Below are 57671 nucleotides of genomic sequence, written 5' to 3'. Positions count from 1 at the left end.
GGACCGGGCCGCCACCTGGGGGTCGGAGGGTGTGGTCGCGGCCTGGGCCGTCGCGATCGTCGCTGTGGCGGAGCTGGCCCGGACCCGGCGGGAGCAGTGGGCGCGGGAGCGGGCCGAGCGGGCGCAGGCGGCACGGCGGCGGGCCGACGAGGAGCGGCTGCGGATCGCGCGCGAACTGCACGACGTCCTCGCCCACAGCATCTCCGTGATCAATGTGCAGGCCGGTGTCGGTCTCGCCCTCCTCGACAGCGACCCCGAGCAGGCCCGCACCGCCCTCACCACCATCAAGGCCGCCAGCAAGGAGGCGCTCGGCGAGGTCCGCCAGGTCCTCGACACCCTCCGTGCGCCCGGAGACGCGCCCCGCGCGCCCGCTCCCGGCCTCGACCGCCTCCCCGAGCTGGTGGAACAGGCCGCGAGCGCGGGGCTGACCGTGACGGTCGAAGGAACGGCACCCAAGCTGCCGCCCGGCACGGACCTCGCCGCGTTCCGCATCGTGCAGGAGGCGCTCACCAATGTCGTACGGCACTCGGGATCGCGGCACGCGCGCGTGCGCGTCGATTCCGGCGACGGTACGGCGCTACGGCTGCGTATCGACGACGACGGTCCCGCGACCGGCGCCGACGCGGGCGGCAGCGGCAACGGGTTGGCCGGAATGCGGGAGCGGGCCGCGGCCCTGGGTGGCACGATCGAGGCGGGACCGCGGCCCGACGGGGGTTTCCGGGTGCTCGCCGTACTGCCGTTGAAGGTCAAGGCCAAGGAGGACGACCGGTGATCCGCGTACTGCTCGCCGACGACCAGTCACTCGTACGGGCCGGATTCCGTGCGCTGCTCGACGCGCAGCCGGACATCGAGGTGGCCGGGGAGGCGTCGGACGGTGAGGAGGCGCTGCGGATGGTCCGCGAACTGCGCCCCGACGTCGTCCTGATGGACATCCGCATGCCGGTCCTCGACGGCCTCGCGGCGACCCGCGGGATCACCGGCGACGGTGACCTGCCGGACGTGAAGGTGGTCATGCTGACGACCTTCGAGCTCGACGAGTACGTCTTCGAGGCCATCCGCTCGGGCGCCTCCGGCTTTCTGGTCAAGGACACCGAGCCGGAGGAACTCCTGCGCGCCGTACGGGCGGTGGTGGAGGGCGACGCGCTGCTGTCTCCGGGGGTGACGCGGCGGCTGATCGCCGAGTTCGCGGCCCGTTCCAAGGAGCCCGCGGCCGAGGGCGCCCTGGCCGGGCTCACGGAACGGGAGCGGGAGGTGATGGCGCTGGTCGGCATCGGGCTGTCCAACGAGGAGATCGCCCGGCGTCTGGTGGTCAGCCCGCTCACCGCGAAGACCCATGTCAGCCGGACGATGGTGAAGCTGGGGGCCCGCGACCGGGCCCAACTCGTGGTGCTGGCCTACGAGTCGGGATTGGTGCGGCCGGGCTGGCTGGGCTGAGCCGTGTGCTCTGTGGCGTGCGGCCGGGTGGTGTCCTGACGGAAACGGAGCAGCACGCTGATGACCCGGGCCGCGCGGTAGCACGGGCGTGCGCCCGGTGGAGCAAGCGGGCTCCGCCGGGCGCACTTCGGAAAGGCGCGGCTAGTCGCGTACGGCGACGGGCTCCGTCTCCTCCTGGGAGAGGGACTTGGCGACCACCACGGACGGCTGCCGCGGGCGTCGGACGCGCAGGCCCGTCAGGGAGATCAGCAGGCCGGCGACCGCGATGCCGGTGACCACGACCAGGCCGGGCAGGTAGCCGTCGAGGATCTCCTGCCGGGAGGCGGCCGGGTCGTGCGGGGCGTTGGCCGTCAGCACCGCCGTCACCACGGCCAGGAACAGTGCGCCGCCCACCTGTACCGAGGTGTTGAGCAGACCCGACACCATGCCCTGCTCGTGTTCGTCGACGCCGTTCGTGGCCTGGACGTTGAGGGAGGGGAATGTCAGTGCGAAGGCCGCGCCGACGAGCAGCATGGTCGGCAGGATCACGGACGCGTAGACCGGGTCGAGGTCGATGCGCAGGAACAGCAGATAGCCGACGACCATCAGCGCGAAGCCGAGCACGATCAGCCGCGGGGTACCGAACCGGTCGATGACGGTGCCCACCTTCGTCGCGGAGAGCGCCACGAGCGCGCCCGCCGGCAGGAAGGCCAGGGCGGTGTGCAGCGCCGACCAGCCGAGCAGCTGCTGCATGTACAGGGTGACCAGGAACTGGAAGCCGATGTAGCTGCCCAGGAACGTCAACGCACCGAGCTGAGCGCGCACTTGGGGGCCGGAGCGCAGGACGCCGAGCCGGATGAGCGGGCTGGGGCTGCGTCGCTCCACGGCCACGAAGGCGGTGAGGAGAGCGGCAACCACCAGGAAGGACAGGATGGTTCGGGCGGAGCCCCAGCCGACTTCGGCCGCCTGGACGACGGTGAACACCAGCAGCAGCATCGATGCGGTGCCGAGGACGGCGCCCGGGATGTCGTAGCCACCGCTGCTCTTCTCGCGCTCGGTGCGCGGCAGCAGCTTCAGGCCGACGACGAGGGCGATGAGGGCGACGGGGGCGGGCAGCAGCATCGTGTACCGCCAACTGGCCTCCGTCAGCAGGCCGGAGAAGACCAGGCCCATCGAGTAACCGGTGGCGCCGCAGGTGGTGTAGATCGACAGGGCGCGGTTGCGCAGCGGGCCCTCGGCGAAGGTCGTGGTGATGATGGACAGGCCGGCCGGCGCGGTGAAGGCGGCACTCAGGCCCTTGACGAAACGGCTGGCGATCAGCAGCGGTCCGGAGTCGACGAGCCCGCCGAGCAGCGACGCGATCGCGAAGACGGCGAGGGCGACCAGGAAGACCTGGCGGCGGCCCAGCAGGTCGGCGGCGCGGCCGCCGAGGAGCAGCAGACCGCCGTATCCCAGGATGTAGCCGCTGACGATCCATTGCAGGGTCGAGGTGGACAGGCCGAGGTCGGCACCGATGGACGGCAGGGCGACGCCGACCATCGACACGTCCAGCGCGTCCAGGAACATCGCGGCGCAGAGCACCAGCAGGGTGCCCCACAGCCGGGGGGTCCAGCGTCCTTCGGACGCGGGGGTGGTGAGCGGAGAGGTCATGGCGACGACACTACATGCGCATGCATCGAATGCAAGCGCATTTAATTACGGTGCAATAATTCTTCTTCTCTGCTACGGTGCGCCCATGGCGGCGAAGAAGGCCGAGCAGGCACTCGTGGAACAGTGGCGGGACATCCTGGCGCTGCATGCGCGCACCCAGTGCGAACTCGACCGTGCCCTCCATCAACACGGCCTGTGCGCCAGCGACTTCGAGGTCCTCGACGTGCTCGCCGACGGGCGCGCGAAGGAGGGGGCCTGCTTCTACCGCGTCCAGGAGATCTCCGACCGCATCCATCTCAGCCAGAGCGCGCTGTCCCGGCTGATCGCCCGCCTGGAGAAGGACGGACTCATCGAACGCGGCATGTGTCCCGAGGACCGGCGCGGCGTCCGGGTGGGCCTCACGGACAAGGGACGCACGCTGCACGGTGAGGTACTGCCCGTGCAGCGTGCGGTGTTGACGCGGATGCTGAACTCGGGCTGAGCCTGGGGCGACACTCAGGCTGAGCCGGGGCGACTTCGCGTCACACGGCCGAGTTCGACCGCCACAGCTCGGCGAGCGCTCGGTCGCCGGTCACGCTCGGGAACGGCACGCGGTTCCACAGCGACAGGTACAACTGGGCGGCGGGCCCACTGATTTCACACTCCGCGTCCCCCGTCTCGCCCCGCTCGGCCGCGGGCGGCTCCTGCGTCAGGCGTACGGTCCACACGGCGTCGTCGTCCGCGTCCGTCGCCCGCACCCGCAGCACCCTCGGCTCCTCGCTGCGCACCCGGCTCCTGGGACGGGCGTGGAAGCCGCGCAGCAGTTCGTCGACGCCGTCCGCGGCGAACCGGGGGTCCAGGATGCTCGGTGTGCCACCGCGGGCGGCCTCCGCGTCGAAGCGGTGCACGCTCGTCTCGTGCGCCTGCCTGCGGGCCCAGAACGCGAGGGGGGACGGGGCGGGCAGGAAGTGCCAGCACTCCAGGTCGGGGGCGGCGGAGGCGAGGGTGCGCACGAGGTGCGCGTGGCCCTCCCGGAACCAGGCCAGAAGCTCGGCGCCGTCGAGGGCGGGCGCGTCGTCGAGGGGGCGACGGGACGGGTGCCCCTCGGCGACGTAGCCGGTGGCCCAGCGGTGCACCGCGCCGGTGTGCCGCACCAGGTCCCGCACCTGCCACTCCGGGCAGGTGGGCACCTTGGCGTCGATGCCGGCCCGCTCCGCGGCGTCGGCGAGCAGACGGCCCTCCCGGTCGAGGATCCGGATGAACTCGGCCGTGTCCAAAGGGGCGTTCTGGGGTGCGTCCGAAGGGGTGTCCATGGAGGTGTCCATGGGGGTGAGTCTGCCGTATCGGGTGCGGGGGTGAGTCTGTCGTATCGAGTGCGCGCGGAAGGCAGGGGTTGGGGGGTGGGCTGGGGGATCTTCGGCGGATCGACGGACGCGCCCGATCATCCGCTCAACGGTGCGTCGCGCGGTGCGTGAGGAGGGCGATGGCGGCTGCCGTCGCGGCCAGCACCGCCACGCTGGTGAGCGCGAGGGGCAGGGAGAACCAGTCGGCCATGAAGCCGATGGCGGGAGGTCCGAGGAGCATGCCGCCGTAGCCGAGAGTGGAGGCGATCGCCACCCCGTCGGGCCCGGCGAGCGTGCCGGCGCGTTCGATGGCGACCGGGAAGAGGTTGGCCAGCCCGAGACCGGTGATCACGAAGCCGACGAGCGCGATCCACAGGGCGGGGGCGAGAGCGCCGAGCAGCATGCCGATCGCGGCGGTCGTGCCGCCGGCCACGAGGGTGCGGGTCTGGCCGAGCCGTTCGAGCAGGCGGGTGCCGGTGAGACGGCCGATGGTCATGGCGAGAGCGAAGCAGGAGTAACCGGCGGCGGCCATACCGGCGGTGACATCCAGGTCCTGTTTGAGGTGCAGAGCGCTCCAGTCGGCCAGGGCGCCCTCGCCGTAGGCCGTGCAGAGGGCGATCAGCCCGAAGGTCAGCACGAGGGGGCGGGTGCCGGCACCCGGCCGGTGCGCTCGGGGTGATGCCTGGGGAGTGTCCCGCGGTGGTGCGGGGGGCGGGATGCGCAGGAGGGCGCGGCCGGTGAAGGCGGTGACCAGCAGGCCGAGTGCGGTGAGGCCGAGCAGGTGCCAGGTGGGGGAGAGCGCACCGGCGACCAGCGCGCCCAGCCCGGCGCCGGCCATGCCGCCGAGGCTGAAGGCGGCGTGGAAGCTGGGCATGATCGGGCGCCGCAGGGCGTGCACGAGGTCGACCGCGGCGCTGTTGAAGGCGACGTTGATCCCGCCGTACGCGCTGCCGAAGACCAGGAGCACGGCACCCAGCGCGAGGGCGGAGTGGGTGAGGGGCGGGAGCGCGACGCTGAGGCAGAGCAGAACGGCGCAGACGACGGTGACCTGGTGGTTGCCGTAGCGGCGGCAGAGGCGGCCGGTGAGGATCATCGTGACGACGGCGCCCGCGGAGACGCCGAGGAGGGCGAGACCGAGGGTCGTGGCGGAGGCGTTGGTCTGCTCTTTGATGTCGGGGATGCGGACGACCCACCCGGCGAAGATGAAGCCGTCGAGGGCGAAGAAGACGGTGAGGGTGGTGCGGAGGCGGCTGAGGTCGGTGGGGGAGTGGCCCGGCACGGCGTTGTGCGTTCGGGGTTTGTTTATTGGCGGCACAAACTCAGGGTAGGGGTGTGCTCGGTTGTGGGCAAGGGTGTTCGGGTGAGCGGGGTGAGGTCGGTGGTCTTGGTAGTGCGCCGATACGTCGCCGCTTGCCGGAAGCTAATTTCGTTGAGGCCACACCCTGCGATCGTGTTGGCTGGCGCACTGAACTCGGTCGTAGCAGGGAGTTGAACGTGCGGGACATGGGGGTCGACCCGGCTGCCCACAATCGGGCCGCCTGGGACAAGTACGTCCAAGAGGGCAACGAGTGGTCGAGGCCGGTGAGTGCCGAGGCGGTCGAGCGGGCCCGCACGGGTGACTGGTCGATCGTTCTCATCGGGCATGAGCCCGTCGACCGCTCCTGGCTGCCGGCGGATCTGACCGGCAAGGACGTGTTGTGCCTGGCCTCCGGCGGGGGCCAGCAGGGACCGATCCTCGCCGCCACCGGGGCGCGGGTCACCGTGTTCGACAACTCGCCCCGCCAGCTCGGTCAGGACCAGATGGTGGCGGCACGTGACGGACTCGAGCTGCGTACCGTCCTGGGCGACATGCGCGACCTCAGCGCTTTCGGTGACGCGGTCTTCGACGTCGTGTTCCATCCGGTCTCCAACCTGTTCGTCCCGGAGTTGGCACCGGTGTGGCGTGAGTGCTTCCGAGTCCTGCGACCGGGCGGAACCCTGCTCGCGGGCTTCCTCAACCCGGACGCGTACCTGTTCGACCACGAGGCGCTCGACGAGCGTGGCGAGCTGATCGTCGTGCACAAGCTGCCCTACAGCGATGTCACGCAGTACACCGCCGAGGAACGCGCCGCGAAGTTCGGCGCGGACGCCGCCCTGGAATACAGCCACACCCTCACCGACCAGATCGGCGGGCAACTCGCCGCGGGGTTCGTCCTCACCGGCTTCGCGGAGGCGCCGCACCAGTCCAACGCATCCGCTGCGTACATGTCGCACTACTTTGCGACGCGGGCGGTCAAGCCGGGCTGACTGGGGCGACGGCCGAGACGGCCGTGTCTTCGAAGGGCCACGTGGAGTGCTGTGCCGGTGGTCACGCGAAGTCTGCCGCTGTGATGCCGTCGGGATGTCCGGGTGGCCACTCCACCAGCTCGATCCGATAGCCGTCCGGGTCGGTGAGCCACGAGGTCTTGGGGCCCTGCGGGCCGCCCGGGTACTGGAGGGGTCCGGGCCGCAGACCCGCTGCGGTCAGCGTGTCGAGGGTGCTGGCGAGCGCGTCCACCTGGATCGCGAGGTGGTCGAAACCGGTGCCCACGTCGACCGGTGCGGCGTCGGGGCGGTGGACCAGTTCCAGCGAGGCCGCCGGTTCGCCGGGGAAGGTGAGGAGGACGAGGCGAGCCCCGCCGCCGAGTTCGACCCGGCCCAGTTCGGCATAGCCCAGGGCCGTGTAGAACGCCAGCGAGCGGGCGAGGTCGCTGACGCGGTAGGAGACGAAGAGCGTCTTCACGCAGCCGCCTCCTCGGATCGCCGCACCCGGTAGCGCAGATGGGTGACGTCCCGGTCGTCGAGGCGTCGGACGAGGTCGAGTTCGATGTGAGCGGCGCCCAGGTGCTCGAACAGCCGCCGTCCTTCCCCGAGGAGGACCGGGACCAGGTGGATCTCCATCTCGTCCAGCTGCCCGGCGCGCAGCAGTGCCTGCGCCGCGCCCGCCCCGTGGACCATGACCGGCCGGTGGCCGGCGGCGGCGCGGGCCTGGCGGGCGCAGTCGTCGACATCGGTGACGAATCGCGCGTGGCCGGGTGGGACGTCCCCGTCCGCCACCTGGTGGGTGAGGACGAAGATCGGCACGCCGTCGTGGTGGTCGCCCTGCCAGCGCCCGGCGAGTTCGAAGGTGCGCCGGCCGGAGATCACCGCGCCGGTCGCCAGCGCCTCGCGGTAGACCTGGCCGCTGGGGCCGTCGGACTCCCGGTCGTCGAGCCAGTTGAAGAGCCGTCCGCCGTCCCGTCCGAGCTCCTGCCCCGGCCGGTCGTCCGGGCCGGCGACAAAGCCGTCGAGCGACATCGACATGTACAGCCGAATCAGACTGTTCATCCTGCTTTCCTCTCCCTCGCTGCCCCGAGCGGGCGGGGCTGTCCAAGGGAAGACTTCGGGCAACGGGCGAACTCATCGGCCCGACACGCCGACCGGCGGAACCCAGCGCTGGGTGCGGGGGATCGTGCCCGGTACGCCGTAGTCCTTCTTGAGGTGTTCCGGGATGGCGTAGTGCATCACCCGGCCGCGCGTCAGGGAGGACAGTTCGAAGACCGTGGTGAGGTGGCCCAGGCGGTCCAGGGCCCAGGCGCCGAGCGGGGAGCGGTCCTCGATCGACTCCAGGACGCCCAGGAGGTGGGGTACGGCCTTGACCACGGTGTCCCACGGAGTGTGCGGCACCTCCAGCCAGTCGGCGCAGGTGTCGCCGACGAGATGGCGGATCAGCGCGGACACGATCGGGTCGAAGAACGTGCCGGGGACGATCTCCTCGTACAGATCGATGAGTTGGCGGGTCAGGTGCGCGCCCTCCTCGGACGGGCCCATGTGCCGGATCATGTAGAGGTCGAGGAACTGGCGGGCGTCGTCGAGGGACTTGGGGACCGCGTCCTGGTCCACGCCGAGCATCGCTCCCACCACCCGCCACGCGTAGTAGTAGGCCTCCGCGCCTTCCTGGGACATGTGGATGCCGAGGCGGTGCAGGCTGTCCAGCACGAGCAGGGAGAAGAACATCTGCCCGCCGATCATGTCCTCCTGACAGATCGGCACCCCCAAGGCGTCGACGTCCCAGCGGTTCTCGCGCCGCAGATGGTGCCGGATGGAGGCGTGCAGCAGGCGGACCTTCTGGGCGGCCGGGATGAAGCGGCTGCCCGACTCGAAGGCGTCGGGCTGCATGAGGCGGACGGTGAACTGGCCGGTCTCCGCCATCCGTTTGGCGGGGTACTTCAGCCCGTGCGTGGCCGACAGCAGCCTCGCCACATGCGGGACGACGTAGCAGGCGGGCATGGCGGCGAAGGACAGCGCGGTGGAGACGTGCACGTTGTTGTCGATGAAGAACAGCCGGGCCTTCTCCATCTCCGACCAGTCCACCCAGCCCGGCGGGACGCGCGTGGCTTCGAGGTACTCCCGTGCGACCTCGGGCAGCCCGTCCGGCAGGGGAGCGCCGGCCGTGGAGACGTACCGCATCAGGGAGTTGAACGTGCCCACCTCGCCCCGTTCGAACAGCGTGGCGACGGTGGCGTCCGCGAGTTCGTCCCCGGTCTGCCGCAGGGCGTCCATCGAGGCCTCGGTGCGGGTCATGGCAATGCTCCTTGTCGTCCGGGGGGTGCCCGGGGTCGCTTCAGGACAGGCGGTTCGTCGCCGACCGTGCCAGCGCGGTCAGCGCCGCGGCGGCGTGCGGTGGGAGATTCAGCTGGTCGAGGGCGCCGAGCGACTCCTCGACCCGGGCGCTGATCATGTCCTCGATACGGTCGGGTGCCCGCAGCGCGCGCATCAGTTCGCGGACCTCGTCCAGGGTTTCCGGGTCCGCGCCGGGCCGGCCCAGCAGGGTGCGCAGGCGCTCGCGGTCCTCGTCGCCGGCCAGTCGCCAGGTCTCCGCCAGCAGGGCCGTGGGCCGGTGGCCCGCGACGTCGTCGGCGTTGGCCTTGCCGGTGTGCGCCGGGTCCCCGAACAGGCCGAGCAGGTCGTCCCGGAGCTGGAAGGCCTCGCCCAGGGGCAGCCCGTAGGACGAGTAGCCCTCGCGCAGCCGGGTGCCGGCTCCGGCCAGAACGCCGCCGATCAACAGCGGTTGTTCCACCGTGTACTTGGCGGTCTTGTAGCGGATCACCTTCAGTGACGCGTCGGTGTCCGGGCCGGTACCCGTGCGCAGGATCTCCAGGCACTCGCCCGCGATCAGCTCCCGGGCCATCACCGCCCACAAAGGCCGGGCGCGGGCGAGATACGCGGCGGGCAGGCCGCTGGTGGCGAAGAGGTGCCCGGCCAGCGCCATCAGCAGATCACCCACCAGCATCGCCAACGACCGCGCCGCCGCCGGGGCGTGCGGACGATGCCTTACGACGTCCCGCAGGGCGATGTGCGCCGTGGGGCGCCCGTGTCGCAGGGGGCTGTCGTCGATGAGGTCGTCGTGGACGACGGCCGCGCAGTGCACCAGCTCCATGGACGCGGCCGCCCGCACCAGCGCGTCGGAGTCCGGCTGCCCCACGGCGCGCCAGCCCCAGTAGCAGAAGGCCGCGCGCAGCCGCTTGCCGTGCGTCACCGCCTCCTCCAACTGCCCGGCCACCGGGCCCAGTAGAGGATCGATCCCGGCGAACCGGTCCGCCTCCTCGGCCACGAACCGGCTCAGCACCTCGTCGACGCGGGCCTTGAACGTCGCCGCTTCCCAGTGGTCAGTCCTCACCGGCGCTCTTCCGGGCCAGGGCCTGTCGGGCGAGAATCTCCAAGTGGGCCGGTGGTACGGCCGCATACCGGTCCAGGACCAGGCGTCCCCGCGCGGTGAGGTCCTGCTCGGCCTGCGCGGCGAGTTCCGCCGCGTCCGAACGCCGCAGCAGACTCCGGACCGTGCCCATGGCCGACCCCAGCGTGTCCACGGCCGACCCCAGCGTGCTCACGGCCAGGTCGGCCAGGCCCGCCACCAGGAGTAACGCCTGCTCGTCGAGGCTCTCGCGCCGTCCTGCTTCTCGCGTCAACTTCATCCCCACCCGCCGAACTTCCGGACGCCGGTCGCGCGCCCGTCCCTTCGAGCATCGCCGCCCAGCGGGTGCCGGCCCGGAGGAACTCACGATCGAGTGATCATCTCGTTCGACCGTGCGGTTCGGCGGCAGCGCCGGGTGCGCGGCCCTGGTACGCCGTCGACTGCCGTGCGGGGAAGCCGAGTTCCGGGAGCTCGCTCAGGCGGGGTAGGCGTGTGTCTGGGTCGCCTTCACCGTCGCCCAGACCTCGGCCCCCGCGTGGAGGTCGAGTTCGGCCGCGGCGACCGTGGTGAGGTCGGCGGCCAGGGGGAGTTCACCGCCGAGGGCGACACGGATCTGGTCGCCGTGGGTCTCCAGGCCGGACACCTCGCAGCGCCAGAAGTTACGGGCGCTCGACCCGGTGGGCCGGTCGCGGTGCAGGGTGATCGCGCTGGGCGGGAACGCGACGAAGACCGGGCCGGTCAGGTCCTCCGAGGTGGTGACCGTGGAACCGCCGTCGACGTGGACCGTGTGCCCCTCGGCCTCGCCCCGGTAGAGGTTGAGGCCGACCAGGTGGGCGATGTAGTCGGTCCGCGGGTGGCGGGCGATGTCGGCGGGCGTGCCCCGCTGGACAACTCGGCCCTCCTCGATGACGACGAGATGGTCCGCCAGCACCATCGCGTCCAGCGGATCGTGCGTGACGAGTACGGCGACCGCCTCGAAGTCGGCCAGGTGGTGCCGGAGTTGGGCGCGGACGTCGAGGCGGGTGCGGGCGTCGAGGGCGGCGAGCGGCTCGTCGAGCAGCAGCAACCGGGGGTGGGTGGCCAGGGCGCGGGCGAGCGCGACGCGCTGGGCCTGGCCGCCGGAGAGCCGACGGGGTTTGGCGGCCGCGTGGTCCGCGAGACCCATCCGTTCCAGCCATCCGGCCGCCTGGGCGCGGGCCTCCGCCTTGCCGACGCCGTGACAGCGGGGCCCGAAGGCCACGTTGTCGAGCGCGGTGAGGTGCGGGAAGAGCAGATAGTCCTGGAAGACGACGCCGACCGGGCGGGACTCCGGGGGCGTACGGTCCAACTCCGCGCCGTCGAGGCGGAGATGGCCGCCGGCGAGCGGGACGAGACCGGCGAGGGCGCGCAGCGCGGTGGTCTTGCCGGCGCCGTTGGGGCCGAGGAGGGCGACGACGTCACCGGGGGCCGCGGTGAGGGCCACGTCGAGCCGGAAGGAGCCGCGCTCGACGACGAGACGTGCGTCGAGACCGTCCGCAGACGGCGCCTCGACGTCGTACCGGATCGTCTTCTCGATGTGGGTCATGGGCGGTCGTCCAGAGGGGTAAGTCGAGGGGCGGTCGTTCGGCACGGTCGGATCATGGGGCCGGTCGTCCGGCATGGTGGGGTCGTGGGGCGGGCGTCCGGCATGGCGGGGTCGTGGGGCCGGTCTTCCCGCATGGCCGGGTCGTGGGGCGGTCGTGCGGCACGGGACGGTCGTGAGGCGGGCGTCCGGCACGGTCGGGTCGTGGGCGGTCGTCCGGCATGGTGGGGTGGTGGGGCAGTCGTCCGGCATGGTCGGGTCGTGGGGCGGCTGTCCGGCGTGGGTCGGTCGTGAGGCGGGCTCCCGACACATTCGCGTCATGGGCCGGTCGTCCGGCGTGGGGCGGTCGTGAGGCGGGTGTCCGGCACAGCTGGTCATGTGAGGCGGGCGGCCGGCTCGGTCGGTCATGACGCGGGCGGCCGGCTCGGTCGGCCATGTGAGGCGGGTGTCCGGCGCGGCTGGTCATGAGGCGGTCATCCAGCGGTCGCGCAGGCCCGCCAGGACCGCGATCGACACGGCGAGCAGCACCAGGCTGAGGGCGATGGCGGCCTCCGGGTCGTTCTGGAGGGCGAGGTAGACGGCCAGTGGCATGGTCTGGGTGCGGCCGGGGAAGTTGCCGGCGAAGGTGATCGTCGCGCCGAACTCGCCGAGGGCCCGCGCCCAGGCCAGGACGGCGCCGGCGGCGACACCGGGCGCGATGAGGGGCAGGGTGACCCGGCGGAACGCCGTGAAGCGCGAGGCGCCGAGCGTCGTCGCGGCCTCCTCGTAGCGCGGGTCGGCGGCCCGAAGGGTGCCTTCCACGCTGATCACGAGGAACGGCATCGCGACGAACGCCTCCGCGATCACGACGCCGGTGGTGGTGAACGGGAGGGTGACCCCGAACCAGGAGTCCAGCCACTTCCCGACCACCCCGTTGCGGCCCAGCGCCATCAGCAGCGCCACACCGCCGACGACCGGCGGCAGGACGAGCGGCAGCGTGACCAGAGCCCGTACTAGCCCCCGCCCCGGGAACTCCACCCGGGCCAGCAGCCAGGCCAGCGGCACCCCGATCACCAGGCTCACCGCGGTCGCCGCCGTCGCGCAGACCAGGGACAACCGCAGCGCCTGCCACACCTCGGCGCTGGTCAGCAGGTCGGGCATGCTGTGCCACGGGGCCCGGATCAGCAGGGCGACCAGCGGCAGGACGAGGAACGCCAGGCCGATCAGCGCGGGCACGAGGAGCGGCAGCGGAGCGGCACCCCGACGACGGCCCACGCGTGGGCGGCGCCGCCGCGGACCGCCGCCGAGGGTGTCCACGGCGGCGCCGGCCTTGCCCGAGGCGGGGGACGTCACGGCTTGAGGAACCCGGCCGAGGTCAGCACCTTCTGCCCCTCGGCGGACTGCACCAGCGCGATGAACGCCTTGGCGGTGGCGGTGTTCTTCGACCCCTTCAGCAGGGTGATCGGGTAGTCGTTGACGGCGTCGGCGGACTCGGGGAACTCCACGCCCTCCACCTTGTCACCCGCGGCCTTCACATCGGTCTTGTAGACGAGCGCGGCGTCGGCCTCCTTCAGCACCACCTTGTTGAGCGCGGACTTGACGTCCTCCTCGTAGGAGACCGGGGTGAGCTTCAGCTCGCTCGCCGCCAGGGCCTTCTCGGCGGCCGCCCCGCACGGCACCGTCTTGTCGCACAGGACGACCTTCAGGTCCGAGCCGGTGAGGTCCTTGAGGGAGGCGACCTTGTCGGGGTTGCCCGGCAGCGTGGCGATCTCCAGCTGGTTGCGCACGAACGTGGCCGGCTCGCCGGCGTTGTCGCCCGCGTCCGTCACGATCTTCATGGTCTTGGGGCTGGCGGAGGCGAAGACGTCCGCCGGGGCACCGCCGGTGATGCTCGCGGCGAGCGCGTCGCTGCCGCCGAAGCTGAAGGTGACCTTCGTACCGGGGTGGGCCTTCTCGAACTCCTTGCCCAGCGTCTCGAAGCTCTCCTTCAGCGAGGCCGCGGCGAACACGGTGACCTCGCCGGACAGCTTGCCGGAGGCCGAGGCGGAGCCGGAGGGGTCGGACGTGCCGGCGGAGTCGTCGTCGGAGGACGAGCAGGCGGTCAGCGCCAGCAGGGCGGCGGCACCGAGGCCGGCCACCTGCGTCGTCCGACGGGTCCGACGCACGGAACGGGTCATCACGGGTCCAACTCCCTCTGGTTCTCACGAACACGATCGCACCGGCCCCGGCGGACCGGTCACGGTGTGCATGCGCCGACAATAGTGCCGCAGGTGCGAGTCGAAAGTCTCCTGTCACATCGCATGAGCAGGCCTCTTTGTGTGGTGGCATGGCATGTGCGTTTGTACGGGGAGGTGGGGGCGCTCCGCGCTCGCCCCCTAGCCGCCGAAGTGAAGGTGTGCCGCCCAGCGGGACGGCCTCGCGGGGTCGTCCTCGCGGAGGTCGAGCACCGCGCGGTGCAGGGTTCTCGCCGCGTCTGCCGTGTCTGCCGTGTCGAGGGACGGGGCCAGGCCCGTGTAGAAGTCGTCCGCGATGCGTCCGGCGGCGCTGTCGGTGACGGGCCAGAGCGTGCCGACGACATGGCGGTAGCCGGCGAGCTGGAAGGCGGTGGCGATGTGGATCGCCTCGTCGGCGAGGCGCTCGTCGGACTTGGCCGTCTCGCAGGCCGACAGATACGCCAGCGTGCCGTTCGGGACGCGCACCGACGACAGCTCGACGGCGGTGAGGGGGGCCGACCCGTGGTCGTGCAGCAGCAGCCGGTCGAGGGACGGGGAGCGGGGGTCGGTCACGGCGTGACAGGCGAAGTGGGCGATGGCATGGCCGGGCAGCTCCCGCAGGACGGCCTCCCGGGTGGCCGCGGGGCCGGACAGGACGGTCGGGTGCGCGGCCAGCTCGGTCAGCCGCTCGGCCTCGAGACGGGCGCCCGGCAGCGGACCCGCGCCGGGGGTCTCACTCATCTCGACCACCAGGAGGCCGTACGGAGACCTCCCGGGCAGGCCCTCCAGCGGTCTGCTCGGGGACGCCTCGTGGTCGTCCGTCGTGCCGGTGCCGCCCCGGTGGAGCGCGTGCACGGTCGAGGTGTACGACGACACCACATGGTCCATGACTGCGGAGACCCCGGCCGGATCGGCGGCGTCGTGCCGGCCCGCCGCGTGCAGGGGGAGGGACGCGGCCACGCCGATCGGGCACCACCAGATCCGGGGCGCCGACTCCGCGGGGAGCCGTACCGGGGACAGTAGACCCAGCTCCGACAGGACCGGCCGGCCGATGCGGTCCCACAGCCAGGCCAGGTGGCCCAGCAGCTCGGCCTCGTCGGGCGACGCGCTCCCCGCGGAGCGAGGCAGCCGCCGGAACGCCCGGGCCCGCGCGCGCAGTTCGGCGTGGTCGCAGTCGAGGCGCAGGGCGCGGACATCGCCGTCCGGCGTGAGCAGCAGCGCGTCGCACCGGGACGGGGCGGGGTTGACCAGGACGACCGGACCGTCCACGGGACGGCGTCGCAGGGACTCGATCGTCGGCGGCCGCAGAAAGCCCTCCAGGCCGGGACGCGAGCGGATGCGATCGAGCAACTGCTCCCATTCCAGTGCCAGTTCACGGTGTCGGTAGGTCCTGGTGCCGTGCCGGGCCCCTGGCACGGGGATACTCCGCACTTGGTCTCCGCCGCCCCGATAGAGGTCCGTCCCTCCCCGATCGGAGGCGTTGAGCAGGTCTCTGAGGCGTACGAGGTCCTCGGCGGCCGCCGGGTCGGCGCGGCGCACCTCGGCGAGGTCGTCGCGGCCGCTCATGCCCTCCCGCAGGAGCAGGCCCCGGGCGTGTTCCAGCAACACCAGCGCGTGTTCGGGTCGGCCGAGGTGGAGGGCGGCGGAGGCGGCCTCGGCGGGCAGGCCGGCCAGCTCGCCCAGGCCGTACTCCCGGTCGGGGCGCAGTAGTTGGCGCGGGGCGATCTCCGGCAGCCACGCGACGGCCTTCTCGTACGCCGCGAGGGCGGCCGCGGCCTCGGGAGGGTCGGCCGACATCGCCGTACGGCCGAGGAGCAGGTGGGCGATGACCCGGGTGCGGGGCGTGGTCGTGACCGTCGCGAGGTCCGTGCAGCACTCCTGCATCTCCCGCAGGACGTCCGCTGTGGCGGGGCGCTGGGCGAGGGCCCGTACCAGGGCCATGAGCGCCGTCGCGCGGTTCGTCGGATCCGCCGTGGCGGCGGTGACGCCCGCGCGGGCCGCCTGGACGGCCTCGTCCAACGCCGCGCTGTCGCCCGTGAGTTCGTACAGGGTGCGGGTGGCCACGCTGAGGTTGCTGAGCCGGCCGCCGAGGTCGGGATCGCTGTGGCTCCCCGCCACCGCGGCCCGGGCCACCTCGACCGCCTCCCGCAGGTACGGCAGGTCGCCGGGCGCGGTGCCTGCCGTGGTGGTGGTGACGGCGTCCTCGGTCCCGGGCGCGGTGCCTGCCGTGGTGGTGGTGACGGCGTCCTCGGTCCCGGGCGCGGTGCCTGCCGTGGCGGGCGTGACGGCGTCCTCGGTCCCCGGCGCTGCGCCTCCCGTGCCCGGCATGAAGACCTCCTCGTCACCCGGCGCGGTGAAGTACAGGCCCGTGGACAGGATGTGCAGCGCGTTGCCGAGGTCGCTGAGCCGGCCGGCCCGCTGCGGAGTGTCGTGGGGGCTCAGCCGTACGGCCTCCCGGGAGGCCTCCACGGCCGCCAGGATCGCCCGGGTCTCCCCGGTGCGCTTGAACAGCTCCTGGTGCACGGCGCTGAGGTTGCCGAGGTAACGGGCGCGGCGGGCGGGCTCGCCCGGGCCGAGCTCGGAGACGGCCTCCTCCAGGACCTGCGCCGCCTCGTGCAGGGCGTCGAGCTCCCGGGCCTCCTCGAACACCGAACGCAGGCCGATTCCGAGGCCGTTGAGGGCGGCGGGCCGGTCCGGGTGCCCGGGCGGCGCCGCCGCGACCGCCTGCCGTGCGACCGCGACGGACTCGCGCAGTGTCTCCACCGAGCGGTCCAGCTGGATGAACAGGGCGTGCAGCGAGTTGGCGAGCAGGGCGAGGCAGGACGCCCGGTTCCCCTGGCCGTCCGGGCACTTCTCGACGGCCTGCCGGCCGACGTCGACGGCTTCCGGGAGGTCTTCCGGGCGGCCTCGCAGCAGGGCGAGCGTGCGCAAGCCGGCGCCCAGGTCGGCGAGGATCGGACCGACTTCGGGGTCGTCGGGGCGGCGCGCGGCCACCCGTTCCCGGTCCAGCGCGATCAGTTCGACCATGACGTCCGCGTCCTCGGTCTGCTCGAACAGCTCGTCGAGGCAGACGGCGAGCGCCTCCAGGAACAGGGTCCGCTCGGCGGGGTCGGCGGCGGCCTCCCTGGCGAGCGGGACCGCCCGTGCGAGCAGTCCCGGACGGCGCGGGCCGGTCATGAGGTGCACCATGACGTTCCGCAGGTTGTGCCGGTGCAGGGCGCGCTGCGGATGGCCCGGTTCGAGGCTCCACCGGATCGACTCGTCGACCTCGACGAGCCGCTCGACGGCCGAGACGTCGCGGCCCCACTCGTACTGGAGGCGCAGGGCCGTGCTCAGATTGCCGAGGCAGGCGGGCCGGTCCGGATGCGCGGGTGACATGACGTCCAGGACGTTCGCGAACGAGTCCCTGGCCGCCGCCAGCTTCTTCAAGTTGCGCTTCCGCACCGCTCGTTGCAGCTCCCACAGGGCCCGGCGCGCGAGCTGATGGTGTTTCAGGAACCCGTCGCTCACCGGCTCGCCCTGCCCTGTGAGCCGCCGCGCCCGTGCGCACGCCGCCTTGCGGTGATCGCGTCCTCGGTGCAGGCTGACGCGAAGATCCCGGCCGTCCCGCGAGCGAGGTGAGGATGACAGGCGACTTGGCGAGGTACCCGTGCCCGGTCTGCGGCCATCGCAGAACGGCCGCGCGCTGCTGGGAATGCGATGTGCGCGACTCCGGCGCGCGCATCGGGCTGCTCGACCTGGTGACGACGGTCGTGGTCACCGCGGCGGTGCAGCCCTTCGTACAGGCCATCGCGAGCAAGGCCGGCGAGGAGGTCTGGCCGAAGATCGCGGGCCTGGTCCGGCCGGGCCGGCGTGAGGAGCTCGGCCAGGGCGTCGAGGAGACCGACCTCCTCGAAATCGCCGCGCTCGACGGCCGTCTGGCCATCAGCATGCCCAAACGGCTGCCGCCGGAGGCCGCCCGCGACCTGCGGGACGTGGTGGCCACGTTGCAGGAGGCCGACGGGCGCTACCGGATCTCGTACGACGCCCCGTCCCGGTCGTGGCAGATCACCCGGGCCGATCAGGGCCAGGCCCCCCGCACCGCGGACCGCCCGCCGGACACCTGACCGCTGCCGCCGCCCCACCGACGCGCCCTCGGTCAGACCACGCCGGCGATCCGGCGCGCCAGCGAGCCCGAGACCACCGACCCGACGACGATCCCCACCGTCAACAGCACCGGACCGCTCGACAGGGCGTGCGCGGCCCAGGCGAACCCGCCCACGACCAACGGCCCGAACCAGACCACCGACCGTTGCCGGAACGGCTCCATGCTGAACCGGGTGGCCAGGAGGGCGAGGACGAACGCCACCGACGCCATGCCGAGGAAGACGCCCCGCGCTCTCTCGAAGCCTCCGTCGCCGAGCGCGTAACCGCCGACGGCTCCCGCGACCGTGCCGGCGGCGAGCAGCAGGATCGCCCAAGTGTCGTGGATCTCCACGTAGTTGCGGGGGCTGTCGCGGTGCACGAGCTGCCAGCCGCCCATGAACAGGTCCGGGAACGTGGACACTCCGACGAACGCCCCGATCACCGCGCCGGACCAGCCCGCCAGCAGCAGCCCGACGAGCAGCCCGCTCACCAGCCCCACGACGACACCGGGCCCGACCAGATGAGTGCCGCCCTGCTCCTCCTCCGGGGCCGCGGCCGTGAAAGGTGCCGGGCCGGTGGAGCCGGGGCCGCCGTCCGGGGCGAGGTGGTCGGCGGTGCGCACGATGCGCTGCGCCTCCCGGGGCGACACCTGGAGGGTGGTCAGCACCTTCATCAGGAACGCGTCGCGCTCCTCGGCCGTGTCCGGACCGGCGTGCGTCATGCCGTTCCAGGCGGTCACGCCCCGCAGGCGGACGTAGCCCAGGGTCTGGTAGGTGCCGGACTCCGGCAGGTACATGTAGTTCAGCGGCAGGTCGGCGTCGCGGTCGATGTGCAGCACCGATATCCGGTGCAGATCCCCGAACGGCATGCGGCACCACCCCCTCCGGCAGCCTCGGGCGCCCACCCGGTCGTTGTACCCATCCTCTGACAGCACCTCAAACACCGTCCCATACACGGATGTTCGGGTGCGTGTCCTCTGGGGTCAGTCCCGGTAGCCCCGCAGTTTCCGGTAGAGCGTGGCGCGGGCGATGCCCAAGGAGGCTGCCGCTCGTGCCTTGTTGCCGCCGTGGAGGTGGAGGGCGTCCAGGATGGCGGACCGTTCGGCGAGCTCCATCGGAGTCAGGGGCCGGGGCGCCGGACCCTCGCGTACGGCGTCCGGGAGTTCGCCGCGGCGGACGGGGCCGGTCGTACGGCGGTGCTCGGCCAACGTCCGCACCAGGTGGGCGAGTTCGGTCACGTTGCCCGGCCAGGGGTGCCGCTCCAGGGCGCGCAGCGCGTCGAGGGACCAGGTGAGCGGAGGGTGCCCGGGCCGGGGGCTCGGAGTGAGGGAGGTGAGCAACTCCCTGATGTCCTCGGGGCGTTCGCGGAGGGAGGGGAGGGTGACCGAGCGGGCGGCGAGGGTGTCCAGGAGACGTTGGAGGCAGGGGCCCGGCGATCCTCCGGGGGTGTACGTGGCGAGGAGCGGGACGTTCGGGTGAGCTGCGAGGAGGGAGTTGAGCGTCGCGGTGTCGGACGGGGCGAGCCATTCGACGTGACGGACGAGGAGGGGGCGGCCGGTGTGCAACACGTCGGCGTGGGTGCCGAGTTCGGCCTCGGCCGCGTCCACGAGTACCGCGTCGGCGACCAGTGCGCGGGCCAGCGAGGTCTTCCCGGTGCCGCGTTCGCCGACCAGCAGCAGCGGCTCACCGGACGCGGCCAGCTCCAGGGCACGCCCGACCGCATGCCGCCACGGCACCGAGGCTCCGGCCAGGCCGAGGTCACGCCTGTCGGCCGTGACCGGCGCCGGACACCCCGACGACTCCAGCACCACGACCACGCCGATGACGGAACCCTGGTGAGAGACGGGGGTGAGGGAGGCGGCGGCGCCGTCCGGGCCGTCAGGGAGTGGTGCCGGGTGCGCGGAACCCTCCGGGCCGTCCGTCGGCCCTGCCGTCGGATGCCCGGAATCGGACTCCCGTATCAGCGCGGCCGCCCTCCGCTCCCACGCCTCCAACGCCTCCGGCGACAGCAGCCGCCCCGCCGCCTCGCTGACGAGCCGGTTACGGCCGTCCAGGGCGACGACCGCGTGCCCCCGCTCACCCACGGCCCGCGCGTACGCGTCCAGCAGCACCCGCTCGGCCGTCCGCGACCGCGAGAGAAGCTCGGTCTCGACGGCCACCGCCACGGCCTCGGCCAGCGAAGCCCCGGGATGCGACCAGCACCCGCCCCCCTGCCTGCAACCGGTCCCTTCCCCGCGTCGGGCCCCTGCCCCGTGCCCGGCCCCAGCCTCGCCCCCGGCGCCCTCCCCGCATCCGGTTCCCGCCTCGCCCCCGGCAGCGTCCCGGTATCCAGCCCCGTCCCGGCGCCCGCCGCCTTCCCCACACGCCACCCGTTCCCCGCCCCCGCCGCACAACTCGGTAGCCACCGTCACCGTCCCCACCGGCTGCGCCGTCCCTGGTGCTCGCACCGGGACGCTCACCGCCGAGACGTCCTGCCAGCGGTCGAGGAAGTGCTCGGGCCCGTGCACCTCGGCCCGGCGGCGTGTGTGCAGGGCGAGGGCCGCGCTGTTGTGGCCGACCAGTTCCTCGGAGAGGTCCCGGCAGCGGTGGTCCGGCGCGGACCCGGCCGCCCACAGCACCCGCAGCCGCGCGTCGGTGAGCACGAGGGCGGTGTCCCCGCCGTCGAGCGTCCCGGCGATCCGGTCGAGCACCGGGCGGGCGGCGGCCAGCAAAGGGGAGTCCACGGGCCCGGACGTCTCCGGGGCGGGGGCGCCCACGTCGTGTCGTACGCCGAAGAACCGGGCACGCTTCCACGCGGCGAGGACGTCCTCGGGCACTCCGTCCGGCGGTTGCTGTCCGCGCAGGAACAGCTCCCGGGCACGGCGCAGCGAGGTGAGGGCGGTGGGGCGCTCTGCGGTGGTCATGGCACCGCTCAGCCTACGGGGGACGGTTGAACACAAAACAACCGCCCTTCTGTCTCGTTTTGAGACACCCGCGTTTCGGCCACTCCCTTCATGATCTTGAAGAGCCAGTGCCTGTTCTCGTTCCCTGGAGCGTCCTCCGTGTCCCGCGTCCCCACCGCCGAGCCCGATGTCGTGACCGATGTACTCATCGTCGGCAGCGGTCCCGCGGGAGCCTCCGCCGCGCTCGCCCTCAGCACCTACGGCGTCCCGAACATCGTCGTCACCCGCTACGCGAGCCTCGCCGACACCCCCAGGGCGCACATCACCAACCAGCGCACCATGGAGGTGCTGCGCGACCTCGGTGTCGAGGAACAGGTCGTCGCGAAGGCGACCCCGCAGCACCTGATGGGCAACACGACCTTCTGCACCAGCCTGGCCGGCGAGGAACTCGGCCGGGTCCGCTCCTGGGGCAACGACCCGCTCGTGCAGGCCGCGCACGAACTCGCCAGCCCCACCCGCATGTGCGACATGCCCCAGCACCTCATGGAGCCGGTGCTCATGGACGCGGCCGTCGCGCGCGGCACCCGGCTGCGCTTCTCCACCGTCTACAAGTCCTTCGTCCAGGACGACGACGGCGTGACGGTCACCGTGGAGGACCGGCTGCGCGGCGACGAGTACACCATCCGCGCCAAGTACCTCATCGGCGCCGACGGCGGCCGGAGCCAGGTCGCCGAGGACGCCGGGCTGCCGATGGGCGGCCAGATGGGCGTGGCCGGCAGCATCAACATCGTCTTCGACGCCGACCTGAGCAAGTACACCGCCCACCGCCCCTCCACCCTCTACTGGGTGCTGGCCCCCGGCGCCACGGTCGGCGGCATCGGCGCGGGCCTGGTGCGCTGCGTGCGGCCCTGGAACGAGTGGCTGATCGTGTGGGGGTACGATGTCACGGCCGGCGCCCCCGATCTGACGACCGAGTACGCCGAGTCGATCGTCCGCCAGCTGGTCGGCGACGACGACATCCCGGTGACCATCAAGTCGTCCTCGGCCTGGACCGTCAACGAGATGTACGCCGAGACCTACTCCAACGGCCGTGTCTTCTGCGCCGGCGACGCCACGCACCGGCACCCGCCGTCCAACGGCCTCGGCTCCAACACCTCCATCCAGGACTCCTACAACCTGGCCTGGAAGCTCAGGCTCGTCCTCGACGGCACCGCCTCCCCGAAGCTCCTCGACACCTACACCGCCGAACGCGCCCCGATCGGACGGCAGATCGTCACCCGCGCCAACAAGTCCATCGGCGAGACCGCCCCGATCTTCGAGGCGCTCGACGGACTCTCCCCGCAGACCCCCGAACAGCTGTGGGCCAACATCGCCGCCCGCAAGGAGACCGGCGAGGCGGCCGAGAAGCAGCGGGCGCGGCTGCGCGAGGCCATCGCCTTCAAGGCATACGAGTTCAACGCGCACGGCGTCGACCTCAACCAGCGCTACACCTCCGCCGCGATCGTGCCCGACGGCACCGCCGACCCCGGCTTCGACCGCGACCCCGAGCTCCATCACCAGCCCACCACCCGCCCCGGCGCCAAGCTCCCGCACGCCTGGATCACCTCCGGCACCCGGACGCTCTCCACCCTCGACACCGTCGGCCAGGGCCGGTTCACGCTCGTCACGGGCATCGGCGGCGCGGACTGGGTACGGGCCGCCGATGCCCAGGACGTGGAGATCGCCACCGTCGTCATCGGCCCGGGGCAGCAGTACGAGGACCCGTACGGCGACTGGGCCCGGCTGAGCGAGGTGGCCGACGGCGGCGCGCTCCTCGTACGGCCGGACGGTCATGTCGCCTTCCGGCACGCGACGGCGGCGGACTCCGCGGAGGACGCCGAGCGCAGGCTCACGGAAGCCGTACGGCGGATCCTCGGGCATCTCTGACCGTCTGTCTCTCCCCCCCCACACACACCCACTGTCCCCCCACTGAAAGGTGAGACCCATGCCCCTCGGACTGCTCCGGCGGCGACTCAGGAGTGCCTCCGGAGGCGCCGCGGGCCACACGCTTCCCGTCCCGCCCGGTGCCGGTGTCCTCGTCCGCGAGGTCCTCGACCCGGTGAACCAGCCCCTGGGCGCCGCCGACGTGACCGTGACCGAACTCCGCAGCCACCAGGTCGTGGCGCGCGGCACCACGGACCCGTACGGAACGTTCCTCGCCGTGCTGCCGCCCGGCAGCTACAGCCTCATGGTCATGGCGGAGGGCCTGGAGCCGCACCGCGAGACCGTCGAGGTCGTCGCGGACGCCGGTCTGTCCTCGCAGCGCGTCTGGCTCCAGCCCGCCCGGCAGGCCGAGCTCCCGGTCCCCGGCACCTGGCTCTTCGACCCGCCGCACACCGCGATCCGGTTCATCGCCAAGCACGTCGGCATGGCCCATGTGCACGGCCGGTTCGAGCGTTTCGAGGGCGGCATCCAGGTCACCCAGGACATCGCCGACTCCCGCGTGCATGTGCGCATCGACGCCGCCAGCATCACCACCGGCAACAACACCCGTGACAACCACCTGCGTTCGGCCGACTTCCTCGACGTCGAGCAATTCCCGTACATCGACTTCCGCAGCACCCGCTTCGCCTACCGCGGCGGCAGCAAGTGGTCCCTGCTGGGCACCCTGACCATGCACGGGGTGAGCCGCTCGGTGTCGCTGGACACGTCGTACCTGGGCATGGTCAACGGCGGTTACGGTGAGGAGCTGCGCTGCGCCGCCCTGGCGAAGGCGGAGCTGCACCGCGAGGACTTCACCTTGAACTGGCGTTCCATGCTGGCCCGGGGCATCGCGGTCGTCGGCCCTACGGTCCAGCTGGAACTGGACGTCCAGGCGATGTACCGCACTCACGACACGCCGACCCCGCCGGAGTAACGGCTCTCATGCGGCCCGGTGTTGCCTGAACGCGGGGAACAACGTCAGCAGCGCCAGCCCGGCCGTCACCGTCAGTACCCCGCCGCCGGTGACGGCCCAGGTCGCCCCGAAGGACGCGCCGGCCACCCCGTGCACGAGGTCGCCCAGCCGCGGACCGCCCGCGGCGATGACCGTGTCGACCCCCTGGAGGCGGCCCCGCATCCCGTCCGGCACCGCGGACTGCATGACCGACTTGCGGAACACGCCCAGTGTCAGCAGCGCGGCGCCCGCCACCACCAGCCAACTCGCCGCCACCACAAGCGAGTCCGCGAGCCCGAACGCGGTCAGTGCCAGCCCCCACACGCACACCGACACCGCGACCGCGACTCCGTGACGGGACGTGCGGGTGAGGCCACCGGAGAACAGCGCCGCGAGCACGCCCCCGGCGGAGATCGCCGCGTACAGCACGCCGACGTTCGCCCCCGGGTACGTCTCCCTCGCCAGCTGCGGGAACAGCGCGGCGGGCATGCCCAGGAACAGCGCCGCGAAGTCGGCGAGATAGACGACCAGCAGCACCTGCCGGGCGGCGAGCAGCCGGAAGCCCGCGACGAACCGCCGTGTTCCGGCGCCCTGTTCGGCGGTGGGCGGGAGCGGCGGCAGGCGCCACACGGCCCACAGCGTGACGCCGAGCGTCGCCGCGTCCGCGAGGTACAGCGACTCGGCCCCGACCACCGGCAGCAGCGCCCCGGCCAGCAGCGGGCCGGCGATCCCGGCCGACCAGGAGACCAGCGACTGCAAGGTGTTCGCGGCGGGCAGCAGCTCACGCGGCACCAGGCGCGGGACGACCGCTCCGCTCACCGCCGCGTTGGCGCCGAACAGCGCCTGCTGCACCCCCACCAGCGCCAGCAGCACCCCCGCCGACTCCAGCCGCGCCCACGCCTGCGCCCACAGCAGCAGCGACGTCAGGGCCATCCCGGCCGTGGTCGCCAGCAGTACCCGCCGCCGGTCCCGTACGTCCGCCAGCGCGCCGCCCCACAGCGCCGCGAGCGCCATCGGCGCGAAGCCCACGAACCCGGCCAGCCCGACGTACGCCGAGGAGCCGGTGAGGTCGTACAGCTGCATCGGCACGGCGATCGCCGTCAGCTGGGCGCCCAGCGTGGTCACCGTGCCGCTCGCCCACAGCCGCCGGAACCCGGCCCGCCGCAACGGCCGTACGTCGATCATCAGCCCGCGCACCCTCGCCCCTCCCGCAGCCATCGGTACGCCGATGCTGCGGGTTCCCCTTCGGGCAAGGTCAACAGGACGCGGCGATCACACCTTGACCCAGGACAGGCCGTCCGGTGTGACGGCCAGCCCGTCCGGGGCCGCCGGGCCGGGATCGTCGAGCGGGCCGCCGTAAAGGGCCTGTTCCTGAAGGTCGTTGCCGGTGCGGAAGGTCTCGCCGACGACCGGGGCGGACAGGAGAGGGTTCATCCGGCCGTCCGACACCGCCAACTCACCGACTGCCCCGTCCAGTTGCGCGGCCGCGGTGTGCCATTCCGTGCGGACCACCGCCGAGTCGCGGGAGACCAGCCCGCCCGCCAGCTCGGCGAAGGCGGCCGCCTCGCCGAGATCCACCTTGGTGATCTTCTTCGCCGACCAGAAGTACGAGTCCTCGTTGCGCTCCATGTCGTAGAAGGCGATGAGGAACTCGTAGAAGACGCGGTACTCGCGCCGGTAGCGCGCCTCGAACTCGGCGAAGCCCCGCTCCTCGGGCACGCTGCCGTCCAGTGCCGCGTTCACCGAGCGCGCCGCCAACAGGGCGCCGTACGTGGCCAGATGGACACCGGAGGACAGCACCGGGTCCACGAAGCAGGCCGCGTCACCGACCAGCGCCATGCCCGGCTTCCAGAAGGACTGCTTCCAGTACGACCAGTCCCTGCGCACCCGCACCTGGTCGTACGGCGCCTCGGTCGCCTCGGGGACGCCCGCCACCAGGCGGCTCACCTCCGGGCACGCCTCGATCATGTCCCGCCAGGCGCCCCGCGCGTCCCGCTGCACGGCCCCGGTGTGCTCGGGCGAGATCACCGCGCCGACGCTCGTCAGGTCGTCGCGCAGCGGGATGTACCAGAGCCAGCCCGCGTCGAACGCGGCGCAGAAGATGTTGCCGCTGTTGGGTTCGGGGAGCCGGGCGCCGCCCGCGAAGTAGCCGAACACGGCGAGGTTGCGGAAGAAGTCGGAGTAGACGCGCCCGCCGCCGACGCCGGTGTGGATGCGGCTGGTGTTGCCGGACGCGTCGATGACGTACCGGGCGTACGCCGTACGGGCGTTGCCGTCCGCGTCGGTGAACTCCACACCCCGCACCCGCTCTTCGTCGGCGACGACCCGCCGCACCGTGCTGCCCTCGCGCACCTCGGCGCCGGCCCGCCTGGCGCCCCGCAGCAGGATCTCGTCGAAGCGGGAGCGCTCCACCTGGAAGGCGGTCGCGGTGGGCTCGGGGACGCGCGGTGTCATGGCGAAGGAGAACTGCCACGGCTCCGGATCGCGGCCCCAGCGCAGGGTGCCGCCGCGTTTGAGGGTGAAGCCGGCCTGCTGGACCTCGTCGGCGACACCGAGGATGCGGCACAGGCCGTGCACGGTCGCGGGCAGCAGCGACTCGCCGATCTGGTAGCGCGGGAAGGTCTCGCGTTCCAACAGCAGGACCCGGTGCCCGCGCAGGGCCACGGCGGTCGCGGCCGTCGAGCCGGCCGGTCCGCCGCCGACGACGATCAGGTCGTACTCCTGGGTCATGCGTCAACTCCCGTGGTGCGGTGCATGTTTCGGTCGCTCATGCCGGCAGCCAGGCGCGCATCGCCGCGGCCGTGGTGTCGGCGTCGTGGTGGACGAGGGTGTAGTGGTCGCCGGGGACGTCGACGGCCTCGTGGGGGAGCGGCCAGCGCGGCCGCCAGTCGCCGTCGGGGTCGATGCGGAGCATCTGCGCGGTCGGGCGGCCCCGTACCAGCAGGGTCGGGACGGGAGCGGGCTCCGGCTCCCAGTTCTCCAGCACGCGGGCGTAGCCGCCGCCCGCGATGAGCAGCGAGTCGTCGAACTCGGCGACGACGTCGTCGGGCAGTTCGGCCCCGGCCGCCATCAGCGCCAACGCCCGCTCGTCGTCCCGGTGCAGCACACCCGCGTGCGCGTCGAGCAGGACCAGCCCCGCCGGTGGCCGGCCGGTCCGCGCGAGCTCCCGCGCCACGGCGTGCGCGATCGCGCCGCCCGCGCAGTAGCCGACGAGGACGACCGGACCGCTTACCGACAAGGTCCGCAGAGTGTCGACATGCGTCCTGACGACCGCGTCCATGCTGTCCGGAACGGCCCGCCGGGGGCCCAGGCCGGGGTGTTCCAGCAGGAACAGGTCGCGTTCACCGTCGAACTGCTTGGCCAGACCGGCGGGCACGCGGTGGTACGGCGTGAGGTAGTCCGGGACGTAGACCAGGGCCGTGCCCGGACCCTGCGCCAGCCGGACCGGCGGGACGGCATGCCGGGTGCGGTCGGCGGCGGTGAAGGAGGGCAGGGCGTGGGAGGCGAGGAAGCGCAGGCCCATGGCCTCCAACGGGCCGCGTTCACGCAGGACTTGGTGGTAGAGCGGGCCGAAGCGATAGGAGGCCGGCTCCTCCGCTGTGGCCTTCTCGTCGGCGTCCGGCAGCACCTGACGCAGCGCCTCGTGCACATGCGCGGCCAGCGCGGGCAGCGTCGGATGGTCGAACACGATCGACGGCGCCAACCGCACCCGGGTGAACGCGCTGAGCCGATTGCGGAACTGCACCGCCGTCAGCGAGTCGAAGCCGAGTTCGGTGAAGGCCCGCTCGGCGGGGAAGGCGGCGGCGTCCGGGAAGCCCAGCACCAGGGCCAGTTCGGTACGGATCAACTCGCCGAGCACGGCCTCGCGTTCACCCACCGGCACGGCGGCGAGCCGCTCGCGCCAGGCACCGGGCGCCTGCGCGGGCGCGGTGGTGGCGGGGGCGGCGGCCGGACGGCGCGGCAGCAGGTCCGTGAGCACCGGCGGCGCGGTCGGCGCGCGGAGTGCGGCGAGGTCCAGCGCGATCGGCACGAGCACCGGCTCCGAGGTCCGCCACGCCCGGTCGAGCAGGTCGATGCTCTCCTCCTCGTCGACGGAGAGGACACCCCCGTCGGTGAGCCGCCGCGGAGCGACCTGGGCCGCCATGCCGTCGTCGTCGGCCGTGGTCCACGGCCCCCAGGCCAGGGACCGCGCGGGCAGCCCCTGAGCGGTGCGATGACGGGCCAGCGCGTCCAGGAACCCGTTGGCCGCCGCGTAGTTGGCCTGTCCGGGACGGCCCAGCACGCCCGCCGCCGACGAGTAGAGCACGAACGCGGACAGCCCGAGATCCTTGGTGGCCCCGTGCAGATGCCAGGCCCCGTCCGCCTTCGGCGCGAGCACGGCCGCCAGCCGCTCCGGCGTCAGACCGTCCACCACACCGTCGTCCACGACGCCGGAGAGATGGAACACGGCGGTCAACGCCGCCCCACAGGACGCCACCAGGTCATCGACGGCGTCCCGGTCGCTCACATCACACGCCATCACCCGTACCGTCGCGTCGAGTTCGGCGGCCCATGCCGGCGTACGACCGCTCCGCCCGGCCAACACCACCTGACGCACCCCGTGCCGGTCGACCAGGTACCGGGCGAGGCTCGCCCCGAGCGCCCCGGTGCCGCCGGTGATCAGCACGGTGCCGTCGGGATCGAGAACGGGCGCCTCGGCCTCGACGGTGGACGGCAGGGCGGCCAGCCGGGGCACGAGCACGGCACCGCCGCGCAGGGCGACCTGCGGTTCGCCGGTGCGCAGCGCCGCGTCCAGGTCGGCCGGGGACGCCGGGCCCCCGCGCCGGTCGACCAGCACGATCCGGCCGGGATGCTCGGACTGGGCACTGCGGACGAGCCCGGCCACGGCCGCCTCCGCCGGGTCGGGATCGTCGCCGGTCGCGTTGTGGGTGAGGATCAGCAGCCGCCCCGGTCGGGAGTCGCCGACCCACTCCTGAATCCGCGCGAGCGTGCCGTTGAGCAGGCTCCGCACGCGGGCGGGTGTGTCCGTGTCCACGGTCGGCCCTGGCACGTCGAACACCTCATGACGCGTATCGGCGTTGCCGCCCACTGCCGGCAGCCATGCGAGGCGGTACAACTCGCCACGCACAACCGGGCGTTGGGGCGGCAGCACCCGCGTGACCATCGACTCGACCGCGGCGAGCGGCTGCCCGGCGGGGTCGGTGAGCGTCACCCGGAACTCGTCCGGGCCGAGTCGTTCCAGCTGGGCCCGGGCGGTGGTGGCGCCGGTGGCGTACACCGTGAGCCCGGCGCAGGTGAGCGGCACCCGTGCCGCGCCGGGGCCCTCGGCCAGAAGCGCCGCGTGCAGGGCCGCGTCGAGCAGTGCGGGATGGAGCGTGTAGGACCCTGCGGTGGCCGCTTCCCGTGGCGGCAGGGCCAGTTCGGCGTACAGGGTGCTGCCCCGGCGCCACAGGCCGGTCACCGCGCGGAAAGCCGGTCCGTAGTCGTGGCCGTGCACGGCGAGCCGGTCGTAGTCGACCGGGAGCCGCTCGGCACCGGCGGGCGGCCACACCCGGAGGGGTACGACGGGTGCCGCGCCGACCGGGGCGATCGTCGCCGTGGCGTGCCGCGTCCACGTCTCGCCCGCCTGCGCCCAGACGGCGACCGGCCGGTTCCCCGTCTCGTCCGGGCCGCCGGTGACGACCTGCACGCGCACCGACTCCGACTCCGGCAGCACCAGCGGCTCCCGGAAGGCCAGTTCGGCCAGGCGGACGGGCCCGGACGCCCCGGCCGCGTGACAGGCCAGCTCGGCGAACGCCGCCGCGGGCAGCAGCACCCGGCCGCCGATCACATGGTCGGCGAGCCAGGACTGCCGTACGGCGGACAGCGCCCCGGTGTGCCGGACGCCGGGTCCGTCGGCGTCCGGCTGAGCCTCGCCCAGCAGCGGATGCCCGGCCGCGACCGGGTGCCGTACCGCGTGCAGCCAGTAGCGCTGCCGCTGGAACGGGTACGTCGGCAACGCGTGCCGTCGCGCACCACTGCCCGCGTACACCGACCGCCAGTCGACCGGCACTCCGTGCACGTGCAGGGCGGCCAGCGCCCCGAGCGCTTCCCGCGCGTCGACGCACGAAGCGAACACCGCGCCCGCGTCCGGCGCGACGCACCCCTCGGCCGCCACACTGAGGGCGGCGGCGGGACCGGCCTCGACGAACGCCGTCACGCCCGCCTCCGCCAGCCAGTCCACCGCGTCGGCGAACCGGACGGTCTCGCGCACCTGCCGTACCCAGTGGTCGGTGGTGGCGAGCGCGTCCGGCTCAGGGCGGCCGGTGACCGTGGAGACCACCGGCACGGACGGCCGCCGGTACGTCACGCTCTCGGCGACCGCGCGGAACTCGGCCAGCATCGGGTCGAGCAGCGGCGAGTGGAAGGCGTGGCTCACCCGCAGCCGGGTGCTCCGCCCGCCGAGGGAGGCGGCCAGCGCGGTCACCGCGGCCTCGTCGCCGGACACCACGACCGACGTCGGCCCGTTGACGGCCGCGATCGCCACCCGGCCGGGCGTCTCGGCGAGCCTGCGCGCGACCTCCGCCTCCGGTGCCCGCACCGCGATCATCGCGCCGCCCTCGGGCAGCGCCGCCATCAGCCGGCCCCGCGCGGCCACGAGCCGGACCGCGTCGGCGAGCGAGAACACGCCCGCGACATGGGCGGCGGCCAGCTCGCCGACGGAGTGGCCGACCAGGTAGTCCGGTCGCACCCCCCAGGCGGCGAGCAGCCGGTGCAGGGCGACCTCGAAGGCGAACAGGGCGGGCTGCGCGTAGTCCGTACGGTCCAGCAGGGTGCCGTCGGGGGCGTCGATCACCTCGCGCAGCGGCCGGTCCAGCAACGGCCCGAACAACGCGCACACTTCGGTGAAGGCGGCGTCGAACACCGGGAAGGCGGCGGCCAGTTCGCGGCCCATCCCGGCCCGCTGGGTGCCCTGACCCGCGCACAGCAGCGCCAGCTTCGGAGTGCGGCGCACGGTGCCCCTCAGCAGCCCGGGGCCGTCCTCGCCCGCCGCCAGTCGGCGCAGTTCCGCGAGGAGTCCGGAGGCGTCGTCGGCCAGGACGGCCGCTCGGTGGGGGAGAGGGGTCCGTGTGGTCGCCAGCGAACACGCCACGTCGAGCGCCGTGTCGTCCGTGACGTCCGCCAGCGCCTCCGCCAACTTCCTGGCGTGCGCCCGCAGTCCGACCTCGTCGCCGCCACTGACCAGCCAGGGGGCGACGGGGAGACGCCTGCCGTCCGCGACGGTGGCCGCGGCCTCCGACGGCGGTTCCTCGATGATGAGATGGGCGTTGGTGCCGCCGATGCCGAACGACGACACCGCCGCCCGGCGCGGCCGGTCGCGGTGCGGCCACGGGCGCGGGCGGTCGAGGAGTCGTACCGCCCCCTCGGACCAGTCCACGTGCGGCGACGGCTCTTCCGCGTAGAGGGAGCGGGGGAGTTCGCCGTGGCGCATCGCCTCGATCATCTTGATCACTCCGGCCACTCCGGCGGCGGCCTGCGAGTGTCCGAGGTTGGACTTCACCGAGCCCAGCCACACCGGGTCGGCCGGGTCGCGACCCTGGCCGTAGGTGGCCAGCAGGGCGCCCGCCTCGATCGGGTCGCCCAGCGCGGTGCCCGTACCGTGGCCTTCGATCACGTCGACGTCGGCCGGGCCCAGGCCCGCGTCGGCCAGCGCCAGGCGGATGAGGTCGCGCTGGGCCTCGCCGTTGGGGGCGGTGAGGCCGTTGGACGCGCCGTCGGAGTTCACCGCGGACCCGCGCAGCACCGCCAGCACCGGGTGTCCGTGGCGCCGGGCGTCCGACAGCTTCTCCAGCAGCACCAGGCCGACGCCCTCGGCCCACGCGGTGCCCTCCGCGCCCGCCGCGAACGACCGGCACCGGCCGTCCGCCGACAGCCCGCGCTGCCTGCTGAACGCGATGAAGGGCTGCGGACTCGACAGCACCGTCACCCCGCCGGCCAGCGCGAGCGTGCACTCACCGGCCCGCAGCGCCTTCGCGGCCAGGTCCATCGCGACCAGCGACGACGAACACGCCGTGTCCACGGTGATGGCCGGACCGCGCAGGCCGAGGACGTACGAGATCCGGCCCGAGGCGACACTGCCCGACGAGCCGATGCCGATGTGCGACTCCAGCTCGTGCGGCGAGAGCCCGGTGCCGTACCCGGCGTGCATCAGACCCACGAACACGCCGGTCGCGCTGGAGCGCAGCGACGGCGCGGGGATGCCGGCGCGCTCCAGGGTCTCCCACGCGACCTCCAGGAGCAGGCGGTGCTGCGGGTCCATCGCCAGGGCCTCACGCGGCGAGATCCCGAAGAACAGCGGGTCGAAGTCGGCCGCGCCGTCGAGGAAACCGCCGCGGCGGGTGTACGTCGTGCCGAGTCGGTCGGGGTCGGGATCGTGCAGGGCGTCGACGTCCCAGCCGCGGTCGGCCGGGAAGTCACCGGTGGCGTCCACCCCGTCGGAGACCAGCCGCCACAGGTCCTCCGGGGAGCTCACCCCGCCCGGGTAGCGGCAGCCGACGGCCACGATCGCCACCGGCTCGGCCTCCGGGCCGCGCGGCGGCGGGACCGTCGCCGGTGCCTCGCCGGTCATCCGGGTCTCCAGGTGGGCGGCGACCGCGGCCGGGGTCGGGTGGTCCCAGACCAGGGTGGCCGGCAGCCGCAGTCCGGTGCGCAGGCTGAGCCGGTGCCACAGGGTCATGGCGTCCATCGAGGTCAGCCCGAGATCGGCGAACGCGGTGCCGGGATCGGCGACCGTGCCCCGGATCGCCTCGGCCTCCCGGCACACCAACTCCGTGAGCGCGGCCCGTCGTTCACCGGCGGTCAGGGCGGCCAGTCCCGCGAGGTCCGGCGCCGGGGGCCGCTCGGCGAGCGTCTCGCGCAGCACCGCCCGGCGCGGCTTGTCCGCCGCCGTGCGCGGGACGGCCGGCGTGAACAGGACCTCCTCGGGCACCTTGTGCGCCGACAGCACCGCCGCGCACCCGCGCAGCAGACCGGCGGGGTCCAGTGACTCCTGCGCCGGGACCACGAACGCCACCGGGACCTCGCCCAGCAGCGGATGCGCCCGCGCCACCACGGCCGCGTCCCGCACCCCGGGCAGTCCCCGCAGCACCCGCTCGACCTCGGCCGGGTCGACGTTCTCGCCGCCCCGCACGATCCGGTCGTTGAGCCGTCCGGTGACGGTCAGACAGCCGCCCGCACCGAGCCGCCCCAGGTCCCCGGTGCGGTACCAGCCCTCGCGCAGGGCGTCGGCGTCCGCCTCGGGCCGGTTGTGATGGCCGAGCATGACGCCGGGGCCGCGCACCCAGATCTCGCCCTCGCCGCCGACGACGTCCAGGCCGCTGTCCGGGTCGACCAGCCGGACGTCCATGCCGGGCACCGGCGTGCCACTGCTCCCCGGCACCCGCGGCCCGTCGAGCGACTCCATGGCGATCTTGCCGCAGGTCTCGGTGGAGCCGTACCCGTCGAGCAGCGGCGCCCCGAACCGCCGCTCCACCTGCTCCCGCAGCTCCGGGTCGCTCGGCGCGCCCGCGGTGACGCACACCCGCAGCGAGGGCACCGCGCCGAGGCCGGTGTCGAGCAGCTGCCGGAAGGTGAGCGGCACCCCGCCGAGCACGGTCGGCTCGAACTCGCCGATCAGCCGCGTGAGGTGGGAGGGGCCCGAGGCCGAGGTGATGCGTGCGCTCGCCCCGGCCACGGTCGTGCCCAGGACGCACAGGGAGTGGGCGTAGGTGTGGGCGAGCGGCAGGGGCCACAGCACCCGGTCGGTGGCGGTCAGTCCGAGCCGGGGCAGATAGCAGGCGAACGACGACCAGAGCGCGGAGCGTTGACTGGACACGGCCCCCGTGGGGGTGCCCGAGGTGCCGGACGTGTAGAGCAGCCAGGCCGGTTCGTCCAGACCGAGGTCGTCCCGGGGCGCGGCCCGCTGCCCCGAGACCAGATCCTCGAAGTGCGACGCGCCCTCCGGCACGGGCCCCTCACCGATCACCACCAGCCGCACCGGCCGCTCCGCGACCATCCCGGCGATCCGCGGCAGCCGCCGCTGGTCGGTGACCACCACGGCCGGGTCGCAGTCCGCCAGCAGCTGGGCCAGCTCGGTGTGGGTGGCACGCGGCGGCAACGGCACCCCGACCGCCGCCGCACGCACGGTCGCCAGGAGACCCTCGACCAGTTCCACGCCGTTGTCGAGGAAGAACGCCACCCGGGTTCCGCGCCCGACCGCGAGTCCGGTCGCCAACCGTGCGGTCCTGCGGTCGAGTTCGGCCCAGCTCACCCCGCGCCGGTCGTCGGCGAACGCGAGCTGCTCGCCGTACCGTACGGCGTTCTCCGCGAGGAGCTCCGGCACCGGCCGAACCCTGATCGCATCCGCCACACCCATCGGGCCTCCTGTCGGGGGGAGTCCGCTCCGCTGCGGATCTTGGATCAGCCTATGCCGGGCCGTCCCAAAGACGCGCCGAACCCTGCCCAGTTGAGCCAGACTCGCCCGGCCTTCGCCAGAGTGGCCGAATTGGTATGGACCTGACCATGATCAGCCGCTAGGCTCGGCCCGGCCACATCTCTGAGAGCGCTCTCAGCATCCTGCTGTTCCCCGCTGTTCCACCCCACTCCACTGGAACGACGAAGGGCCAACCCCCATGAGACGCACCAGACTTACCCATGCCGCCCTGGCCGTGCTGCTCACCATCGGCGCCGGCTTCGCGGCGGGCACCGCACCCGCCACCGCCTCCGCCGCCTCCTCCGACGGCGCACGTCCGGCGAAGGCACCCGCCTCCGCCGGTCTCCTCACCGCCCTGCGGCACGACCTGCACCTCACCAAGGCCCAGGCGGAGCGCCGACTCGCCGCCGAACAGCGGGCCACGGCCACCGAGCCCAAGGCCCGCAAGGCCGCCGGGAGTTCACTCGGCGGCACCTGGTACGACGCCGGCGCCGGCACCCTGACCGTGGGCCTCACCCCGGACGCGCCGCAGGCGACCGTCCGGGCGGTGCGCGCCACCGGCGCCGACGTCCGCACCGTCGCCCACACGGCCCGCGAACTCACCGCCACCCAGGCGCGACTGGACAAGCTCAACGCCCCGGCGGGCGTCGCCAGTTGGCATGTCGACCCGCGGGCGAGCACGGTCGTCGTCAACGTCGTCGCGGGCGAGAAGGCCGACAACGATGTCCGGCGCTTCGTGGAACGGGCCCACCGCGCCGGCCCCGTCACCGTCCGGCACGTCACCACCGCACCGCGGACCTTCGCCGCCGGAACCGTCGGCGGCGACCCGTTCTACACCGGCAACGTCCGCTGTTCCATAGGCTTCTCGGTGTACGGCGGGTTCATCACCGCCGGACACTGCGACCAGCACACCGGCGCCGTCTACGGCTGGGACCGCAGCTACATCGGCAACTTCCAGGGCTCGTCGTTCCCCGACAACGACTACGCCTGGGTCAACGTGGGCAGCGGCTGGTGGACGGTGCCGGTCGTGCTCGGCTGGGGCACCGTCTCCGACCAGCTGGTGCGCGGTTCCAACGTGGCGCCCGTGGGCTCCTCCGTCTGCCGGTCCGGCTCGACCACGCACTGGCACTGCGGCACGGTCCTCGCCATGAACGAGACCGTCAACTACAGCCAGGGCGCGGTGCATCAGATGACCAAGACCAGCGTCTGCGCCGAACCGGGCGACTCCGGCGGCTCGTTCATCAGCGGCGACCAGGCCCAGGGCGTCACCTCCGGCGGCTGGGGCAACTGCTCCAGCGGCGGCGAGACCTGGTTCCAGCCCGTCAACGAGATCCTCAACCGGTACGGCCTCACCCTCCACACCGCCTGACCCCGCGTGGGCCCGGCCGTGCCCAGGGCCGGGCCCACGCGTCACCCGCCCGGGGCCGTCACGGACCCGGCTGTCCGCACGGTCCTCGCTGCCGTCGCTGCCGTCGCGACGGATGTTACGTGTGGGAAACCTTGACGGTCGTGAGGGTGGATGCCACGATTCCGGCGCCGTGATGTTTACGTAAACATCCTGTCGCTCCGGAAGGGTACGTCGATGCGCAAGACCCCTGTCAGCACCCGCCCCAAGCCCCGCACCCGGGCCGCCCTCGCCGCGGTCGCGATCGCCGCCGTCACCGCCGCCGGCCTCGCGGGCAGCCCCGCCGCCGCCGCGCCGAGCATCGACACCACCCAGTTCAAGGGCGTCAACTGGGCCGACCCGCGCGACAACTTCGCCGACGACACGCTCCAGCTGTCCGGCCTGTCGACCACCGACACCTACGCCCAGACCTACGTCAAGGCCAGCCGGATCATCTCCGCGTTCCGCGCCAACCTCGGCGCCAACACGGTCCGGCTGCCGATCAACCCGTACACGGTCAACGGCGCCTACTGGAAGTCGTACCGCGGGGTCATCGACGCCGCGACGGCCCACGGCTTCAAGGTGATCGTGTCCTACTGGGAGGGCACCGGCGACCGCAAGGACGGCTACATCGACGACGAGGCCACCTACTGGCCGATGTGGAACACCGTCGTCAAGGCCTACAAGGGCAACTCGAAGGTGTACTTCGAGCCGATGAACGAGCCGCACGGCTACACCGACACCGAGTGGGCCGACATCGCGGCGAAGTGGCTCGACACCTACAAGTCCGTGCCGCGCAACCGCGTCTTCGTCAGCGGCGCCGGCTACAACGACCACGTCACGTCCGTCTGCGCCGACCCGCGGCTGAAGGGCACCTACCTCTCCCTGCACCACTACGGCTTCTGGAAGTCGTACGCCACCTACGACGAGTGGGTCGCCGACCTGAAGGTGCGCATCGGCGACTGCGCGAACCGGACCGTCGCCGACGAGTTCGGGGCGCCGATGACCACGGGTCTGAACTACAACGTGAAGACGCCGGACGACAACTACGTCAACTTCATCCAGGCCGTCACCGACACCTTCCGCGAGCTGAAGATGGGCTCGGTGTACTGGCCGGGCCTGCGCACCGACGACATCTACTCGATACAGGAACTGACCGGTGACCCGGCTAAGCCCTGGCTCAAGACCACCAACCAGTCCGGTGCGGACCGACTGGCCTGGGCCTGGCAGCGCGGCAAGCCGGTCGGCAAGTGAGCTGATCCCGAGGGGTGCCGTGCGCTAGCCGGTGGACGGCACCCCGCGGGCGCGGTGGCGGCGGACCGCGTCGCGGTTCGCGCAGCGCTGCGAGCAGTAGCGCTGCCTTCCGGTGCGGGAGGTGTCGGCGAAGATCGTGGTGCACTCGGTCACCGCGCAGCGGCCGAGGCGGTGCATGCCACGGCCCGCCAGGTGCAGTGCCGTGCCGACCGAGATCAGGGAGGAGACGACCGCGCCGAGCGGCTGGTCCTCGTCGCGGTAGTGGAGGTGCCAGCCGGTACCGACGTGGTTCGTCATCCGGGGGTAGGCGGCGGCGGAGGCCAGCATCGCGTTGACCAGCGCGGCGCGTTCGTGGTCGGCGGTCGCGTCGACGACCTTCTCCCAGGCGTCCAGCGCGGCCCCGACCCGGTCGAGGTCGTCCGGCGTCACCGGCCCCTCCACCGTCAGCCCCGCGCCCCGGCAGCGGTCCGAGAGCTCACCGGCGTCGGCCGGGCGGCGGTTGGCCAGGTCGGCGGCGAGGCGCACGGCATCCTCGCCGTAAGGGTTGAGGTGCACAAGGTCATTACATCAGGCTCGTCGGCATGGGACAACGCACCGCGATCCGTGCCGCCGTACGCCAGGCCGGCCAGTACGACCTCGTCGAGCTTCTGCGTCTCCGGGCGCTGCTGTTCGACGAGTTGACGGACTCCTTCTTCAACTCCGCGCCGGGCGACGACGGTTGGCTCGACGCCCTGGCCGTGGTGCTGACGGAACAGTTGACCTCGGCCTCCGTCCGCATCCTCGTCGTCGACGGCGCGGGCGGCCGGCTCGCCGCCTGCGGCATCGGTGTCGTCGAACAACGGCTGCCGGGACCGCACCTTCTGAACGGCCGCATCGGCCAGGTCGTCGGCGTCGTCACCGACCCCGCGCACCGGCGGCGCGGCCACAGCCGGGCGATCATGCGGGAGTTGCTGGACTGGTTCCGGGAACGCGAGGTGTCGCGCGTGGACCTGTACGCCTCGACCGAGGGCGAACCCCTCTATCGCGACCTGGGATTCACCGACCACCCGGATCCAGCGCTGTACTGGCGTCCGTGAGAGGCCTCCGCGAGCCGTCACGTCCGAAGAACCACGGCAGGTCCGGCTCCACGGCGAAGCGGAACACCCGGCGCACGGGCGGGGTGCACAGCAGCGTCACGGTCGCCGCGGCGACGGCCGTGACGACGAGCGCGCCGAGCGGCTCGTGGACCCAGGCGTGCTCGTACCAGCCCCAGGGCTCGGAGCCCTGCGCGACGAACCCGTGCAGCAGATAGCCGTACAACGTGCCCGCGCCCAGCGTGGTGAACCACGTCCGTCTCCCGGGCACCCACGCCAGAAAGCACGCGACCAGCAGCACCGAGCAGCCGAACAGCACCGGCGTCATCACCAGACCCGACCAGCCGGGCGCACCGAGCTCCTGCACGCTGTCCCGGTGGTAGAACCAGGCACCGCTCAGCCGCGGCACCGCCCAGTAGGCCACCCCGAGCGCACCCGCGAACACCGGCACCGCCAGCAGCCGCGCCGACCGGCGGCGCACCAGCCGGAAGTGCTCCGGCCGCAGACACAGGCCCAGCACGAAGTACGGCAGGAACTGCAACGTGCGCTGGAGATCGAGGTCCTCGCCGATCGACGGCGTCACGCTCGCCAGGACCGCGACACCGAGCGCGAGGGGCAGCGGCCACCGCACGTGCCGCCACACCGGGGTGGCCAGCCGCCAGAGGAACAACGCGGCCAGGAACCACGTCAGATACAGCGGATCCAGGAGACTGACCGGACGGTCCGGGACGCCGTCGGTCCAGCGCGTCCAGAGGGTGTACGCCGTCTCGAAGACGACATAGGGGAGGGCGACCCCGGTCACCAGCCGTCTCAGCCGCCGCGGGCTCGCGTCGAAGGTCCGGGAGAAGTAGCCCGCGACGACGATGAACGCCGGCATGTGGAAGGCGTACACGAGCATGTAGAGCGCGCTGACCGTCCGGCTGCCGTCGCGCAGCGGCTCCCACGCGTGGCCGGCCGCCACCAGCACGATCGCCAGGTACTTGGCGTTGTCGAAGAACGCGTCGCGGTCCTCGGCGGGACGGCCGGGGCCGGGCGCCGGGTCCTGGACCGGCGGGCGGCCCGCGAGAGGCCCGCTCACCACGCCGCCCCCGGTACACCGCGCGGGAGACGCGCGGTGCCGGGGGCCGGTCTGGCGGACGTGGCGGACGGGACCGCGGGGGCGGGAAGCTGGAACATCCCCCGCGCCTGACCAGATCTCGCGGAGTCAAACGTCCGCGGTGTCCTCAGGCGGCGGGCCGCACCAGGCCCGTCTCGTAGGCGAAGACCACCGCGTGCACGCGGGCGCGTGCACCGATCTTGGCGAGGATGTGGCTGACATGGGACTTCACGGTCGTCGGGGCGATGCTCAGCCGCGCCGCGATCTCCGCGTTGGACCAGCCGGAGGCGATGGCGGTCAGGACGTCGCGTTCCCGTTCGGTGAGCGTGTCCAGGCCGACCCCGGTGGTGGCGGGACGGACCGGCTGCTGCTGCCGGACGGTGTCGATGAGGGCGCGGGTGAGGTTGGGGGTGATGACGGCGTCCCCGACGGCCACGACCCGTATGGCGGCGACCAGTTCCTCGGGGGCGGCGCTCTCCAGGACGAACCCGCCGGCCCCGGCCCGCAGCCCGGCGTAGGCGTGCTGCTCGTGGGTGTCGGGCGTGAGGACGAGGACGCGCGGAGGGCGGGCCGCCGCTTCGGAGAGGCCGGGGGAGGCGGCGAAGGCCGGGGGATGGGTGATCCGGCGGATGACATCGATGCCATCGGTGTCTTGGACGCGGCCGTCGAGCAGGACGACGTCCGGGCGCAGCGCGGCGCTCATGCGGACCGCTTCGGCGCCGGTGGTGGCCTCGCCGGAGACGGTCAGGTCGGGCTGGTCCGTCAGGAGCATGCGCAGGCCGAGACGCTGGAGCGACTGGCTGCTGACGATGAGTACAGAGGTCATGGTGGCGACCCTCCTGAACGAAACGGTTTCGTTCGCGTAGACCTCAGCATAGCCCCGCGACCAGAGATACGACATCGTTTCCTTCGTGGTCTGGATCACCTCTCCGGCGCAGCGCGAGCGACCTTCGTTCAGAGGAAGAGCGTCCCGGGATCCAGCCCGGACAGCACCCGCCCGTACAGCTCCAGATTGGTCGCGGGATTGACGAAGGAGTGCAGGTTGAGGGCGTGCAGATCGCGCACCGCCCGCTGCACCGGCACGTCCAGGCGCAGCGAGGACGCGCCGGAGGCGGAGGCGATCAGATCGACGGCCTCCTTGCACAGCCGCGCCACATAACCGCTCTGCGCCCGGATCTTCGCCCGCTCCTCCTGGGTGAACGGCTCCCCGGCCTCGATGCGGGCGACGAACTCGTCCGCCAGCAGTTCGGCGCAGGAGATCTTCATCGCCGCCTCGGCGGCCTGGAGGTGCGTCACGGCCGCCTCGTGCTGCCGCGCGTGGAAGGTGTACGTGATGCCCCGCCGGTGGATGCGCTCCGTGAACCCCGCCAGGGACGCCCGCGCCAGACCGAGCGCGTGCGGGGCCGTCCACGCGCAGAACAGCAGCAGGACGGGCATCCGGTAGAAGGGGTCGTCGGCGTTCGCCTTGGAGGGGAACTCGCCCGCCAGCAGCGGTCCGACGGGCAGGACGCGGTGCGCGGGCACCACGACGTCATGGGCGACGACGCTGTTGCTGCCGGAGCCGGCCAGCCCGGAGACGTGCCAGTCGTCCAGGATCTCCAGCTCCGACACGGGTACGGCCGTCCACAACACCTCGGGCGGCCCCTCAGCGGACTCGACACGGACGGTCAGCAGATGCCAGTCGGCGTCCTGGCAGCCGGTGGCGAAGCCCGAGGTGCCGTTGACCAGATAGCCGCCGTCCACCGCGACCGCCGTGGCGTCCGGGACGAGCGTGCCGCCGACCCGCACGTCCGGGCTCGCGAAGATCTCGTCCTGCGCCTCGTCGGGAAAGAGCGCGGCGATGAACGCGCAGCCCGCCTGGATCAGGGCCGTGAAACCGGCCGACCCGCACGCTCCGGCCACCTCGGCCAGCACGTCGACCTGGGTGCGCAGCCGCGTCTGGTGGCCGCCGTACCGGCGCGGGACGTTCATCCGGTGGACGCCGGCCTCGGTGAGCGCCGCGACGACCTCGCCGGTCACCCGCCTCTCCCGCTCGGTCCGCGGCGCGTGTTCGGCGATCAGCGGACGGATCTCCCGTACCCGCGCGAGGAGTTCGGAGTCGGAGCGGGGTGCCGACGCTGAAGTCATGGACGCCCTCCGGAGGTTGTCTGACGGACCATCACCGTGACGCGGCCTCGGCGGGGACGTCAATGCCGCCTCGGGCGGCGGGAGTTGATGCTGCCCGGTGCGTGCGCCCGCGCCGGGTCGGTCCCCAGGGCTTGAGCACCGAGATCACCGTCATGAAGACGTACGCACTCGACGAGACGACCGGACCGAACAGGACGTCGCCGGTGTCCGGCAGCGGGTGCCCCGCGGCGACGGCGGCGACCGCGGAGTTCACGGCCGGACGCAGGACGAACGCCGTCGCGGTGAGCGTGGCCAGGGACAGCCAGAACTTCGTGTAGACCCACTTGTGCCGCGCCAGCCCCCAGGGCGTGCCCAGCGAGAGCAGCAGTCCGCTGAGGAAGGTCAGGAGCGCGAGGGGGAGCAGGAGCCAGTCGGCGAACAGCTTCATGGCCCGGACCGAGGACTCCACGATCACCGGGGCGCCGGTGGTGGCCGCGGTGATCCCGAGCGCCAGCAGTCCGAGGGTGAGGCCGAGCCAGCCGGCGGAGGCGACGACATGGACGACGAGGGAGCCCTTGCGGGCCGGGCGGCTGAGTTTCATGGGTCCCACGGTGCCGGGCCGGCGCGGCGCGGTCGTCTCCCAGCGGGAGTAAGCCGGCGTACTGACGGGGGAGTAGGCCGTCAGCCCTTCGGCAGGAACGCGCTCAGGGCGTCGATGAGACGGTCGAGGGCGGGGTGCGCCGCGGAGCGGTCGGTCGTGACCGTGCGGCCGTCGAAGCGGAGCCGGTACTGGAAGAGGTCGGCGGCGCCGGTGTCGACCGTGACGTCGGGGACCTCGTCGAGCGCCGGATCGCCGAGCAGCGTCCGCAGCTCCGTGAACTCGGCCGCGCGGAGGTGACGCGTCGCGGAGCTGCCGTTGCCGCGGGCGTGGACGGTGCCGTCGCCGCGCAGGACCACCTGCTGGGAGACGCCGGCGAAACCGCCGCTGATGCTCAGGGACACGAGCTGGTGGGCGGCGTCGGCGGTGGGGACGGGGGTCGGCGTCGTCGCACCGGCCGTCACCTCCGGCGCCGGGGCCCGGGAGTCCTGAGCGTCGGAGGCGAGAGGGGACCCCGGAGTCCCGCCGCCAGAGTCCTCGGCGCCGCACCCCGTCAGCGCGAGCACACCGACCGCCGCCATCGCCACGGCCCCGCTACGGAACACGCCGCCCTCCGTCCGGAGCCCGCACCTTGAGGATCTGGTCGTCGACCTGGAGGACCTCCAACTGGCGTTCCGCGTCCGGGAGGCTGAGGGCGAGGCGTCGGCCCTCCTGGTCCGCCGGTGCCCAGCTGCCGGTCCGGCGCCCCGGGGCGTCGCCGCGTCCGATGGGCCGCTCGGTGAAGGTGCCGTCCGCGGCGAACTCCAGGGCGCGGCGGCCCCGCGCGGGCGGCAGCGGGTAGCCGGCCCGGCGGTAGACGGTCACGCCGGGCGAGTCCTCCTCGTACGAATGCACCCATGCGCCGATCAGCTCCGGCGGCGGACCGCTCATGGTCGGGCACCTCCTGCTCCCTGCCGGTTCAGCCGGAAACCTGTCCGGTTGACCCGATACGGAATGCAACGCCGTACTTACCGTGAATTCGGTGATTCTGCTGACCGTGTCCGTGTGGTCGCCCTACCGTAAACCTCAACGGGCCCGTTCCACCCTCACCTCCGCGTCACACGGACGCGGCCATCGTCAGGCGGTGCAGCGTGCCCGAGAACGAGATCGACGAGACCACCCCCACCCGCCGCGTCTGCGGCACGATGCCGGTGCACCGGCGGCTGCTGACCGAGAACGCCTCCTACGCCCTGGCGCGGGACGCGGTGGAGAACAGGGCCTTCGCCTTCGAGACCGGCCTGGAGACCTCGGCCCGCGCCGGCGTGACGGTCATCCCGGTGGTCGTGCACGTCGTCCACCGCACGCCCGAGCAGAACATCAGCGACGCGCAGATCGCCGGCCAGATCGAGGTCCTGAACCGGGACTACCGGATGCTCAACCCCGACATCTCGAAGGTCCCCGAGGTCTGGCAGTCCCTCACCGCCGACTGCCGCATCGAGTTCGCGCTCGCCACCGAGGACCCCTTCGGCGCGCCCACCGACGGCATCACCCGCACCGAGACCGCGAGCGACCTCTTCCGCACGGACGACGGCATCAAGTTCGCGGCGAGCGGCGGCCATGACGCCTGGCCCGCCGACCGGTACCTCAACCTCTGGGTCGCCCCCCGCATCGAGGACCCCGACCCCACCCTCGGCGAGATCCTCGGCTACGCCCAGTTCCCGGGCGGCCCGCCTGAGACCGACGGCGTGGTCATCGGCCACCGCTTCTTCGGTACGACGGGTACCGCCCAGGCGCCCTTCGACCTCGGCCGGACCGCCACCCACGAAGTGGGCCACTGGCTGAACCTCTTCCACATCTGGGGCGACGACGGCCAGGGATGCAGCGGCACCGACTTCGTCGCGGACACCCCCAACGCGGGCGGCCCCAACTTCGGCACCCCCACGTTCCCGCACGTGACCTGCAACAACGCACCCGACGGGGACATGTTCGTCAACTACATGGACTACACCGACGACATCGCGATGTTCATGTTCACCCAGGGGCAGGCGGCCCGCATCGACGCGACCCTGGAGGGCGCCCGCTCCTCGTTCCTCAAGCCCTGACTACCACTCCCGGGCGGCGCGCAGCAGATGGTCGCGTACGACGGCCACGTGCGGGTTGCCCGAGACACCGGGGCGCTGCACCAGGAAGCCGGTGTTGATGGGCGGGTCGTCCGGATCGTGCAGCAGGACCAGCGCGCCGGACGCCAGCTCGTCGGCGCAGAGATAACGGGGGAGCACCGAGAAACCCGTACCGCCCGCGACCGCCGCCCGGACCGCGTTCAGGTCGGGCATCGTCACCGCGGGCTGGCACACCAGACGCTTGCCGAAGACATGCCGCCAGTAGCGGCGCACGATCGGCAGGTCCTCCGCGTACGCGACCAGGGGGACGCCGTGCAGCGCGGCGGCCCCCTCCGCCGCGAGCCGGTCCGCGCCACCGATCCGCTCCGCCCACGCGGGCCCGGCGACCAGCACGAACTCCTCGTCGTTCAGCGGCACCGCCGTCAGCGTCCGGCCGCGCGGCCGGAAGGAGGCGATCACCAGGTCGTGCCGGCCCGCGCGCAGATCCTCCAGCAGCGGCTCGGTCAGACCGGGCGTGACCCGCAGCCGTACGCCCTTCTCCACGAGCGGCGCGATGCCCGGCAGGACGGAACGGGTCAGGAACTCGGCCGGACCGGCGAGGTGCACGGGCTCGGCGGGGGTGTCCTCCGGATGCGCCACGGAGGCGAGCGCGTCCAGGGGCTCGACGATCCGGGCCGCCAGCTCGTCCGCGTAGGGCGCGGGCGCCACCCCGCGGGCCAGCCGCTCGAACAGCTCCCGGTCCAGCTGCCGCTCCAGGGCGCGGATCTGCGTAGTCACCGTGGGCTGCGACAGACCGAGCAGGCGGGCGGCGGCGGTGAAGGAGCCGGTGCGGTACACGGTCAGGAACGTGCGCAGCAGGTTCAGGTCCAGGGGGCCTCCGACCGGGTGGGCATTGGATTCCCTATCTCTCATATACGTGAGCCTATTGGATTTCTATGGGTGTGCTGGCCTACGGTCGACCCATGTCAAAGATCCTCTTCGTCATGACCGGCGCCGACCACTGGACCCTCGCGGACGGCACCCTGCACCCCACGGGCTTCTGGGCCGAGGAGGCCGTCGCCCCGTACCAGGCCTTCAAGGCCGCCGGGCACGAGATCGTCGTGGCCACCCCCGGCGGTGTCGTCCCCACCGTCGACAAGGGCAGCCTCGCGCCCGCGTTCAACGGCGGCCAGGAGGGCGCCGACCGCACCGCCGCCGCGCTCGCCGCGATGACCGAGCTCCAGCACCCGGTCAAGCTGACGGAGGTCGACCTCGACGACTACGCCGCCGTCTTCTACCCCGGCGGCCACGGCCCCATGGAGGACCTGGCCGTCGACGCCGACTCCGGGAAGCTGCTGACGCTCGCCCTGGAGTCCGGCAAGCCGCTCGGCGTGGTCTGCCACGGCCCGGCCGCGCTGCTCGCCGCGGTGAAGGACGACGGCACCAACGCCTTCGCGGGCTACCAGGTGGCCGCGTTCACCAACGACGAGGAGATCCAGGGCGGCCTCGCCGACAAGGCCAAGTGGCTGCTCCAGGACCGGCTGACCGCAGCGGGCGTCGAGGTCCAGGTGGGCGCGCCGTGGGCGCCGAAGACCGTTGTCGACCGCAACCTCGTCACCGGCCAGAACCCGGCCTCTTCGGCGCCGCTCGCCGACGAGCTGCTCAAGAAGCTGGGCTGATCACAGCGCACAGCGCCCGCCGGTGTCGTCCGGCGGGCGCTGTGCCTTCCTCGGTGCGGGATCGTTCAGTCCGCCGCCTTGAACGACCGCAGCCGCAGCGAGTTGCCCACCACGAACACCGACGAGAAGGCCATCGCCGCCCCCGCGAGCATCGGGTTGAGCAGGCCGGCCGCGGCGAGCGGCAGCGCGGCCACGTTGTAGGCGAAGGCCCAGAACAGGTTGGACCGGATCGTGCCGAGGGTGCGCCGGGCCAGCCGGATGGCGTCCGCCGCCGCGCGCAGGTCGCCGCGGACGAGGGTCAGGTCGCCGGCCTCGATGGCGGCGTCCGTGCCCGTCCCCATGGCGAGTCCCAGGTCGGCCTGGGCCAGGGCGGCCGCGTCGTTGACGCCGTCGCCGACCATCGCCACCGAACGCCCCTCGCCCTGAAGGCGCTTGACGACGTCGACCTTGTCCTGCGGCAGCACCTCGGCGATGACGTCCTCGGGCGCGATGCCCACCTCGCGGGCGACGGACTGCGCCACCGGCGCGTTGTCACCGGTCAGCAGGATCGGCGTCAGGCCGAGCGCCCGCAGCCGCGTGATCGCCTCGGCGCTGGTCTCCTTGACGGCATCGGCGACTTCGAGGACCGCCCGCGCCTCACCGTCCCAGGCGACCGCGATCGCCGTGCGCCCGGACGCCTCGGCCTCGGACTTCGACCGGGCCAGCTCGTCGGGAAGTCCCATCGCCCACTCTTCGAGCAGCCGCTCCCGGCCGACCAGCACCGCGTGCCCGTCGACGATCCCCTGCACGCCCAGCCCGGGCACGTTCGCGAAGTCCTCCGGCGTGGGCAGCGAACCCAGCTTCGCCAGCGCGCCGTCGGCGACGGCACGGGCGATCGGGTGCTCGGACGCGTGCTCCAACGCGCCCGCCAGCCGCAGGACTTCGGCCTCGTCGGTGCCGTCGGCCGGGTGCACGGCCAGCAGCGTCATCCGGCCCGTGGTGACCGTGCCGGTCTTGTCGAGGACGATCGTGTCGACCTTGCGGGTGGACTCCAGGACCTCGGGACCCTTGATGAGAATGCCGAGCTGGGCACCACGGCCCGTGCCCACCAGCAGCGCGGTCGGCGTGGCCAGCCCCAGGGCGCACGGGCAGGCGATGATCAGCACCGCGACCGCGGCGGTGAACGCGGCTGTGAGTCCTGCGCCGTTGCCGAGCCAGAAGCCGAGGGTGCCGAGCGCGAGGGCGATCACGATCGGCACGAACACCGCGGAGATGCGGTCCGCGAGCCGCTGCGCCGCCGCCTTGCCGTTCTGCGCGTCCTCCACCAGCCTGGCCATGCGGGCGAGTTGGGTGTCGGCGCCGACCCGGGCGGCCTCGACGACGAGCCGTCCGCCGGCGTTGACGGTGGCACCGGTGACCGCGTCGCCCTGGGCGACCTCCACCGGCACGGACTCGCCGGTCAGCATCGAGGCGTCGACGGCCGAGGAGCCCTCGACCACCGTGCCGTCGGTGGCGATCTTCTCGCCGGGCCGGACCAGGAACCGGTCACCGGTCTTCAACCGGCCGATGGGTACGGTCTGTTCGCGCCCGTCGGCACCCAGGACGGTGACGTCCTTGGCGCCCAGCTCCAGCAGCGCCCGCAGCGCGGCACCCGCCTTGCGCTTGGAGCGCGCCTCGAAGTACCGCCCGGCCAGGATGAACGCGGTGACGCCGGCCGCGGCCTCCAGATAGATGTTCCCGGCGCCGTCGCCGCGGGCGATCGTCAGCTCGAAGGGGTGCGTCATGCCCGGCTCGCCCGCGGTGCCGAGGAACAGCGCCCACAGCGACCAGCCGAACGCGGCCAGCGTGCCCACCGAGATCAGGGTGTCCATGGTCGCGGCGCCGTGCCGCGCGTTGGTGAACGCCGCCTTGTGGAAGGGCCAGCCGGCGTAGGTCACGACCGGCGCCGCCAGCGTGAGGGACAACCACTGCCAGTACTCGAACTGCAGGGCGGGGATCATGGCCATCGCGACGACGGGCACGGCTAGCAGCACCGCGGTCGTCAACCGCTGCCGCAGGGTGCGCAGTTCGTCGTCCACGGGCTCGTCGTCGCCGGGGTCCTCCGGTGGGGACGGTTCCTGCGCGGTGTACCCGGTCTTCTCGACGGTCGCTATCAGGTCCTGGACGGAGACGTCACCCTCGTAGCTGACCTTCGCCTTCTCGGTGGCGTAGTTGACCGTGGCGGTGACCCCGTCCATGCGGTTGAGCTTCTTCTCGATGCGTGCGGCGCAGGAGGCGCAGGTCATGCCGCCGATGGCGAGTTCGACCTCGGAAGGGGCTCCGGTCGCGGTGGTGGTCATCGCTGCTGCTCCTCGTGGACTGGACAGGGGGCGGGGGTATCGCCGCCGAGGCTCAAGATATACCCATGGGGGGTATCCGATGCAAGCGTGGAAACGGCTTGACTTTATACCCCCCAGGGGTATTGTCGGCTGCATCGAGGCCCTCCGCGACCGAGGCGGTGGCCGTGATCCCCGAGGAGCTGGCCATGCATGCCGGACTCAAGATCTCCGCGTTCGCCGCCGCGCTCGCCGCGACCTTCGGCACCGCCTACGGCGTGGGCAAGGGCATCGACCCGGTGGTCACGGAGCGCGCGCCCGCCGCCCATGAGAGCCATGAGGAAGGGGGTGGCGGGGGCGGTCACCAGGAATCTCCGGCCGGCGGACTCCAGATCTCCGAGGGCGGCTACACCCTCGACCTGAAAACGCCGCGGGTCACGGCCGGGCAGCGGACCGAGCTGCGGTTCACGGTGCGCGACTCCGCCGGCCGTGCCGTCACCGCGTACCAGCGCGAGCACGACAAGGAACTCCACCTCATCGTCGCCTCACGCGACCTCGTCACCTACCGCCATCTGCACCCCACCCGCGCCGCCGACGGCACCTGGAGCATCCCCGTCGAGCTGCCCCGCGCGGGCGGATACCGCGTCTTCGCCGACTTCACCCCGGCGAAGAAGGACGCCGAGAACCTCGTCCTCGGCGCCGACCTGGCGGCCTCGGGCAGCTACACGGCCCAGAAGCTCCCGGCGCCGACCGGCACCGCGACCGTCGACGGCTACCAGGTAGAACTGTCCGGCGGCCTGACCCCGAACACCGCGACCGAGCTGAAGCTCAAGGTCTCCCGTGACGGCCGCCCCGTCACCGACCTCCAGCCCTACCTCGGCGCCTACGGCCACCTCGTCGCGCTGCGCTCCGGCGACCTGGCCTACCTCCATGTCCACCCGGGTGGCGCACCGGGCGACGCCACGACCGAGCCCGGCCCGGACATCTCCTTCACGGCCACCGCGCCCAGTGTCGGGACCTACCGCCTGTTCCTCGACTTCAAGCACCGGGGGCAGGTCCACACGGCGGCGTTCACCGTGACCACCGGTACGGGGCACGCGGGTGTCGAGGGCGCGCACGGCCACTGACCCGGACACCCGGCGACCCGCCACCGCACTCCCGCGGCGGCGGGTCGCCGTGTTCCGACTCCCTTTTCCTCAGGGCCGGTTGGTCAGATAGCCGCCCATGGCGGTGAAGTACTGCGTCGCGGGCAGCTCCCGGCCGTCCTCGGTCCGTACGCGCGTGATGGCCAGCCCGTGGTTGCGGCCCGTGCGGGCGTCGGCGCCGGCGACGATGACGACCCCCTCGCCCTCGCGGTAGAAGATGCGGCCGGGCGTGCCGCCGTAGCGGCCCTCGGAGACGACCGAGGCGAGGACTTCGAGCCGCCGGCCCTTGTGGAAGGTGTAGGCGCTCGGGTACGGCTCCGACTGGGCGCGGACCAGGCGTTCGAGGTCCGCCGCCGGCCAGGTCCAGTCGATGCGGCTGTCCTCCAGGGAGCGCTTGTGGAAGAAGCTCGCCCGCGATCGGTCCTGCCGGGTGAACTCCGTCTGTCCGGAGGCTATTTGGGCGAGTGCGCCGATGGTGACCGGGGCGATGAGGTCGACGGTGCGGTGGAAGAGGTCGGTCGCGGTGTCCGTCGGTCCGACCGGCACCGCCTCCTGGCGCACGATGTCGCCGGCGTCGAGCTCGTCGTTCATCAGGTGCGCGGTGACGCCCACTTCGGACTCGCCGTTGATCAGCGCCCAGATCAGCGGGGAGAAGCCGGCGTACTTCGGCAGCAGTGAGTCGTGCACGTTCAGGGTGCCGTGGCGGGGGAGGCCGAAGATGCGCGGCGGGATCCAGGTGCGCCAGTTGTTGGCGACGATGATGTCCGGGTCGGCCTCCTTCAGGCGCGCGAACAGCTCCTCGTCGTCGGGTCGGTTGCGGATCAGGACCGGGACGCCGTGCTCCTCGGCGAGGTCGGCGACCGAGTCGCTCCAGATCTTCTCGTAGGCGTGCTCGCTCTTGGGGTGCGTCACGACCAGGACCACGTCGTGCTCGGAGTCCAGCAGGGCGCGGAGGGTCCGGTGGCCCCAGGTCTGATAGCCGAACATGACGACCCGCATGCGGTTCCTCCTCGGAGCAGGGACTGACCGGCGCCAGTAAAGCAAGGCTTACCTAAGTGCACAACGGTGCCCGGCCTATCGACAGTTCGGGAGGATCAGCTTAGCCTTACCTAAGTTTTGGGCCGCCCGTCCGTGGGTGTGTCCATTCACCCGCAGGATGGGAGTGACATGGCACAGGCTCTTCCTGACGACGCATCACTGATCCACGACCTCATAGGCGTTGGCTTCGGACCGTCCAACGTCGCCATGGCGATCGCGCTCAGCGAGCACAACGCACGCGTCGACAGGCAGGAAGCGGTCAGCGCCCACTTCTTCGAGCAGCAGCCGAGCTTCGGCTGGCACCGCGGCATGCTGATCGACGACGCGACCATGCAGGTGTCCTTCCTCAAGGACCTGGTGACGCTCCGGAACCCGGCCAGCGAGTACAGCTTCCTCTGCTATCTCCAGAGCAAGGGGCGGCTGATCGACTTCATCAACCACAAGAACCTCTTCCCGCTGCGGGTGGAGTTCCACGACTACTTCGAGTGGGCCGCCGCCAAGGTCGACGACATGATCTCGTACGGCCACGAGGTCGTCGCCGTCTCCCCGGTCGTCCGCGACGGCATCGTCGAGCACCTGGACGTCACGGTCCGCTCGGCCGAGGGGCTCGCGCGGCACCGGGCCCGCAACCTCGTCCTCGGCACCGGGCTGCGCCCCCTCGTGCCGGAGGGCGTCGAGCGCACCGAGCGCGTCTGGCACAACGCCGAACTCCTCGCGCGGGTCGAGGAGTTAGAGGGCACCTCGCCCTCGCGGTTCGTCGTCGTCGGCGCCGGGCAGAGCGCCGCCGAGAACGTCGCCTACCTGCATCGCCGCTTCCCCGAGGCGGAGATCTGCGCGGTCTTCTCCCGCTACGGCTACAGCCCCGCCGACGACAGCGGCTTCGCCAACCGGATCTTCGACCCGGCCGCGGTCGACGAGTACTTCGCGGCGCCCGACGACGTCAAACGCCAACTCATGGACTACCACGGCAACACCAACTACTCCGTGGTGGACATCGACCTCATCGACGACCTGTACCGGCAGATGTACCAGGAGAAGGTCCTCGGCACCGAGCGGCTGCGCTTCCTCAACGTCTCCCGGCTCGTCGGCGTCGAGGAACGGCCCGACCGGGTGCGGGCCACCGTCAAGTCCCTCGTCACCGGCGAGGAGACGTCCCTGGACGCCGACGTCGTGGTCTTCGCCACCGGCTACCGCCCCGCCGACCCGCTGGGCCTGCTCGGCGAGGTGGCCGACCTGTGCCGGCGCGACGACGCGGGCCGGGTGAGCGTCGAACGCGACTACCGCATCGCCACCCGGCCCGAACTCCGCTGCGGCATCTACCTCCAGGGCGGCACCGAGCACACGCACGGCATCACCTCGTCGCTGCTCTCCAACACCGCGATCAGGGTCGGCGAGATCCTCGACTCCGTCCTCAAGACCGCCCCCGACGAGGCCCGTCCGGTGGCCGACGGGATCGGCAGCACCGCCGCCCGCTAGCGAGCGCCCTCCACCGGTTCGAGCAAAGGGATGACGTACGTCCACATGGGCATCACCGCAGTCGAGCGCTCCGCGTTCCGAGCCTCAACACCGGCGCGTAGAAGGCGAGTTGTGGGTCTGTGCGCGCTGGTGGTGATCCTCGTGGTCGCGGGAGCGGTGTCGCTGGCCGTCGGTGCGCGCGCGTTGAGCCCCGCCGAGGTGTGGCACGGACTGTTCGCGGCGCCGGAGTCCGACCAGCGGCTCACCGAGATCAGGCTCATCGTGCGCACGGTCCGGGTGCCGCGGACGGTGCTCGCCGTGGTGGCGGGCATCGCCCTGGGCGTCGGCGGGGCGCTGATCCAGGGCCACACCCGCAATCCCATCGCCGACACAGGGCTGTTGGGGGTGAACGCGGGCGCGTCCTTCGCGGTGGTCTCGGCGATCACCCTGTTCGGGCTCACCAACCCCTTCCAGTACGTCTGGTTCGCCTTCCTGGGCGCGGCGGCCGCCGGCGTCGTCGTGTTCGGGCTCTCCAGCCTCGGCCGGGGCGCCGGCAACCCGCTCACGCTGGCCCTGGCCGGGCAGGGCGTCGCGGTCTTCCTCGCGGCGATGACCACGGCGATCGCGCTGACGGACCAGACGGCGCTGAACGCGCTGCGGTTCTGGAACGCGGGCTCCGTCGCCGGGGTCGGCTTCGGCGTCATCCGGCCGGTGACCGCGTTCGTCGCGGTCGGCCTCGTACTGGCCCTGATCACGCTGCCCGCCGTGAACCTCCTCAACCTCGGGGAGGACGTGGCCCGCGCGCTCGGGGTGAACATCGCCCTGAGCCGCACGGTCGGCATCGTCGCCATCACCCTCCTCGCGGGCGCGGCGACGGCGGCCTGCGGTCCCATCGCGTTCCTCGGGCTGATGGTGGCCCATGTGGCCCGCTACCTGACCGGCCCCGACTACCGCTGGCTGGTGCCGTACGCGGGCCTGCTCGGCGCGATCGTGCTGCTGGTCTGCGACATCGTGGGCCGACTGGTGGTACGGCCGGGCGAGTTGGACGCGGGTGTCGTCGTCGCCCTCCTCGGCGCCCCCTTCTTCGCCGCGCTGGTCTGGCTCGGAAAGTTCAGGAACGCGTGAACGGGACGGAGTTCATGAGCGAGACGAAGCCCGGGCCGACGGTGCTGCCGGGCGTGCGGCTCGGACGGGTGTCGTTCGTGTGGCGGCCCTGGACCGCGGGCGTCACGCTGCTGCTGGCCGCGGCGGCCTTCCTGCTGTTCTGCCTCTCCATCGGCATCGGCGACTTCCCCATCGGCCTGCCCCAGGTGATCGCCACGATCTTCGGCCACGGCGAGCCGGTCGACGAGTTCGTCATCATGGACCTGCGCCTGCCGCGGGCCCTCGCCGGACTCGTCGTCGGCATCGCGCTGGGGGTGTCCGGGGCGATCACGCAGTCCGTCGCACGCAACCCGCTGGCCAGTCCGGACGTTCTCGGGATCACCTCGGGCGCCGGTGCGGTCGCCGTGTTCCTGGTGACCGTGTCCGGCGGCACCGCCACCGCGATCGTCGACTCCGTGGGGCTGTCGGCGGCCGCGCTCGGCGGCGGTCTCGGCACCGGGCTGCTGGTGTACCTCCTGGCGTGGCGGCGCGGGATCGACGGCTTCCGGCTCATCCTCATCGGCATCTCGGTGACCGCCGTGATGGAGGCGATCACCACCTGGCTGCTGGCCACCGCCGACATCAGGGACGTGGCGCGGGCCCAGGCCTGGCTGGTCGGGTCGCTGGACGACCGGGGGTGGGACGAGGTGCGGACCGCGCTGTGGTGCACGCTCGCCCTGCTCGTCGTCGTCTCGTGCGTCGCTTTCCAGTTCCGGCCGCTGCACTTCGGCGACGAGGTGGCCGCGGGCCTGGGTGTCCGGTACACGCGGGTGCGGGCGGTCATGCTGCTGTGCGCGGTCCTGCTGGCCGGCGCGGCGGTGAGCGCGGCGGGCCCGGTCCCGTTCGTCGCGCTGGTCGCGCCGCAGGTGGCGATGCGTCTGGCGCGCTGCCCCACACCGCCGTTGGCGGCCTCGGGACTGGTCGGGGCGCTGCTGCTGACCGGCGCGGACCTGGTCGCGCGCGCCGCGCTGCCGGTGAGCCTCCCGGTCGGCGTGGTGACCGCCGCGATCGGCGGTCCCTTCCTCGTCTACCTGCTGGTGCGGGCCAACGCCCGGTAGCCGATGCGAGATTCAGGTAAGCCACAACACAGGGGGCCTCGTGGTCGCTCATGACATCACCCAGGTCAAGCCCGCCGTCGAGCAGGTCGCACGGCTGACGGCCGAGGACGTCACCGTCGGATACGGCAGCCGGACCGTCATCGACGGTCTCGACGTGAGCGTGCCGCCCGGCGTGATCACCACGATCATCGGCCCCAACGGCTGTGGTAAATCAACCCTGTTGAGGACCCTGTCACGACTGCTGAAGCCGACCCGCGGCACGGTTCTGCTGGACGGTGACGACATCGTCCGGCTCAAGACCCGCGAGGTGGCCAAGAAGCTCGGCCTCTTGCCGCAGACACCGGTCGCGCCCGAGGGACTCACCGTGGCCGACCTCGTCGCCAGGGGCCGGCATCCCCACCAGAGCTGGCTGCGGCAGTGGTCGTCGGACGACGCCGACGTGGTGGCACGGGCGTTGGCCCTGACCGGCGTCTCCGAGCTGGCCGACCGCCCCGTCGACACCCTGTCCGGCGGACAGCGTCAGCGTGTGTGGATCTCGATGACCCTGGCCCAGGGCACCGACCTGCTGCTGCTGGACGAGCCGACCACGTACCTCGACCTGGCGCACGCGATCGACGTGCTCGACCTGGTCGACGACCTGCACGAGTCGGGCTGCACGGTGGTCATGGTGCTGCACGACCTCAATCTCGCCATCCGCTACAGCGACCACCTCGTCGTGATGAAGGAGGGCGCCATCCTGGCGCAGGGCCACCCGCGTGACGTCGTCACCGCCGAGCTGCTGCACGAGGCGTTCGGACTGCGCGCCCTGGTCGTCGACGACCCGGTGGGGGACCGCCCGCTCGTCGTGCCGATCGGCCGCACGCAGGTTCATCCGAACTACCGGGGAAAGAACGATAGTTAGGCTAGGCTAACCTCACTTTTATGGATAAGGTTTGCCTGCCCTAAGAACGTGGCGCAGTGACCGTGCGAAGGCAAGGGATGGCTGATGCTCCTCCGTAGAACGACGCCCGCGAAGCCCTGGCGGCGCCTGGCGACAACGGTGTCCGCGCTGGGCCTCACCGTCGGCCTCCTCGCGGGCTGCGGCTCCGACTCCTCGGACGCGTCCACCGGCGACGACGCCAAGACCACGGCCGCCGCCGGCGCCTTCCCGGTCACGGTCGAGCACGCCTTCGGCACCACGACCGTCACCAAGGCCCCGCAGCGCGTCGTCTCCGTCGGCTACACCGACGACCAGACCGTCCTCGCCTTCGGCATCAAGCCCGTCGGCATGGTCGACCAGTACCCCAACCCGCCGGGCCGGAGCCCCGACATCAACACCCAGTGGCCCTGGGTGAAGGGCAAGTGGGGCGCCACCAAGCCCGAGGTCATCATGGAGAACGGTGACTCCGGCCCCAACTACGAGAAGATCGCCGCCCTGCGCCCGGACCTGATCATCGCGGTCTACTCCGAGATCGACCAGGCCGCCTACGACAAGCTCTCCAGGATCGCGCCGACGGTCGGCCGCACCAAGGCCGAGAAGGAACCCTTCAGCGCCCCCTGGCAGGACAACGCCCTGCACATCGCCAAGGCGCTCGGCAAGGCCGAGGAGGGCGAGAAGATGGTCGCGGACATCCAGGGCAAGCTCGACGCGGCCAAGAAGGCACACCCCGAGTTCGCCGACCAGAAGGCCGTCGCACTGTCCTGGTACGAGGACTCGGTGGCGCCCTTCACCTCCACCGACGTCCGCGGCCGCCTCGTCTCCGGCATCGGCTTCCCGTACCAGACGGAGATCGACAAGGCCGCCGGCGGCAGCTTCTACACCAAGCTCTCCCCGGAGCGCATCGACCTGGTCGACGTCGACCGCATCTTCGTCATCAACGACAAGGCCGACACCGAGGCGCTGAAGAAGTTCAAGCTCTTCGCCAACCTCGACGCCGTGAAGAAGGGCAACGTGTCGTACCTGCTGGACAGTGAGGGCCCGGCGGTCGGCGCGGCCATCTCGCAGGGCACCCTGCTGTCGATGCCGTACGCCATCGACGAGCTCGTCAAGTCGGCGGCCGGGTAGGTGTGAGCGCCACCGGGACGTACGACACGGACACGCGCTCGGCCGCGCCGGCCCTGCACACCACCACCGGCCGTGCGGCCGCCCGGTGGGTCACGGCACGATGCCGCGAGATGCCCTGGCTGACCACCGCCACCGTGGCCACCTCGGTGGCCGGGGCGGCGCTCCAGGTACTGCCGGTGCTGCTCCTCGGTCAGGTGGTCGACGGGGTCGTCGCGGGGGAGTCCCGCTCGGTCCTGGTCAGGATCGGGGTCGTCATGGTGGCCGCCGCGCTCCTCGGCGCGGTGACCACCGCGGCCTCGACCTACCTGATCGGGCGGCTGGGCGCGGACCTGCTCGCCGAGCTGCGGGAGTCCGCCGTGCGCGCGGTGCTCGGGATGCCGAGCGCACGGATCGAACAGGTCGGCCGCGGCGATGTGCTCTCCCGGGTGGGTGACGACGTCGCCGTGCTCTCCCGGGGCATCCGGATGGCCGTCCCCACGGTGTTCTCGGCGGGCGTGCTGGTCGTCATCGCCACGGCCGGCATGTTCGGTCTCGACTGGCGGCTCGGCCTGGCCGGCGCCGGCGCGCTGCCCGCGTACGCCCTGGCCCTGCGCTGGTACCTCCCGCGCTCCGCGCCGCTCTACCGCAAGCAGCGCGCGGCCCAGGCCGACCGCGCCCAGGCGCTGATCAGCGGTCTGAACGGGATCGACACGGTCCGCGCGTACCGCCTCGAAGAGGCCTTCCGGGAGAAGGTCACCCGCGAGTCGCGGCGGGTGCGCGACCTGGGCATCGAGGTGTTCCACTTCTTCGGCCGGTTCGTCGGCCGGGAGAACCGCGCCGAGTTCATCGGCCTCACCCTGATCCTCGGCGTCGGATACGCCCTTCTGGAGGCCGACGCCGCCAGCCTGGGCGAGGTGTCGGCGGCCCCGCTGCTCTTCCACCGGCTGTTCGTGCCGCTCGGCATGATCATGTTCACCTTCGACGAGGCCCAGAAGTCGGGCGCCAGCCTCACCCGGCTGGTCGGGGTGCTGAGGGAGGAGGCGGAGGAACGGCTGGTGGGCGACGAGGCCGTGACGCCGGCGGCCGCCGTGTCGTACGCCGTGACCGTGGAGGGCGTCACCTTCGCCTATCCCGGCACCGAGGAGCCGGTCCTGCGGGACGTCGACTTGAGTATCCCGGCGGGGAGTTCACTCGCACTGGTCGGTGCGACCGGGGCGGGCAAGACGACACTGGCCGCGCTGGTCGCGGGCATCGGCACTCCCCGGTCCGGCACGGTCCGCATCGGGACGACCGACCTGGCGGACCTGGACGAGGCCGGGGCGCGGGCCCTGGTGAGCCTGCTGACGCAGGAGACCCATGTGTTCTCCGGCCCGCTCGCCGACGACCTGCGCCTGGCCGCGCCGCACGCGACCGACGCGGAGCTGACCGAAGCGCTGCGCACGGTCGGCGCGGCGAGCTGGGTCGAGACGCTGCCCGAGGGCCTGAACACGCCGGTCGGCGAGGGCGGTGAGCGGCTCGACGTCACCAAGGTCACCCACATCGCCCTGGCGCGACTGGTGTTGGGCCGGGCGCCCGTGGTGGTGCTGGACGAGTCGACCGCCGAGGCCGGCAGCGAGGGCGCCGCCGAGCTGGAACGGGCCGTGCTGGCCGCGTGCGCGGGCCGGACCACGCTGTGCGTGGCGCACCGGCTGACGCAGGCGATGGCGGCGGACCGGATCGCCGTGCTGGACGCCGGACGGGTCGTCGAGCAGGGGACCCATGAGGAGCTGGTGGCGCTGGACGGCCGGTACGCACGGCTGTGGCAGGCCTGGCGAGAAAGCAGTTGAGCAAACCTGCCTCGGGCAGCCGGACGTTCACGCTGTGGAAGGGTGCTGAGTCTTCGATGATGGAACCGCGCGCTCGTCACGTACTTCTTTCCCCCGCCCGACTGACGGAGTTGCGCCGACGGACCGGCGACCACTCCGACCGGACCCTCGCCGAGGCCTGCGCCCTCGCGCTGGCGTACTGGGCGACGGGGCAGAGCCCCGACGGCATCGACCTCAGCCCT

At 72.5% G+C, this 57671-nt stretch carries 47 protein-coding genes (2 of these 47 cut by a window edge); 20 read left to right on the top strand and 27 right to left on the bottom strand.

Features of this window, described 5'->3' with window-relative positions:
* Together EJC51_RS07595 and EJC51_RS07590 are read left to right on the top strand one after the other, a co-directional pair.
* Positions 1 to 772 carry the 3' portion of a sensor histidine kinase gene (locus EJC51_RS07595; RefSeq protein WP_126270347.1) on the top strand. The gene continues 464 nt to the left of window position 1, outside the view, so only the last 772 of its 1236 coding nucleotides appear in the window; its start codon lies beyond the left edge, outside the window; it ends in the stop codon at positions 770 to 772.
* Entirely contained in the window at positions 769 to 1434 is a 666-nt protein-coding gene (locus EJC51_RS07590; RefSeq protein WP_126270346.1) for a response regulator, read from the top strand. Before EJC51_RS07595 ends, EJC51_RS07590 begins: the two co-directional genes overlap by 4 nt.
* A gap of 141 nt (positions 1435 to 1575) precedes the next feature.
* Here EJC51_RS07590 and EJC51_RS07585 read toward each other — a convergent pair whose 3' ends face one another.
* The gene (locus EJC51_RS07585) at positions 1576 to 3063 is read right to left on the bottom strand and encodes an MFS transporter (RefSeq protein WP_126270345.1); all 1488 of its coding nucleotides are present in this window, start codon (positions 3061 to 3063) and stop codon (positions 1576 to 1578) included.
* An 85-nt stretch (positions 3064 to 3148) separates the two neighbouring features.
* Between EJC51_RS07585 and EJC51_RS07580 the strand changes: the two genes are divergently transcribed.
* Entirely contained in the window at positions 3149 to 3544 is a 396-nt protein-coding gene (locus tag EJC51_RS07580; protein ID WP_166682840.1) for a MarR family winged helix-turn-helix transcriptional regulator, read from the top strand.
* Between the two features lie 40 nt (positions 3545 to 3584).
* Here EJC51_RS07580 and EJC51_RS07575 read toward each other — a convergent pair whose 3' ends face one another.
* Both EJC51_RS07575 and EJC51_RS07570 read right to left on the bottom strand, forming a co-directional pair.
* Positions 3585 to 4319 carry a maleylpyruvate isomerase family mycothiol-dependent enzyme gene (locus EJC51_RS07575; RefSeq protein WP_126276861.1) on the bottom strand — a complete coding sequence of 245 codons (735 nt, stop codon included), beginning with the start codon at positions 4317 to 4319 and terminating at the stop codon, positions 3585 to 3587.
* A gap of 172 nt (positions 4320 to 4491) precedes the next feature.
* Positions 4492 to 5664 carry an MFS transporter gene (locus tag EJC51_RS07570; protein WP_126270343.1) on the bottom strand — a complete coding sequence of 391 codons (1173 nt, stop codon included), beginning with the start codon at positions 5662 to 5664 and terminating at the stop codon, positions 4492 to 4494.
* Positions 5665 to 5879: 215 nt separating this feature from the next.
* Between EJC51_RS07570 and EJC51_RS07565 the strand changes: the two genes are divergently transcribed.
* Positions 5880 to 6671, top strand: a complete 792-nt coding sequence (locus EJC51_RS07565; RefSeq protein WP_126270342.1) for a class I SAM-dependent methyltransferase — start codon at positions 5880 to 5882, stop codon at positions 6669 to 6671.
* Positions 6672 to 6732: 61 nt separating this feature from the next.
* Here EJC51_RS07565 and EJC51_RS07560 read toward each other — a convergent pair whose 3' ends face one another.
* The 9 genes from EJC51_RS07560 to EJC51_RS07520 all read right to left on the bottom strand — a co-directional run bounded on the left by EJC51_RS07560 (position 6733) and on the right by EJC51_RS07520 (position 17340).
* The gene (locus EJC51_RS07560) at positions 6733 to 7146 is read right to left on the bottom strand and encodes a VOC family protein (protein WP_126270341.1); all 414 of its coding nucleotides are present in this window, start codon (positions 7144 to 7146) and stop codon (positions 6733 to 6735) included.
* Positions 7143 to 7730, bottom strand: a complete 588-nt coding sequence (locus tag EJC51_RS07555) for a dihydrofolate reductase family protein (RefSeq protein WP_126270340.1) — start codon at positions 7728 to 7730, stop codon at positions 7143 to 7145. The genes EJC51_RS07560 and EJC51_RS07555 overlap by 4 nt, the downstream gene beginning before the upstream one ends.
* A gap of 72 nt (positions 7731 to 7802) precedes the next feature.
* Positions 7803 to 8966, bottom strand: a complete 1164-nt coding sequence (locus EJC51_RS07550; RefSeq protein ID WP_126270339.1) for an oxygenase MpaB family protein — start codon at positions 8964 to 8966, stop codon at positions 7803 to 7805.
* A gap of 40 nt (positions 8967 to 9006) precedes the next feature.
* The gene (locus tag EJC51_RS07545) at positions 9007 to 10062 is read right to left on the bottom strand and encodes a polyprenyl synthetase family protein (RefSeq protein WP_126270338.1); all 1056 of its coding nucleotides are present in this window, start codon (positions 10060 to 10062) and stop codon (positions 9007 to 9009) included.
* The gene (locus EJC51_RS07540; protein WP_126270337.1) at positions 10052 to 10351 is read right to left on the bottom strand and encodes a polyprenyl synthetase; all 300 of its coding nucleotides are present in this window, start codon (positions 10349 to 10351) and stop codon (positions 10052 to 10054) included. The genes EJC51_RS07545 and EJC51_RS07540 overlap by 11 nt, the downstream gene beginning before the upstream one ends.
* A gap of 201 nt (positions 10352 to 10552) precedes the next feature.
* Positions 10553 to 11641 carry an ABC transporter ATP-binding protein gene (locus EJC51_RS07535; protein WP_126270336.1) on the bottom strand — a complete coding sequence of 363 codons (1089 nt, stop codon included), beginning with the start codon at positions 11639 to 11641 and terminating at the stop codon, positions 10553 to 10555.
* Between the two features lie 459 nt (positions 11642 to 12100).
* Entirely contained in the window at positions 12101 to 12970 is an 870-nt protein-coding gene (gene modB, locus EJC51_RS07530; RefSeq protein ID WP_126270335.1) for a molybdate ABC transporter permease subunit, read from the bottom strand.
* Positions 12967 to 13794: a molybdate ABC transporter substrate-binding protein gene (gene modA / locus EJC51_RS07525; protein ID WP_126270334.1), complete on the bottom strand. Its 828-nt coding sequence runs from the start codon at positions 13792 to 13794 to the stop codon at positions 12967 to 12969. The genes modB and modA overlap by 4 nt, the downstream gene beginning before the upstream one ends.
* A gap of 198 nt (positions 13795 to 13992) precedes the next feature.
* A complete protein-coding gene (locus tag EJC51_RS07520) occupies positions 13993 to 17340 on the bottom strand; it encodes a CHAT domain-containing protein (RefSeq protein WP_126270333.1) in 3348 nt (1115 codons plus the stop codon).
* 191 nt (positions 17341 to 17531) lie between these two features.
* Between EJC51_RS07520 and EJC51_RS07515 the strand changes: the two genes are divergently transcribed.
* A complete protein-coding gene (locus EJC51_RS07515) occupies positions 17532 to 17936 on the top strand; it encodes a hypothetical protein (RefSeq protein ID WP_126270332.1) in 405 nt (134 codons plus the stop codon).
* Positions 17937 to 17968: 32 nt separating this feature from the next.
* On the opposite strand, the gene EJC51_RS07510 is transcribed toward EJC51_RS07515, so the two are convergent.
* Positions 17969 to 18823, bottom strand: coding sequence for a hypothetical protein (locus EJC51_RS07510; protein WP_126270331.1), 855 nt, complete (start codon positions 18821 to 18823; stop codon positions 17969 to 17971).
* Positions 18824 to 18937: 114 nt separating this feature from the next.
* The gene (locus tag EJC51_RS07505) at positions 18938 to 20857 is read right to left on the bottom strand and encodes a sigma-54-dependent Fis family transcriptional regulator (protein WP_126270330.1); all 1920 of its coding nucleotides are present in this window, start codon (positions 20855 to 20857) and stop codon (positions 18938 to 18940) included.
* Positions 20858 to 20995: 138 nt separating this feature from the next.
* Between EJC51_RS07505 and EJC51_RS07500 the strand changes: the two genes are divergently transcribed.
* Positions 20996 to 22762, top strand: a complete 1767-nt coding sequence (locus EJC51_RS07500; RefSeq protein WP_244362552.1) for an FAD-dependent oxidoreductase — start codon at positions 20996 to 20998, stop codon at positions 22760 to 22762.
* A gap of 58 nt (positions 22763 to 22820) precedes the next feature.
* The gene (locus tag EJC51_RS07495) at positions 22821 to 23732 is read left to right on the top strand and encodes a YceI family protein (protein ID WP_126270328.1); all 912 of its coding nucleotides are present in this window, start codon (positions 22821 to 22823) and stop codon (positions 23730 to 23732) included.
* 6 nt (positions 23733 to 23738) lie between these two features.
* Here EJC51_RS07495 and EJC51_RS07490 read toward each other — a convergent pair whose 3' ends face one another.
* Genes EJC51_RS07490 through EJC51_RS07480 form a run of 3 tightly spaced genes read right to left on the bottom strand, consistent with a single transcriptional unit; the run spans position 23739 to position 34143 of the window.
* Entirely contained in the window at positions 23739 to 24968 is a 1230-nt protein-coding gene (locus tag EJC51_RS07490) for an MFS transporter (protein WP_244362550.1), read from the bottom strand.
* A 54-nt stretch (positions 24969 to 25022) separates the two neighbouring features.
* Positions 25023 to 26480, bottom strand: a complete 1458-nt coding sequence (locus EJC51_RS07485) for a tryptophan 7-halogenase (RefSeq protein ID WP_126270327.1) — start codon at positions 26478 to 26480, stop codon at positions 25023 to 25025.
* A gap of 37 nt (positions 26481 to 26517) precedes the next feature.
* Positions 26518 to 34143 (bottom strand): type I polyketide synthase, encoded by a 7626-nt coding sequence (locus EJC51_RS07480; protein WP_126270326.1) that lies wholly within the window; start codon positions 34141 to 34143, stop codon positions 26518 to 26520.
* A 256-nt stretch (positions 34144 to 34399) separates the two neighbouring features.
* Here EJC51_RS07480 and EJC51_RS07475 point away from each other — a divergent pair, with 256 nt between their 5' ends.
* Both EJC51_RS07475 and EJC51_RS07470 read left to right on the top strand, forming a co-directional pair.
* Positions 34400 to 35569: a S1 family peptidase gene (locus EJC51_RS07475; protein WP_126270325.1), complete on the top strand. Its 1170-nt coding sequence runs from the start codon at positions 34400 to 34402 to the stop codon at positions 35567 to 35569.
* 213 nt (positions 35570 to 35782) lie between these two features.
* Entirely contained in the window at positions 35783 to 36838 is a 1056-nt protein-coding gene (locus EJC51_RS07470) for a glycoside hydrolase family 5 protein (protein ID WP_126270324.1), read from the top strand.
* Positions 36839 to 36862: 24 nt separating this feature from the next.
* On the opposite strand, the gene EJC51_RS07465 is transcribed toward EJC51_RS07470, so the two are convergent.
* Positions 36863 to 37393 (bottom strand): CGNR zinc finger domain-containing protein, encoded by a 531-nt coding sequence (locus EJC51_RS07465; protein WP_126270323.1) that lies wholly within the window; start codon positions 37391 to 37393, stop codon positions 36863 to 36865.
* A gap of 26 nt (positions 37394 to 37419) precedes the next feature.
* Here EJC51_RS07465 and EJC51_RS07460 point away from each other — a divergent pair, with 26 nt between their 5' ends.
* Positions 37420 to 37914: a GNAT family N-acetyltransferase gene (locus EJC51_RS07460; RefSeq protein WP_126270322.1), complete on the top strand. Its 495-nt coding sequence runs from the start codon at positions 37420 to 37422 to the stop codon at positions 37912 to 37914.
* Here EJC51_RS07460 and EJC51_RS07455 read toward each other — a convergent pair.
* The 6 genes from EJC51_RS07455 to EJC51_RS07430 all read right to left on the bottom strand — a co-directional run bounded on the left by EJC51_RS07455 (position 37874) and on the right by EJC51_RS07430 (position 42641).
* A complete protein-coding gene (locus EJC51_RS07455; RefSeq protein ID WP_244362547.1) occupies positions 37874 to 38989 on the bottom strand; it encodes an acyltransferase family protein in 1116 nt (371 codons plus the stop codon). The two genes, EJC51_RS07460 and EJC51_RS07455, sit on opposite strands and share 41 nt — an antisense overlap.
* A 145-nt stretch (positions 38990 to 39134) precedes the next feature.
* Positions 39135 to 39833 carry a LuxR C-terminal-related transcriptional regulator gene (locus EJC51_RS07450; RefSeq protein WP_126270320.1) on the bottom strand — a complete coding sequence of 233 codons (699 nt, stop codon included), beginning with the start codon at positions 39831 to 39833 and terminating at the stop codon, positions 39135 to 39137.
* Between the two features lie 128 nt (positions 39834 to 39961).
* A complete protein-coding gene (locus tag EJC51_RS07445) occupies positions 39962 to 41134 on the bottom strand; it encodes an acyl-CoA dehydrogenase family protein (protein WP_126270319.1) in 1173 nt (390 codons plus the stop codon).
* 31 nt (positions 41135 to 41165) lie between these two features.
* On the bottom strand, positions 41166 to 41714 hold the full coding sequence (locus tag EJC51_RS07440) for a DUF2269 family protein (RefSeq protein WP_126270318.1): 549 nt from the start codon (positions 41712 to 41714) through the stop codon (positions 41166 to 41168).
* Between the two features lie 80 nt (positions 41715 to 41794).
* Entirely contained in the window at positions 41795 to 42316 is a 522-nt protein-coding gene (locus tag EJC51_RS07435) for a hypothetical protein (protein WP_244362545.1), read from the bottom strand.
* The gene (locus tag EJC51_RS07430) at positions 42306 to 42641 is read right to left on the bottom strand and encodes a hypothetical protein (protein WP_126270317.1); all 336 of its coding nucleotides are present in this window, start codon (positions 42639 to 42641) and stop codon (positions 42306 to 42308) included. Before EJC51_RS07430 ends, EJC51_RS07435 begins: the two co-directional genes overlap by 11 nt.
* 200 nt (positions 42642 to 42841) lie before the next feature.
* Between EJC51_RS07430 and EJC51_RS07425 the strand changes: the two genes are divergently transcribed.
* A complete protein-coding gene (locus EJC51_RS07425; protein ID WP_244362544.1) occupies positions 42842 to 43792 on the top strand; it encodes a zinc metalloprotease in 951 nt (316 codons plus the stop codon).
* Here the strand turns inward: EJC51_RS07425 and EJC51_RS07420 are convergent, their stop codons facing one another.
* Positions 43793 to 44722: a LysR family transcriptional regulator gene (locus EJC51_RS07420; protein ID WP_126270316.1), complete on the bottom strand. Its 930-nt coding sequence runs from the start codon at positions 44720 to 44722 to the stop codon at positions 43793 to 43795.
* Between the two features lie 50 nt (positions 44723 to 44772).
* Between EJC51_RS07420 and EJC51_RS07415 the strand changes: the two genes are divergently transcribed.
* Complete coding sequence (locus tag EJC51_RS07415) at positions 44773 to 45468, top strand: type 1 glutamine amidotransferase domain-containing protein (RefSeq protein WP_126270315.1); 696 nt, start codon at positions 44773 to 44775, stop codon at positions 45466 to 45468.
* Positions 45469 to 45533: 65 nt separating this feature from the next.
* Here EJC51_RS07415 and EJC51_RS07410 read toward each other — a convergent pair whose 3' ends face one another.
* A complete protein-coding gene (locus EJC51_RS07410) occupies positions 45534 to 47786 on the bottom strand; it encodes a heavy metal translocating P-type ATPase (RefSeq protein ID WP_126270314.1) in 2253 nt (750 codons plus the stop codon).
* Positions 47787 to 47971: 185 nt separating this feature from the next.
* Here EJC51_RS07410 and EJC51_RS07405 point away from each other — a divergent pair, with 185 nt between their 5' ends.
* Positions 47972 to 48889 (top strand): DUF748 domain-containing protein, encoded by a 918-nt coding sequence (locus tag EJC51_RS07405; RefSeq protein ID WP_126270313.1) that lies wholly within the window; start codon positions 47972 to 47974, stop codon positions 48887 to 48889.
* 69 nt (positions 48890 to 48958) lie between these two features.
* Here EJC51_RS07405 and EJC51_RS07400 read toward each other — a convergent pair whose 3' ends face one another.
* A complete protein-coding gene (locus tag EJC51_RS07400) occupies positions 48959 to 49906 on the bottom strand; it encodes a methionyl-tRNA formyltransferase (RefSeq protein ID WP_126270312.1) in 948 nt (315 codons plus the stop codon).
* A 168-nt stretch (positions 49907 to 50074) separates the two neighbouring features.
* Between EJC51_RS07400 and EJC51_RS07395 the strand changes: the two genes are divergently transcribed.
* The 7 genes from EJC51_RS07395 to EJC51_RS07365 all read left to right on the top strand — a co-directional run.
* A complete protein-coding gene (locus tag EJC51_RS07395) occupies positions 50075 to 51421 on the top strand; it encodes a lysine N(6)-hydroxylase/L-ornithine N(5)-oxygenase family protein (protein WP_126270311.1) in 1347 nt (448 codons plus the stop codon).
* A gap of 45 nt (positions 51422 to 51466) precedes the next feature.
* Complete coding sequence (locus EJC51_RS07390; protein ID WP_126270310.1) at positions 51467 to 52525, top strand: FecCD family ABC transporter permease; 1059 nt, start codon at positions 51467 to 51469, stop codon at positions 52523 to 52525.
* Positions 52526 to 52539: 14 nt separating this feature from the next.
* A complete protein-coding gene (locus tag EJC51_RS07385) occupies positions 52540 to 53601 on the top strand; it encodes a FecCD family ABC transporter permease (RefSeq protein ID WP_126270309.1) in 1062 nt (353 codons plus the stop codon).
* Positions 53602 to 53641: 40 nt separating this feature from the next.
* Positions 53642 to 54502, top strand: coding sequence for an ABC transporter ATP-binding protein (locus tag EJC51_RS07380; protein WP_126270308.1), 861 nt, complete (start codon positions 53642 to 53644; stop codon positions 54500 to 54502).
* Positions 54503 to 54586: 84 nt separating this feature from the next.
* Complete coding sequence (locus tag EJC51_RS07375) at positions 54587 to 55645, top strand: iron-siderophore ABC transporter substrate-binding protein (RefSeq protein WP_126270307.1); 1059 nt, start codon at positions 54587 to 54589, stop codon at positions 55643 to 55645.
* A 110-nt stretch (positions 55646 to 55755) separates the two neighbouring features.
* The gene (locus tag EJC51_RS07370; RefSeq protein ID WP_126276857.1) at positions 55756 to 57450 is read left to right on the top strand and encodes an ABC transporter ATP-binding protein; all 1695 of its coding nucleotides are present in this window, start codon (positions 55756 to 55758) and stop codon (positions 57448 to 57450) included.
* A 56-nt stretch (positions 57451 to 57506) separates the two neighbouring features.
* Positions 57507 to 57671: the start of a non-ribosomal peptide synthetase gene (locus tag EJC51_RS07365; protein ID WP_126270306.1), read on the top strand. The gene runs 10920 nt beyond the window's last position; only the first 165 of its 11085 coding nucleotides appear in the window; its start codon is at positions 57507 to 57509; its stop codon lies off the right edge, out of view.

Source organism: Streptomyces aquilus, from assembly GCF_003955715.1.
Taxonomy (GTDB): domain Bacteria; phylum Actinomycetota; class Actinomycetes; order Streptomycetales; family Streptomycetaceae; genus Streptomyces; species Streptomyces aquilus.
Note: the sequence above shows the minus strand (reverse complement) of the source record. Positions and strands in the feature narration are given on the sequence as shown.

Bases quoted from the DNA above. Each gene is read 5' to 3' on its own strand.
- EJC51_RS07410 (WP_126270314.1), bottom strand. From the start codon at position 47,786: ATGACCACCACCGCGACCGGAGCCCCTTCCGAGGTCGAACTCGCCATC.
- EJC51_RS07405 (WP_126270313.1), top strand. From the start codon at position 47,972: ATGCATGCCGGACTCAAGATCTCCGCGTTCGCCGCCGCGCTCGCCGCG.
- EJC51_RS07400 (WP_126270312.1), bottom strand. From the start codon at position 49,906: ATGCGGGTCGTCATGTTCGGCTATCAGACCTGGGGCCACCGGACCCTC.
- modA (WP_126270334.1), bottom strand. From the start codon at position 13,794: ATGACCCGTTCCGTGCGTCGGACCCGTCGGACGACGCAGGTGGCCGGC.
- EJC51_RS07470 (WP_126270324.1), top strand. From the start codon at position 35,783: ATGCGCAAGACCCCTGTCAGCACCCGCCCCAAGCCCCGCACCCGGGCC.
- EJC51_RS07490 (WP_244362550.1), bottom strand. From the start codon at position 24,968: ATGGCTGCGGGAGGGGCGAGGGTGCGCGGGCTGATGATCGACGTACGG.
- EJC51_RS07450 (WP_126270320.1), bottom strand. From the start codon at position 39,833: ATGACCTCTGTACTCATCGTCAGCAGCCAGTCGCTCCAGCGTCTCGGC.
- EJC51_RS07495 (WP_126270328.1), top strand. From the start codon at position 22,821: ATGCCCCTCGGACTGCTCCGGCGGCGACTCAGGAGTGCCTCCGGAGGC.
- EJC51_RS07475 (WP_126270325.1), top strand. From the start codon at position 34,400: ATGAGACGCACCAGACTTACCCATGCCGCCCTGGCCGTGCTGCTCACC.
- EJC51_RS07535 (WP_126270336.1), bottom strand. From the start codon at position 11,641: ATGACCCACATCGAGAAGACGATCCGGTACGACGTCGAGGCGCCGTCT.
- EJC51_RS07440 (WP_126270318.1), bottom strand. From the start codon at position 41,714: ATGAAACTCAGCCGCCCGGCCCGCAAGGGCTCCCTCGTCGTCCATGTC.
- EJC51_RS07385 (WP_126270309.1), top strand. From the start codon at position 52,540: ATGAGCGAGACGAAGCCCGGGCCGACGGTGCTGCCGGGCGTGCGGCTC.
- EJC51_RS07505 (WP_126270330.1), bottom strand. From the start codon at position 20,857: ATGACCACCGCAGAGCGCCCCACCGCCCTCACCTCGCTGCGCCGTGCC.
- EJC51_RS07485 (WP_126270327.1), bottom strand. From the start codon at position 26,480: ATGACCCAGGAGTACGACCTGATCGTCGTCGGCGGCGGACCGGCCGGC.
- EJC51_RS07555 (WP_126270340.1), bottom strand. From the start codon at position 7,730: ATGAACAGTCTGATTCGGCTGTACATGTCGATGTCGCTCGACGGCTTT.
- EJC51_RS07480 (WP_126270326.1), bottom strand. From the start codon at position 34,143: ATGGGTGTGGCGGATGCGATCAGGGTTCGGCCGGTGCCGGAGCTCCTC.
- EJC51_RS07580 (WP_166682840.1), top strand. From the start codon at position 3,149: ATGGCGGCGAAGAAGGCCGAGCAGGCACTCGTGGAACAGTGGCGGGAC.
- EJC51_RS07370 (WP_126276857.1), top strand. From the start codon at position 55,756: ATGCCCTGGCTGACCACCGCCACCGTGGCCACCTCGGTGGCCGGGGCG.
- EJC51_RS07510 (WP_126270331.1), bottom strand. From the start codon at position 18,823: ATGCCGTTCGGGGATCTGCACCGGATATCGGTGCTGCACATCGACCGC.
- EJC51_RS07420 (WP_126270316.1), bottom strand. From the start codon at position 44,722: ATGAGAGATAGGGAATCCAATGCCCACCCGGTCGGAGGCCCCCTGGAC.
- EJC51_RS07415 (WP_126270315.1), top strand. From the start codon at position 44,773: ATGTCAAAGATCCTCTTCGTCATGACCGGCGCCGACCACTGGACCCTC.
- EJC51_RS07430 (WP_126270317.1), bottom strand. From the start codon at position 42,641: ATGAGCGGTCCGCCGCCGGAGCTGATCGGCGCATGGGTGCATTCGTAC.
- EJC51_RS07585 (WP_126270345.1), bottom strand. From the start codon at position 3,063: ATGACCTCTCCGCTCACCACCCCCGCGTCCGAAGGACGCTGGACCCCC.
- EJC51_RS07460 (WP_126270322.1), top strand. From the start codon at position 37,420: ATGGGACAACGCACCGCGATCCGTGCCGCCGTACGCCAGGCCGGCCAG.
- EJC51_RS07375 (WP_126270307.1), top strand. From the start codon at position 54,587: ATGCTCCTCCGTAGAACGACGCCCGCGAAGCCCTGGCGGCGCCTGGCG.
- EJC51_RS07395 (WP_126270311.1), top strand. From the start codon at position 50,075: ATGGCACAGGCTCTTCCTGACGACGCATCACTGATCCACGACCTCATA.
- EJC51_RS07390 (WP_126270310.1), top strand. From the start codon at position 51,467: ATGGGCATCACCGCAGTCGAGCGCTCCGCGTTCCGAGCCTCAACACCG.
- EJC51_RS07550 (WP_126270339.1), bottom strand. From the start codon at position 8,966: ATGACCCGCACCGAGGCCTCGATGGACGCCCTGCGGCAGACCGGGGAC.
- EJC51_RS07445 (WP_126270319.1), bottom strand. From the start codon at position 41,134: ATGACTTCAGCGTCGGCACCCCGCTCCGACTCCGAACTCCTCGCGCGG.